The sequence below is a fragment of the Lacrimispora sp. 38-1 genome (assembly GCF_049890855.1).
In the GTDB taxonomy this organism is placed as follows: Bacteria; Bacillota; Clostridia; order Lachnospirales; family Lachnospiraceae; genus Lacrimispora.
In genome coordinates this window covers 172,393-230,063 of sequence record NZ_JBANEW010000058.1, presented here as the reverse complement: position 1 = coordinate 230,063, position 57,671 = coordinate 172,393, and the positions used below count along the sequence as shown (strand labels likewise).

Here is a 57,671-nt window from a genome sequence, read left to right as displayed (position 1 = left end):
TCTCTTCCGCATCTTCCGTAGCCTTGTATTCCTGTTCCGGGATATCCCTGTCAAATCTCACTGCCACATCATCTAAATCACTGCCAGTATTATTGGTAAAAACCATGTTGATGGTAATATTCTCCCCTGTCTTACCAGACGGAGTCTTCTTCACGTCAATATAGGTATTTTTGCTTAAATCATATTGTGCTAAAGCTGTTGCCGGTATTGTTGTAACCACCATAAGCACAGCAAGCAGCCATACAATTTTCCTCTTAACTCTGTACATGTTCCATATCCCCCTCTGTATCCTCGTGGTGCTGTTCCTCAATCTTAAATATCTTTCCATCCACTATGTGGAATTGTCTGTCTGCAAACCTGGCTATATAATTATCGTGTGTTACCATGACAAGTGTCTGATTCTGCTCTTTTACAATCTTCTGCATCAGGTTCAGAACCTCTTTTGTCGTTTTGGAATCCAGATTTCCGGTCGGTTCATCCGCAAAAATAATCTTGGGATCAACTGCAAGCGCTCTTGCAATTCCAACCCGCTGCTGCTGTCCTCCCGACATCTCATTTGCCATATGGTTCATCTGTTTCTCCAGGCCTACCAGCTTTATGTATTGTTTTGCCTTTTCATTCCGGACTTTTCTCGGTACTCCACGAAATGACAGGGGAAGTGCAACATTCTCTACCGCATTCAATGTCTTAATCAGATTATAGGACTGGAAAATAAAACCGACATGCTTTCTTCTGAATGCAACCAGCTGATTCTCTGAAAGCTTTTCGATGTGATTTTCCGCAATGACAATTTCCCCCTTCGATGGTTTTTCCAAACCTGCCATCATATTTAAAAGTGTGGATTTCCCGGAGCCGGACGGGCCCACAATGGCGCAAAATTCACCTTTATATATTGTAAAGTCTACTCCGTTTAGTGCGTAGACTCTGGTATCTCCCACCTTATACACCTTATAAAGATTCTTAACCTGAATCATAGGTGTCTTCTTTTCCACCACTTAAGCATCCTCCTTGTTTTATTCACGCAATGACATTATACAACAGGATTGGTAAATCCTGCATTCTTTATTTTCTTAATCTTCCTTACATATTCCTTACACCCTGGGAAGCCTTCCAGAAGCCTGCTAAAATTTTTTTAAAAAAGAGTGGAAATATTTCAAAGTATGCTTTATAATGGGATAGAATTTTAAACCATAACTCAGTGGATAAAGGAGATTCTTATGAGACATTTACTTAACCCGTTAGATTTCAGTCTGGAAGAAACCGGGCAGCTGCTTGATCTGGCAAAAGATATTGAAGATAATCTTCCGGAATATTCTCATGTATGCAATGGAAAAAAACTAGCGACACTTTTTTATGAGCCAAGTACAAGAACCCGTTTGAGTTTCGAGGCTGCCATGCTTAATTTAGGAGGCAGCGTACTTGGCTTTTCTTCTGCCGATTCGAGCTCAGCTTCCAAAGGCGAAAGTGTCGCTGATACCATTCGGGTCATCTCCTGTTACGCAGATATCTGTGCAATGAGACACCCCAAAGAAGGCGCACCATTAGTCGCTGCCAGCCATTCCGGTATTCCGGTCATCAATGCAGGAGACGGCGGACATCAGCACCCCACACAGACACTTACCGATTTACTCTCTATTCGTTCCTTAAAAGGCCGTCTGAACGATTTAACCATTGGTCTTTGCGGTGATTTGAAATTCGGCCGTACCGTTCACTCTCTCATTAACGCTCTTGTAAGATATGAAAACATCAAATTCATCTTAATTTCCCCCCCTGAACTGCGGGTACCTGAATACATCCGGGAAGATGTGCTAAGGGCCAACAACATTGAATTTATTGAAATGGACAGTCTTGACGATGCCATGCCGGATTTAGATATCCTGTATATGACACGTGTACAGAAGGAACGCTTTTTCAACGAAGAAGATTACATCCGTTTAAAGGACTGCTACATTCTGGACAAGAAAAAAATGAAGCTGGCAAAGGAAGATATGTATGTACTTCACCCTCTTCCAAGAGTCAACGAGATCTCTGTAGAAGTTGATGATGATAAACGGGCCGCCTACTTTAAGCAGGCACAGTATGGTGTTTATGTACGTATGGCTCTTATCATGACATTACTGGAGGTAAATAAACCATGTTAAATATCGGCGGATTAAAAGAAGGTATCGTATTAGACCATATTGAGGCAGGAAAAAGTCTGGAGATTTATTATAATCTGGGACTGGACAAGTTAGACTGCCAGGTTGCCATTATCAAAAATGCCAAAAGCAATAAAATGGGAAAAAAGGATATTATTAAAATAGAAGGCGGCATGGATCATATTAATCTGGAGATTCTCGGATATATTGATCACAATATCACGGTGAACATTATCCGGGATAATCAAATTGTAGAAAAGAAGACACTCAGTCTTCCCCAGAAGATCACGAACATCATCCAGTGCAAAAACCCCCGCTGCATCACTTCCATCGAACAGGGGCTTCCCCATGTTTTTTATCTCTCAGATGCGGAAAAGGAAACCTACCGCTGCATGTACTGTGAAGAAAAATACAGCAGATAATCACAAAACTCGAAAGGCTGCTGTAACAGAACCGCTTCCTGCCTAACTGACCGGAAGCGGCTTTTTTTTGTACCTTGCCTTAATCATATCGCCAAAAGCAAATACAGCCTTAGACTGATATCCCATAGCGGAACAGGCCAATGCCAGATCAAGAAAAACCCCCTGCCTGCCAACCGATATATAAACCGTATCCTCATACTCCTCCATACAGGACCGATAAGTAAAAGCAAGCCCAAGACCTGCTCTTGCCATTTCCACAGACAGTGCTGCAGTTATATTACTGTTGTCCGAATGAACTTTTAAATTTTCTTTTTCAAACAGCTGCCTGCTGATAGTTCCAAGCATTGTATTGTAATCGCTGAGTATGAAGGAAAACATGGCGGCATCCTTTAGTTCCATGTGGCACTGCCCTGTTTTATCATCCCGATATACATATTTCATTGCCGGGTGATTTTTACTGCAGACAATTAAAACTTCATCCCTGTAGAATTTCTCCACTTTACCTTTTAAGTTAACGGGCAGTGCAACCACTGCCAGGTCAAGCTTACCTGCAGTCAGTTCTTCCTCCAGTTCCATACTGTTTGCTTCTACAATGTCAACCTTCACCTTAGGGTACTTGTGCTGAAAGTCGGCAAGAATGCCGGGAAGCATGTACCTGCCCCGAAAAGAACTGATACCAAAAATAATTCTTCCTCCCTCCAGATTTACACTGTCCCATAATTCATTTTCAGCTCTTCTGTACTGAAGTAAAATCTGTCTGGCGCTTTCTATAAAGCTCGCACCTCCTGTTGTGGGACGAATCCCTTTTGCAGTCCTTGCAAACAATGCAGTTCCAAGCTCTTTCTCATACTGCTGCAAAAACTGACTCAGACTGGACTGTGCCATAAACAGCCGGTCTGCTGCTCTTGATATGCTGCCTTCTTCCGCCAGAGTAACAATATATCTCAATTCTTTCAGTTCCATTTTTACCTCCTATCGGTTTTTCCGATATCAGCTATTACTTATTTTAGATTGCACCGATAATATATTCATTATAGAATCGACTTATTATTTGTGCAACTTTATAGATACAGAAAAAATTATCATCAGTTTCTGCCAAAACAACATAAATATTCTTTTTTCCCAAGAAGTGTATTTGATGATTTTCTACAAAACTCTATCGTTGCCAGATAAAAGAAAGGAGATGTTAAATGAGTAAGGTATCTTTAAGGGGTATCATTGATATGCACGTTCACTCAAATCCTGATATTCGTCACCGGGCTTATGACGATTTCGAATTGATGGAAGCTGCCATAAAGGTGGGTGCCAGAGCAATTGTAATTAAAACACACCAGGGCACAACCGTGGACCGGGCATACTTATGTAACCAGCATAACAAATTAACACACAACGGTGACAATGACTTCACCATGTACGGCAGCGTGACTTTAAACAGGCAGATTGGAGGAATCAACCCCGCTGCGGTTGAAAGCGGCTTAAAACTGGGTGCAAAAGTCATATGGCTTCCCACACAGTCTGCAAGAAATCATAAGCTCAAAATGAACCAGTCCACAGATGACTGCATTGATGTAATCAGAGATTCAAAAATTGTACCGGAATTAAGGGATATTTTTGAGCTGATTAAGGACTATAATGCAGTACTTGCAACAGCCCATATATCTCCGGAAGAGTGTTTTAAGGTTGTAGAAGCCGCCAGAGATGCAGGAGTTAAAAAAATAGTAGTAACTCATCCGGAATGGTGGCTTGTAGGCATGGATATTACTGATCAGGTACGCATTGTAAAAGATTACGGCGTAATTCTGGAACACTGCTTTGCCCAGCCTCTGGGAGGAGGAAAGTATAAAAGCAACCTGCCTGTGAATCTGGAAGCCATAAAAGAATGCGGATATAAAAATGTCATGGTCTCCACAGACGGCGGACAGGTAGAAAATCCAAACTGGGAAATTGCAATGGAACAATATATGCAGTATCTTGTGGATAACGGCGTACCGGACTCAGAAGTTACCCACATGACTCATACAATTCAGTCAGAACTACTTGAAATAACGTAAAATGAAAGTCAATAAAACAAAAAGAGGGGTTATGTTTTATGATAAACATATTAATCGTATCGGCAATTGCGCTTGCAATCATAATCGGGTACAAAACAGGCTTTAATACTGGTATCTTCGCAATTATATTCGCCTATCTGTTAGGCTGTTTTGCTCTGGGGTTAGCACCAAAAAAGGTAATTGGGGGATGGCCCGTTAATACCATGTTTGTAATATTCTCTGTTTCACTTTTCTATAACTTTGCTCTGGTAAACGGGACACTGGAAAAAACTGCCCGGTATCTGCTTTATGCCTGCCGCAGATTCCCTGGTCTTCTTCCCTTCGCTCTCTATTTTGCCAGCGCTGGAATCGCAGCATTAGGTGCGGGGTTCTTTACCGTTATGGCATTTATGGCACCAATTGCACTGTTAATCTGTGAAGAAGCGAAAATGGATAAAATGGTAGGAGCTGCAGCGGTTAACTGCGGTGCACTGTCTGGAGCAAATTTCATGACCAGCGGAAGCGGAATTGTATTCAGAGGGTTAATGGATGAAAATAATTATGCCAGTGTTTCATTTAACTATACTTCTGTAATCTTTATTGAGAGTGTCATCTTCTCTCTTTTACTGATCGTGATATTCCGCTTTATAACGCGGAAAAACAGAGAAGTTCAAAAAAATATGGTGTTTGAAAAGCCGGACCCATTTACTTCAAAGCAAAAAATCAATCTTATTCTGATCATTGTTATGATAACAGCTGTTCTGCTGTTCCCCATCCTGCACATGATCTTCCCGGATTCTGCCGCTGTAACATTTATTAACAGCAAAATAGATGTTGGTCTGACAGCCATTGCTTTTTCAGCAGCTGCTTTATTTTTAAAGCTGGCTCCTCAGGATGAGGTCATCAAAAAGGTTCCGTGGAATACCATTATCATGATCTGCGGTGTGGGCATGCTGATCAATGTAGCCATTGAGGCAGGTACCCTTGATTTAATGGCGTCCTGGGCAGGTTCCAGTCTGCCGGTTTATGTGGTTCCGGTGGCCTTCAGCCTGATCGGATCGGTAATGAGCTTCTTTTCCAGCACCCTTGGAGTTGTATGCCCTGCACTGTTTCCGCTGGTTCCTTCCCTGGCGGCTGCAACTGGAATCAATCCGCTGATCATTTTCAGCAGCATTGTAATCGGTGCACAGAGTTCAGCGATCTCCCCATTCTCTTCCGGCGGAAGTCTGGTTCTGGGTACCTGTACTACTGACGAAGAACGCACTGCCATGTTCCCCCGTCTTTTATTTGTTGCTGTACCTGTCAGTGTCATCTCTGCTACTATCTTTAATGTTATTGCGTCACTGTTTTTTTAAAATGAAAAAGCCTGCAGCCAGAATAATATCTTTATTTTGGCTGCTTATTTCTTACGTTACAAATGAAAGGATATCTTATGAAAAATTGGAAAATAGGTCAGAAAATCACAGCAGCATTTGGATTGATTTTTCTCCTGTTTATTATCTCAGCCCTGCTCTCCGGCAGGGGAATGAACAAATTATACACAACTTTTACATCGTTTTATAACCGCCCGTTTACAGTATCCAATGCCACACTGTATATCAGGTACGATTTACGTACAATTGAAAAAAACCTGATTCTGATTATCCAGAGCAAAAAAGGAGATGATATTTCCAAATGGGAAGATGAAATTAATCAATCAACAGCCCGGTTCAATGAAAAAACCTCACTATTGCAAAAGAACATGACACAACCGGAAAGTCAGGAAAAACTGGCGCATATTATCGATTCTCAGAAGGAACGCGATCAAATGATTAAGGAAATTATCGATTTGAGTAAATCAGGCAGCTCTGCCAATGCTTTTTGCATCTATATGGATTCCTTTGAACCAAGTTCAGCTTCTGCCAGTGACATTGCCGGTCAGTTAGAACAGGCAGCCATCAATCGTGCAAGCCAGTTTTATACAGATGGGAAAACGGAATCTGCAAGAATTTATACGGTTCTCATTCTGTTTACTACAATCACATTATCTGCCATTGTCTTATTATGCATCTGCCTGACTAAAAGCCTTACAGGACCAATCAGGGAACTGGAACTTGCTACCACTGCTTTGGCTGCAGGTGAATTAGACACTGATGTCACCTACCAGGCAGGAGATGAGCTGGGTGTTCTTGCTGACAATGTCCGGAGTCTTATTAAAACACTGAATCTCTACATAAACGATATATCCGGGGTGCTGAAAAAGATGGCAGACAAAGATATGACTGTTACAATCAGCATGGATTACAGAAAAAGTTTTTCACCCATACGCACCTCCATGGAAACAATCCTGCATTCCTTAAACCTTACATTAAATCATGTGCAGACTGCCTCACAGGAGGTCAAAAACGGCTCAGAACAGGTATCACAGGGTTCACAGATTCTGGCGGAAAATGCCATAGAGCAGGCCGATTCCGTTGAACGGCTTTTTGAAACAGTAAGCCATATATCAGGCCAGATCAAAGAGAACACTGACGGAATTTTAAAATCAAACGCGCTGCTGCTTGAAACACAGGAGGAACTCTGTACAAGCAATGACCGGATGATGGAACTGAATGCAGCCATGAAAGATATCTCCGATAACTCCAGTGAGATAGGCGGAATCATAAAAACAATGGAGAGTATCGCCTTTCAGACAAATATTCTTGCCTTAAATGCAGCCGTCGAGGCGGCCAGGGCCGGAGCTGCCGGAAAAGGATTTGCTGTCGTAGCTGATGAAGTACGCCGTCTTGCTTCCTTAAGTACTGAATCTGCCCAAAAGACACAGTATCTGATTGACCGCACTTTAAGTGCCATTATAAACGGAGCACAAATGGCTGATGATACCAAAGGTTCCTTAAATACTGTTCTCACTAAATCTGAGCAGTTAACCGGACTGATGAATAAAATCACCCAAGCTTCCTTATTACAGACTGCTGCTCTGGAAAAAATCAGTCATGAAATTAACCAGATTTCTACTGTTGTACAGACTACATCAGCCACAGCGGAAGAAAGCTCCGCTGCCAGCGAAGAACTGGCCGCAGAAGCAGAAAATTTAAATCAGCTTATTTACCAGTTCCAGCTGGATCCTTCATCAGACATTATATAGCAGTATTCTATTTTCCTGTAATATCGTCTGACAGCTTACCTGATTAAAAAAGAGGGTATCGCCAAAATCACCAGAAATGTGATACAGCGATACCCTCTGTTTATTGTTTTTATTAAATGCTTTGAGTAAGACGATAAGCCGGGTTATGTCGTTGAATGGCCATCTATCTAGGCCTGCCGTCGCCAGCAGGCTCAAGCGACCTACCCGGAAGCAGACGGGCCGCCTTATGCTTCCTGTTCGGTCTTGCTTCGAATGGGGTTTACATGGACCCCCCCTGTTACCAGGAGAGCGGTGGTCTCTTACACCACCTTTCCACCCTTACCGCAGATGCGGCGGTTTATTTCTGTTGCACTTTCCCTGGAGTCGCCTCCGCCAGACGTTATCTGGCATCCTGCCCTGTGAAGCCCGGACTTTCCTCACCTGCAGCCTTTCGGCTTTGCAGCTGCGGCCATTTGTCTTACTCAAAACCATATAATCTTATCATAGTTCAAGACATTTGTAAAGCTATACCTTAAAGCAGCTTCCTCCAATAAATTCTCTCACAATGGAGTTGCGTGGAATGTCTTCACTGTTGACTCCCAGAAAATAATCCAGGAATTTTAAAAGTCGTTTTGCTTCCATATATTCGGGTGATTCTCTGGGTATACCGAAAAGAAGCGGTTCCGCATACTGCTTTAATACGGATAATTCATATACGGTAGCCGAATTAAACATCATATCAGCGGATTCCTGGAACGGAAAAATATAAGCTTCCTCTCCCTCTCTCACAGTCGGCCACATACGTATGGTATCCTGGGCTGATGCACCTCTTGTTCTGGCATCCCGCACCATACGCCTTATGAGACGGCAGTCGGTAGTGGGAATCCGGTTGTGTTCGTCAATGTTTAACTGGGTAAGCGCGCTGACGTAAACACGGAATTTACTTTCTTTTGGAAGTGAATAGGATAATTTGTCGTTCAGACAGTGAATCCCTTCAATTACCAGAATATCATCATTCCCAAGCTTTAAATAATCGCCCCGATACTCCCGTTCTCCTGTTTTAAACTGGTACCTGGGCATTTCTACCGTTTCTCCGGCCAGAAGTGCCGTCATATCTTTATTAAACTGATCAATATCCAGGCATTCCAAAACTTCATAATTATAGCTTCCGTCTGGATTTTTCGGACTGTTCACTCTGTTTACAAAATAATCATCAACTGCTATTGGGTGAGGAATCATCCCCTGAGCCTTCAGCTGTACCGATAATCTGTGGGAAAATGTTGTCTTTCCTGATGAGGAGGGGCCTGCAATCATAACAAATTTTTTGCTGCGGTCAGCGCCGATCCTTGCTGCGATTTCAGCAATCTTTTTCTCCTGAAGCGCCTCCTGGATCAGGATCAGTTCATTGATATCTCCTGCAGCTATCACTTCATTTAACGCTCCGACATGTGAAACATTGAGACGTTCCCCCCATTTTACGCTTTCTTTTAATACCTGATAAAGCTTCTGCTTTTTTTCTGCTTCAAAAACAGGCACCTCCTGGGGATTCTCCTTTTGGGGAAGCATGAGCATAAATCCCTCATCGTAAGGAATGATATTAAAATATCGGATATATCCGGTATTCTGCACCATATAGCCGTAAAAATAATCTTCAAAACCGCCGATGCTGTATAAGTTAACGCGGGATACCCTGCGGTAGCGGAAAAGCCGTTCTTTGTCATACATCCGGTGCTTGTGGAACAGTTCTATGGCATCATCCGTATTAACGCTTCGCTTCATGATGGGGATTTTCTGATCAACATATTCTCTCATACGCGCCATCACACGGTTTAACAGTTCTTCTGTAAGCGGCGCTGTTCCATGAGGCTGAATGTAATAGCCTTTTCCCAGGGAAAAGTCCACCGTCACCTTTTCGATATTCTCTGATCCTGCCACATCATAAAATGCTTTCAGCATAAGGAAAATCGCACTTCTGTGATAGGTTTGTATACCCGGCTGATCTCTTCCGGTAAAAAAATGAAGGCTGCAGTCAAACTGAACTGTCTTATGAAGTTCTCTTAACTTTCCGTTGATGCCTACCAGAAGGATCTCATCGTCATACTGTGGCTGATACTCCTTCGCTATATCCTGGTAAGTCGTGCCAATTGGGTATTCCCTCTTCGTTCCATCTATTGTTACAATCGCCATTCTTTTCCTCCTTATAAAAATGTCTCAGGAAATCTCACGTCCGCCTTATAAATTTCCAATTCCTCTCCCGCTTTTTTCTTCAGAAAATCTTCCATGTAATCAAGGAAAAGATATTCCAGACCATAGTGACCTGCATCAATGACTGCCATATGGTTTGCTGCTGCATCAGTTCCGCTGTGATGTCCGATATCTCCTGTAATCAGTACTTCAACTCCCGCTTTCAGCGCAGGTTTTATCATGCTGGAGCCTGCGCCCGGACTGATTCCCACAAAAGTCACCGATTCTTTTATGTCCTGCTCACCGTATATGGTTACAAACGGAAGTCCGAACCGTTCCTTTACCAGTCCCGCCAGTTCCCTCACTGTCACAGGCTGTTCTAAATAACCGGTCTTTCCGATTCCATAGGCAGTCTCTGTAAAGCCTTCCGTGGTGTCTGTCTTAACAGTTCCTTCTATTTCCAGAACCTCCGTTTGCGTTAATCCCAGTATGCCCGCAGCTGCATCCGCCATACATCCGGGAGCCGCATCAAAATTGGTATGCATGGCATAACAGCAGATATCATTCTGTATCAGCTTTATCAGCCTCTCAGCAATAAAATCACTGTCATTAATCCGGTTTAAAGGCTTAAAAATTATGGGATGATGGGTTAAAAGAAGATCAGCCCCCCACTCCACTGCTTCTTCTATTGCTCTCTCATCCCCATCCAGGGCGATATACACCTTTTTTATCTCTTTTTTGCTCCGTCCCACAAGAAGTCCCACGTTATCCCAGTCACAGGCACAGGCGGCAGGTGCCAGTTTTTCCAGTATTTCAATCAGTTTGCTGCATTGCATCTTGTGCCTCCTTATTCCACTTCAGTTCCAGTTCCAGTTCTCCGATTCTGCTTTCTGCGTTTATTGTTCCGCTTGATTTTAAACCTTTTAAAATCTGGCGAAGCGTTATCTGTTCTTTCTTTAAGTATTCCTTTAAAACAGGATCTCCTGACTTCAGTAAATCCCTGCCGTATCGATACTCCAGTTCCGGATTCAGATCGCTTAAAACAGAAGCTTCTCTGGTAACCCCCATGACGGAATAATATTTTCCGTCCTCTTTTATCATAGTCTCTCTCCCGATAGAAAATTCATGCTCTATCAGAAACTTACGTACTTTATAAAGTTCAGAATGAGGTGACAGAACCCAGTATGAGATACTGTCCCATAAATGCCGCCCCTCTTCCAATATATGTATGATCAGTTCTCCGCCCATGCCGGCAATGACAACGCAGTCTGCCTGATTTTTCTCTAACTTTAAAAGTCCGTCGCTTAAACGGACTTCAACCAAATCTTCCAAGCCCGCCTCTTTTATGTGAGTCTGGGCCCTTAAAAGAGGCCCTTTTCTCACATCCATGGCAATGGCTGATTTTGCAATGCCTTCCTGCACTAAGTGAATCGGGATATAGCCATGATCAGTTCCTACATCAGCCACATGGCTGCCTTCTGGAACAAATGAAGCGATCACTCCCAAACGTTTTGATAATTTCATAGTAAACTCCGTTTTGTTTCTTAATCGTCCAGATAATCTTTCAGCTTTTTGCTTCTGCTGGGATGGCGCAGTTTTCGCAAAGCCTTCGCTTCAATTTGTCTGATCCGTTCTCTTGTAACATTAAACTCTTTTCCCACCTCTTCGAGAGTCCTGGGGCGCCCGTCGTTTAAACCAAACCGTAGTTTTAACACTTTCTGTTCCCGCTCTGTTAAGGTATCAAGCACCTCCATGAGCTGTTCATGAAGCATGGTAAACGTAGCCGCGTCTGCAGGGACCGCCACCTGATCATCCTGAATAAAATCGCCTAAATGGCTGTCCTCTTCCTCACCGATCGGCGTTTCCAGAGAAACCGGCTCCTGGGAAACTTTCATTATCTCCCGCACCCGCTCTACCTGCATATCTGCCCTTGCTGCAATCTCTTCCGGCACAGGTTCCCTGCCCAGTTCCTGCAAAAGCTGTCTGGATACACGAACCAGACGGTTAATGGTTTCCACCATATGAACAGGAATCCGGATTGTACGGGCCTGGTCTGCAATGGCACGGGTAATCGCCTGTCTGATCCACCAGGTCGCATAAGTGCTGAACTTATATCCTTTTCTGTAATCAAACTTTTCAACCGCCTTAATTAACCCTAAGTTTCCTTCCTGTATCAGATCCAGGAACTGCATTCCCCGGCCGACATATCGCTTGGCAATGCTGACTACAAGGCGGAGATTGGCTTCTGTTAATCTCTGCTTGGATTCTTCATCCCCCAGCTCAATTTTTTTAGCGAGCTCAATCTCATCCTCGCTGGAAAGAAGAGGGACTTTACCGATTTCCTTTAAATACATGCGGACAGGATCTTCTACACTGACACCTTCAGGAACAGATAAATCGATACTTTCCATATCGATTTCTTCCTCTTCCTCGATGTCCTCTTCCAGAAAAAGATCTTCGTCTAAATCCAGTTCTTCCCCGCTGATGGAAAGCACGTCCACCTTGCTGTTCTCCAGAAAATCATAGATCTGATCCAAACGGTCGGAATCTAAATTTTCTCCTGTAAAGAAATCAAGTATTTCCTGATTTTCCAGAACATTTCTCTTCTTTCTCGCTAATAAGAGGAGCTGATTTAACTTCTCCTCAAATGCTGCTGACTCTTCCTGCCTGCTGCCAGCCTGTTCCTCTTCTGTCTTTCCTGAACCCACCATCTTATCTGCTGTCTTCTTAACATTCTCGTCCATGTTTTTCCATCCTTCCACAGCCTGCCTATAGTGTACACCCTAATCCAGCGAAATATTCAAATCCCTCAGCGCAGCCTGTTCCTTTATAATTCTTTGCAGTTCTTCTATCCCTGCTGCATGACGGCTGGCATGATCCAGACTGTTTTTTTTCACTTTCATTATTGTTTCCGAAAACGCTTTTTTCTGTTCTTCATTATCAAGAGACTCTTTTAAGCTCGCATGGAAAAGACCTGCGACAGTCCGGTATTGATCCTCATCATCGATGAAATGATTTAAAATCTCGGCCGGATTCAGTGTTCCGGCAGCGTGTCCGTCAAAAACCATCTGTGCCACCTTATGATACAGTTCTTCTATAAAATCATCAGGAGTAATGACTCCTTTAATCTTATCAAATAGTACAGGATTTTCAATCAGCCAGGTTAACAAAAGCCTTTGAGACTGCATAACACCATCTTCTTTTTCTTTTTTGCGCTGATTCTTTCCGTTTTCCTCTTCTTCTCCCCTCACGGAAGACCGGACCGGCCCCAGTGCAGCACCCAGCCGGTTCACCAGGCGCTTTAAATCCTGGTAATTAATGAAAAATTCTCTGGATACAGCCTCTAAATAGTTTTCCCTCTCAAGCGCTTCAGGAAATTCCAGAAGTTTCCTTGCCGTCTGATTGTAAAACTCTGTTTTCTGCTCCGGATCATCCATCTTATAATTTTTTTTCAAAACTTCAATTTCAAAGAGAAAACTGTTTCGCGCCTCTTCAATTCTCTTTCTGAATTCATCGGCTCCAAGATTCTTTATAAATTCATCCGGATCCTTATAGGGCTCCATGTTTAGAACGCGAATGGACATCCCCACTTCCCGTAAAATGGGAATCGCCCTCAGTGCCGCTTTCTGTCCGGCTCCGTCACTGTCATAGGTAAGGATTACTTTATCCGTATACCGTTTTAAAAGCTGGGCATGCTGGGTGGTAAATGCCGTTCCTAATGAAGCTACCGCATTGGTAAAACCGGCCTGGTGCATGGCGATCACATCCATATACCCTTCACAGATCAATATGTATTTTTCCCGTGACAGTCTGGCATAGTTCAGTCCGTATAAGTTTCTGCTTTTATCAAACAGCTTTGTCTCCGGAGAATTTAAATATTTCGGTTCCCCGGCTCCCATGACTCTCCCGCCGAAACCGATGACCCGGTTATTCACATCCATAATGGGAAACATCACCCGGTTCCAGAACTTATCATGGCTTCCCTTTTCTTCAATTGTCACAAGTCCTGACTGCTTTAAAATAGTATCGTCATACCCTTTGCCTCTTAAGTAGCGGTATAGATCGTCACTGGTTTTATTGGAATATCCAAGCCCGAAGCGGACTATGGTTTCATCACTCAGCTGTCTGTCCCTTAAATACCGGTAACCGGCTTCTCCCTGAGGATTCTTCAGCTGGTAATAAAAATAGCTGGCAGCCAGCTTGTTCATCTCCAGAAGAGAGGCCTTTAAATCTTCCTGCTCCCTCGCCTCTTTGCTGTATTCTTCAACCGGCAGTTTTACTCCCGCACGGTCTGCCAGCATCTTAAAGGCTTCTGAAAAGGAATAATTCTCATATTCCATAATAAAAGTAATAACATTGCCGCCTGCACCGCACCCGAAGCAGTAATACATCTGTTTGGCCGGTGAAACGGAAAAGGAGGGAGACTTTTCGTTATGAAACGGGCATAAGCCAAAATAATTACTGCCCTTTTTCTGCAGTTTCACGTATCCTGATACGATATCCACAATGTCATTCCTCATCCGGACTTCTTCAATTATATCTTCCGAATATCGCATAAAGCCTTCTTCCTCCTTTCACAAAGATTCTTGATAGAAATGCTTATTTGTCAAATTGCTTTCCATGCCTTTGGTACAAACAGTTCTTCAAACCGGTCAATGGCATAGCTGTCACTCATTCCGGCAATATAATCACAGACTGCCCGCTCTTTGCTTGCATCCTTTTTTTCCATCAGAAACCTGTATTCTTCCGGGAGCCTGTCCGGATGTTCCATATAATACTCAAAAAGCATGGCGATCATCTTCTGGGCTTTTCCTTCTTCTGCTTTGGGAATCTCATTCTTATAAACATGCTGAAACATCCAGGTTCTTAATCCCTGCATGGCGGCTTCCATATCAGGAGACATGATGATATCATTCTTCTCATAGCTGTTGTGAATGATATCATGAATGAGATTATTCAGCCTTTCCCTTACACTATGTCCTAAAATATCTGTATAGCAGGCAGGAAGGTCCTCTTCCACAAACATCTTTGCCCGGATTGCATCATCAATGTCGTGGTTAATGTAGGCTATTTTATCAGACAGCCGGACAATCGCACCTTCTAAAGTTGCCGGATGTCCGCTGGTCCGGTGATTCAAAATTCCATCTCTCACTTCCCATGTAAGATTTAAACCCATTCCGTCTTTTTCCAGGATTTCAACAACCCGCACGCTCTGCCTGTAATGGGCAAATCCCTGGGAACAGATCTCATTGAGAACTGCTTCCCCAGAATGGCCAAACGGCGTATGTCCCAGATCATGACCCAGAGCAATCGCCTCTGTCAGATCTTCATTCATACGAAGTGATTTGGCTATGGTTCTTGCGATCTGGGAAACTTCCAGCGTATGTGTGAGCCTTGTCCGGTAATGGTCACCTTCCGGTGCCAGAAACACCTGGGTCTTGTGTTTCAGTCTTCGAAATGCTTTACAGTGAATGATTCTGTCACGATCCCGCTGATATGCGGTGCGGATATCACAGGGTTCTTCTTCCCGTACTCTGCCTCTGGTGTTCTTGCTAAAAGCAGCATAAGGACTTAAATAAGCTTCCTCCCACTGTTCTGTGGATTCTCTGATATTCATTCGATCACATCCTTCGCAAAGTTATGGTACATTATATCATATTTTCAGTAATTTTAACACCCTATATTAAATTATTTGCATTACACATTACCTGGTGCCGCTGATATGCTTCCTGTACTCACTGGGAAGACATCCATACCTCTTTTTAAACGCTTTGGCGAAAGCCCTGCTGTCTGGAAATCCATGTTTCATGGCAATTTCTCCAATTTCATGATCGGTTCCCATCAGTTCACGTACCGCATACTTGACACGCAGGTCAATTAAAAAGGTGCGGTAATTGACCTGTGCATACTTCAAAAAGATCCTTGATAAGTAAGTGGGACTAAATCCAAAGCGCAATGCCACCGAATCCAGTTTTAAATCCTGATCATAATTCTCTCTCATGTACTGGGTTACATCTGAGAGCTTATCAAGCTGCTTTTTCTGGCGGATAACCTCCTTATCCATATTTTCCGTTTTAAACTCCGTAACCAGCAGATATAAAAGCTGGTAAAACTGGCTTTTTACCTGAAAACTATAACCGTATTCCTGTTTTTCATATACGAAAAAAAGAGAAGTCACAAGATCCTTCAGCTTTCGGTTTGCCTCTTCTCCTTTTTTTTCAAAATTTACATAGGAATCTTCCCCCATGTAATCTTCAAAGGTTTCTCCTGGAATCTGCACAACAATGGTAATATTGGGATTAGGGCACTCGATAGAATGAACTTCATTGGAATTGACAAGTACAAATTCATCTCTGGTCAGCTTTAAATGAGTGTTATTAATGTAAAAATCAATTTCTCCTTCCAGTACCAGAAAAATCTCCACAGAATGGTGCCAGTGCTTTGTCACTTTATAGTTTCCTTCCCTGCCTTCAAAAATAAACAGCCGGAAGGGAAGGTCATTATTGGGAATGACCAGTTCATGCCTGATTTCCATTTCACACCTCCAAAATGTACTGTATCCATTATAGAACATTTCTGCCTGTTGTCCAATGGATTTTCTTTCGTTTTAAACAGGAAGGCTGTCGCTGACACATAAAACGCCATATCCAAGTTCAGGGTTGGGATACTGGGTAATACCGGGAAGCTTTCTTGTGCCGCGGATCAGATAAGCTTTTATTTTTTCCCCAAAAAGGAACGGATCTCTGCCATCTACGATTCCCCATTGCATCAGAAGGGCTGCGCTTCCTGTTACGAAAGGCGTGGCAAAGGAGGTTCCTGTAACAGGATCGTACCCGCCTCCGGCATATGCCGCAATAATCCCTACTCCAGGTGCTGCCAGGTCAGGCTTTACCTGATTTGTTCTTCTTGTGTAACCTCTTCCTGAAAAATCAGCATAGGACTGATACGTATCATCATAGGCTCCTACCGAAATAACCTTTGTTGCTGTAGACGGAATGGTCAGTGTGGTTTCAGGCGTTGCCCGCAAAAAGCGGGTGGACTGATTTAACACGCCGGAAGACGGAAGCCAAAGATCGTATTTTCCTTCCACAATCTGTCTTGGTGTCAGCCGGAATTTCCAGATCCCGCTGTCAATATACGTTTCAGCAGGAAGAAAGTCTAAGTAAATCTCCTGTGCCACACTGTATGGACCCGGTTTCCCATAATACAAAAGAATCTGGGTGTTTCCGTACCTGATGGTCTGAGGTCCCAGTCTGCTGCTGATGGGACCAATTACTTCCCCGGACGGGGTGATAATGCTGATATCAAACAGATCTGCATAGGACTTCCAGAGCTGAACACTGAAGCTCTGCTGAAAGGCTCCCACGCTGAGTTCGATCTCCTGGGGACTTGCCATGGTTAAGGTACCGGATATATGTCCCCCGCCAACCCCCTCATTGCCCGTACCAACCACAATTACGGATTTTCCATAATTGGAGATATCATCGAGAAATGTTTCCAGCAGACTGGTTCCGTCATGGGATCCATAGGTATTGCCAAAGCTTAAGTTAATGGCAATTGGCATCTGTAATTCAACAGCTTCCTTCACAGCAAAATTAACTGCCCGCATAAGTTCTGTTGTTCTTGGAAACCCGCCTTCCTGAGGCACTCCAAGTTTCACCACTAAAAGAGGACTTTCATACGCAACGCCTCTGTACTGCCCCCGGTTCTCCCTTCCGTTTCCTGCCGCAATTGAGGCTACTGCAGTACCGTGGCCGCTGATATCAACAGACGGAACCAGCTTATTCGCCTCAATTCTGCTTCCTGTTGCCAGCGCTGCATCAATCTCCTCTTTCGTAAATACCCGGTTAAGCGTCTGATCCCATAACTTTAAAATCCGGGTTGTTCCGTCTGCATTACGGAAATCATCATGATAGTAATCAATCCCTGAATCAATGACAGCTACAATAACGCCTTGCCCAGTCAGATTATTGGTCCCCTGTTGGACAAGATTGACACAAGAGGCCGCTTTTGCCTGATTCACGGCAAAAAACAGCCTCTTTGGTTTCTCCACATATTCAATCTGCGGCAGATCGCTTAACTGATCAATGTAAGACTCCGGTACATTTAAGATCGCATACTCATTTATCATCTGCTCCACCCGGATTCCCACCTGGGTAAGTCCGCTGATATCCCCGGAATGCTTTACAATTACATCCCACGTCTGTTCCTCTGGATTATATCCTACATTTAAATTACCTGATTTTTCCCGCTCCTCCGGAGTGGAACTGAGAGCGAGATTCAGCAGGTTCTCCAATTTCTGATCCTGCATATGTCATCCTATGGTTTTTTTACATTCTACGCAGGATGAGTCATTCTCATTCCTTTACACTGTCTGCCTCACATACCCGGACCTCATGATAAAAGAACTGAAGGATATCCTCATAGGATTTTCCTTCCTTAGCCATCGCCTGAGCTCCGTTCTGGCTCATTCCTACTCCATGGCCAAAGCCGCCTCCATAAATATGGAACGTGGTGATGTTCTTATCATCAACACCCTGATTTTCTATGGCAATATAGGCACTGGGAAGAGAATCGAAATTTTTCATCTGGGTTCCGTCTTTTTTGGTAATTGTCATATATTTATTGCCAAGCTTTGCTCTGACCTGCCCCTCACCGCTTATGGTCATGACTCCTTCTGAACCTTCGACTCTTAGTTTTTTTACAATACCGCCCACACCCCGTTCAACCACTGTAATATTTAAGATAGAGCCTACTTCTGTTATTTCTTCCTCCAGCTGCCTGTTAGTAACAGTGGTCTCCCACCGGTACATGGGGAAAGAGGAATCATAAGCCGGATAATCTTTATTCTTTATAAATTCTTCGAAATCAGAATTGGTGGACAGATTTAACACTGTTCCTCCATCCTGAAGCAGTCCTCCATCTAAATAGGGGTATTGGGATGGATCTCCTCCCCATACGCTTCCATCAGTTGTGTGTCCGCAGGAAGTGGAAAAATAAAACGCTTCTATGGGCGTATCTCCGTAAAAGAGCAGCTTGCCATAGGTTTCCCGAACCGCATCCTCTGTCTTTACAGCCGCAGGGAGGTTGTTGTATACCTGAAAACGTGTGCTGTCATCCACATGAGCACCATATTTGCTGTAGGTATTGCTCTGGATCTGTCGGTATGCATAGGTTCTTGCGCACACGGCCTGGGCTTTTAATGCTTCTTTTTCATAGCTGTCGGGCATCTCACTTGGCACAACTTTTGTTAAGTAATCCTCCAGATACAGTTCATTAATCAGAAGCAGTCCGTCTGTATCCTTCCTGATCTCAATCGTTCCGTTATAAGAAGGAGTCCCATAGGAACGGTTTATGGAATTCACCTCTATGGAACCGCCCTTTTCAAGGGGGGCTGCTACAATTCTTCCGCTTTTTAACCTTTCATCCGAAGGTTCTATAATCACCTCCGCCCCTGCCGGTATCTGAACTGTCTCTTTGTCATAGGTCAGTGTTAAGCCTGTCTTGGAAGACAGTGTCACCGAAGGATGAAAAATCGACTGAAAGTTCGTGTTCATAAGGAGTACCCGAATGGTCTTTGCATCGAATTCACGGACAAGTAAAGCGGCGCAGATCTTTCCATGGGCTACAACAAAATCCTGTATATCATACCCGACTAAAATATCAGAAACGGTCCGTTCTTCAAATTGTCCATATAAACGGTATACTTTAAAATCCTTATCAAACTTCAGTTTACCATAATTTTCAATTTCTATGGAAGTATCGGTAATAGCAAGTACCTTTCCTGAGATTCTCTTTTTCTTAAGCGTAACTTTCTGAAGATTTCCTCTCTTAAGACTTAAATCTGCCAGATTGTTAACAAGGTCCTGTGCCTGCCCCAAAGAGGCATCCAGAGGAAACGTTCTGACTGCAGAACCAAAATGCACCTGAAATGTCTCATTATCGCCGGCGGTCAGCCAGACGTTTTTGTATGTAACAGAATCGCTTACGATTTCTTTTAAGGAAATGATCTCGCTGCCTTTTACCAGTATCTTCACTTCCCAGTCTATATAGGAATCCAGACTGATTCCTTCAAATCCAAATGTTCCTTCGCTGGTATAGGCAGTCCACGAGGAAGAAGGCCTTATGTTCGAAGGGGTTCCATAAAGAAGAACATCCATTGTTTTTATCTGATTTTCTTTATCAAGCGCCTTCGTTAAATCTTCAAACAGATACCACCATTCATCAGCGGTTATATGTTTATTCTTATTCTTCTTTCCTGCATGAATACTCTTTCCAGAACCAGGGACCAGCGCTTCTGCAAGGCTTTCTGCCTCCTGATAGGTCAAAAGGCCCTGGGCAGTCTCCTCATTTGCAGGCATAAGGTCTGTATCAAGATAGCCATTGGCATATAAATAATCCATATATTTCACATACCAGACGTTCTGATCCTGTTTGGAGAAATATTGCTGTTTCTGATTCTCCGGCATTTTTTCCAAGCTTTCTCTGTCTGTAAGAAGGAGAGCTGCTGACTTACATGCCAGCCCCCTTGAAATCCCCTCCGGCTCCGGCTCATTCATCAATATAATGATAATAAGAAATATAACCAGAAGAGGAATACCGACGACAAACCCGATCAATGACTTTTTATTCATGCGCTCCTCTTATCTCATATATGTTTTTTTCTCTTCTTCAATCCGGTCCAAATTTAAATAGTCTTCTGTTTTCAAAGAGAGTTCTTTCTTTGACAGCGACCGGTTTACCATTCTGGTAATCACACTGTAGATCACTGCAAATGTGGGCACTGCAATGATCATTCCAACAAATCCGAACAATCCTCCAAAAAGAAGAATGGAAAACAGAACCCAGAAGCTTGGCAGCCCTGTAGAATCACCAAGAATCTTAGGACCCAGAATATTCCCGTCAAACTGCTGAAGCAGCAAAATGAAAATCAGGAAATAGAGACACTTTACCGGACTGACCAAGAGTATTAAAAATGCGCTTGGAACCGCTCCGATAAAGGGACCAAAAAACGGTATTACATTGGTGACACCCACAATTACGCTTACTAACAGTACATACGGCATCTTCATGGCATTGAGCAGTACAAAGCACATGATTCCGATAATTAAGGAATCCAGAAGCTTGCCGGTAATGAATCCTCCAAAAACCCGGTGTACAAAGCGAACTTCTTCAATGGCCTGATTCGCTGTTTTTAAAGAAAAAATACTGTAAATAATCTTTTTCCCCTGAGCGGAGAGAGTCTCTTTGATATTAAGAATATATACCATTACAATAACACCAATTAAAATATTCTTAAATACCATTACAACACTTAAAAGACCGCTGGATAAGCTGCCGATTAAGGAAGACATATTGGGAACAAGATCCGTAGTCATCCAGTTCTGGAGCCGGCTTGCGACCTGATCGTAATAAGGGATTATGAATTTCTCAAACGATGGGTTATCCTGAAACATCTTTTGAAGTCCCAGTGCAATGTTGTTGATATTCTCCCCGAAATTATCCTGTATTCCCATAATGCTTGTATATATTTCAGGTATGATCATTGAGAAAAGTCCTATGACAATCACAAACAAAAAGATCAGACTGACCATGGTGGCCACTGCCCTTGAAATGGAACGGACTGTTTTTTTGCTGTGAAACACTGCATTCAGAAGGCGTGCCGAAATATCTCTTGATTTGTTATAAACCGGCAATAAAAGATATGCCAGCACTGCGCCATAAATGACAGGCATTAATATTTCAACAATCAGACGTATGGTACCTTTTACCGCTTCAAACCTGGAAAGAAAAAAGGCAAATGCAATGCTGAGTGCAATTACTGCAAGGGCAGTTACACCCCAGCAGACGTAACTGCGATATTTAAAATCCTTCATGTTCATCTCCTATGTGGTTCCTGTTATTAAATGTCATATCATACTTTACCATATTTTACCATAAAGTTAAAGCAGCGATTTCTCGCTGCTTTTTTCTTTTGTAACCCCAAAATGCCGGTTCTTACTTATTGACGCCTAGCTAAGCTAGGTGGGCAACCTCACTCAGGCATCTGCCTTCCACTACTATGGAGGCCTGACATCCGCCTGAAAATATTGGAATCCCTAATGTCATAATGTAGGTTCAAAAAAGGTAAGATTATCGTACATCTCAGGAATTACATTCACTATTTTCTATGGCTTCAGTATACAACAATTCCAAAGAATTTTCAAGTTCCTTTTCCTGTCAGTTTTTTTAATGCTGATCAGAAAACAATATTCTTACCGCCAAGGAGTCTTCCATGTTCCACGTATAAATCCAGACGATTTAACAGGGAATCACAGGATTCTTCCTGAATAATCAGTTCAACCGCTTCAGCAGTTACCAGGGAAAGAACAGATAAAAGTGATTTCGCATTCACGATACAGTCTCCATCCACCAATTCCATCTTTTCTTTGCACTTACCGGCTATGGTTACAAATTCCAATATGGAATCCATGCCCCAGAAACCGATTCTCACCTTTTTCATCTGCTGTAATCCTCCTGATTTTTCTTGCGTCTAATACAGTCCGTTCTCTAAATTTCCCAGACTGTATACCTGATATTCTTTTTCAAAAATATAGCCAAGCTTTTCCGCCAGTCCGGCGGCAGGGATGTTGTCCGCATCCCAGCTTGGAAAAATCTTCTGTTTTAAACAGGATAAGATTAAACCTGCACTGCATGCCAGAGCAAGTCCCCGGCGCTTATACTCCTTATGAGTCGCAACTTTCACCACGAGCTTCTCTTCACTGATCTCATACGCTAAACAGCCGGATACCAGCCTTTCACCGTCCAGTGCTGCAAAACCAAATCCGTAATGAATAAAATCTTCCCTGCTTTCAAAATTAGAACAGATTTCCCTGCTCCACTCCGAATCCATCGCTTTCTCATAAAGCCCGGTATCAATTTTTCTAATCCGGATTCCCTCAGGAATGGATTTCAGATAATTAGTCAGCGCCTCTTGTGAAAAATAATTTTCATCTGTTCTCATAGCATAACGGGACATAATCCGGCAGCTGCCTGAGAACGTCTCTTCCAGCCATTCAGCCCAGCGTTCGTCAGATGGAGTAATAAAATCCTGGCTGCAGTTTTTAATCAGAATCTCTTTCAGTTCAAGTGCCTGCTCTCCCTTGGGACAAATCCCAGTCAGATACACAAAATTACCCGAATGAATCAAACAAAAGGACGGATTATCCCGTTGCGGGACCCAGACTTTTCCCATTCGCCCTTCTGCAGTGACTAAGGGGATCAAATCTCCTCTCATGCTGCAAAGTTCTCTGACAATCTGTCTCTCATCTCTTTCCAATTCAATCACAATAATTCTCCTTCCGCTCGTGCTTCGTCTGCCAAATTCCGATATCAAAAGGACTGTTTCCTGTTAAAAACCTAGTATAGCACACTAGAAAAGATTCTGCAAATCAAAAATTGATTCTGCCAGAAAATCTGCGCCTGCATCCAAAAGCTCCTGTCTGCTTCCATATCCATACAATACCCCGACAGATTCCATTCCAGACTCTTTCGCTCCGAAAATATCATGTTTTCTGTCGCCGATCATCACTGTTTTCGATAAATCACTGATTGCGCAGGTGTCCAGCACATAGCGGATTACATCCGCTTTTTTCACACGGATCTCTTCAAAATCCGCTCCTCCCATAAATTCAAAATAGGAATCCAGTTCAAAATGCTTTAAAATTTTTCTTACAAACAGCTCAGGCTTTGAAGAGGCAACGTAAAGCTTTCTGCCTGACTGAACAAGTGATTTTAAAACTTCTGCAGTTCCCTCGTATACTTTGTTCTCAAATATTCCCTTCGAGGAAAAATATTCCCGGAAGATCCCAACTGCCTTTTGGGCATCGGATTCTGAAAACCCATAGTATTCCATAAAGCTTTCTTTTAACGGCGGTCCGATAAAACAGCATAATTCATCGAGACTTTCCACCTCAATCCCAAACGCATTGAGAGCGTGGCGGACCGATTTTGTAATACCTTCTTTTGGATCGGTCAGAGTTCCATCCAAATCAAAAAGCAAATAATCTTTTTTCATAACATCTCCTCTGCTGACTTAAAAAACAGAGACGAAAAGGTTCCCCTTTTTCGTCTCTGCGGCAATTACTTCAATTGATTAACAACCTTCTGAATTGCTTCCAAAGCATCATCAGGAAGCTTGTCATATCCTTCTTTTGCAACTGACATATTGGCAACAAATTTCACACGGTCTTCCATGCGGGCCTTTAACTGTGCTGCATATTCGGGGTCGTTGAGATCCGGAACAAACCCTTCCCACTCAAAGATATCGATGTCTGTAAATGGTCCCCACTGTTTGAATTCTGCCTTCTTATCAACAATTGCTTCCAGAATTCCAAGTGTATCCTTAGGCTGAACCTTCTTGCCCATAAAATCACCTGTATTAATAATATAGCAGTCTACGTTCTTTTGTTCAACTAATTTTTTGAATTTTTCATAATCGTTGACAAGAGGATATGTTCTGAATGGATTTGCATAAGGAACAACTACCAGTGCGTTAGGATCTGCTCCCGGAGCAAGTCTTTCTGCAGAGGATCTCTTGGTTGCAAGAGTTGCGCCCATAACAGATGCAAGTGATGCTCCTTTTAATTTAACTACTGGCGGAATGGTAGGATCCTTCATAATCCAGAAAATTGCATTAACAGGAGATTCAATTTTATCCACACGGTTGGGTGACCACAATTTTGACTTGATTGCACGGCCGTTACCGTTCCTGATGTCTTCTGTAACAAGCTGAATCTTTCCATCCTCATCTAATGTACAGGAGCAGTTCTGAGCAGTCAGTAAGTATTTGTTATCCTCACAGCCGGTAGGATAATCCTGTGTCTTATCAAAATACGTAGGCTCAATTGCTACTGATGAGCAGGTGTCGGTATTGATGATAAAGGCATCATCATGAAGTACGGTAACACCATATTTGCCGCCGTGTTTTGCATGTGTAATGGTGGATTTACCGGATCCGGATAAACCAAATACAGATGCAACATATTTGGAACCATCAGAGAGAGTATACTCTTTCTGGCCGCCGTGGCAGGAAGCATAGCCGTTGCGGTTAGCAAGTGCCCATACCATGGTAAGCGTACCTTTCTTATGCTCTCCAAAATATCTCATACCGAGAATTGCAGCGCAGTTTTGTTCTGTGTTAAAGTAGCATAAACATTTAGGATCGCTTAAACAGGACAGATCAACACCAGGACGGTCGGAGCCGTTCCACTGCGGATCAGAGAAGATATAGATATCAGGCTCTTTTCCATCACCTACCGGTTTGGAAGCCTTATACATTTTAACATACTGATCAGACATATACTGGAAATTCAGCATCCAGTTATATAAGATATTTTCCTCGCCTTCCGGAATGAGAAGATGCGCCTTCACCATGTATTCGGGATCAAGACCAGCGAAAACCTCTGCATGATACATGGTTTTCCATCGTGTTTCATAAACTGCATCCATAACAACTTTGTCAAGAGCCCCACAGTTTACTCCTGGTTCACCGGCAATTCTTCTGGCAGTTGCATAACGTCCGGTGATCGCACCATCATTAAACAAAAGTACTTTAGCGTCCTTATCCAGACCGAATTCTTCTCCTCTATAAACGGGCATATCCGTAACTATGGTTCCAGGTGAGTTTTTTGCTAATTCATATGCCTCACGAAGCGTATTAACTTTAATAACGTTATTCCCATAGAAGGGTGCTTCAATAATTGAACGTGTTGTTGCAAATCCAGGTTTGCCTTTTCCAATTTCATTAATTGGGTAATAAGCTTTTGTTGACATATAAAAATCCTCCTTATAAAATCGAAATTTGATACCATTATCTCATTTTGTTAAGAAAAAGTCAATATTTTCTATTGCATTTTTCACAAAAATTGTTTATATTTAATGTGCATTATGCATCATGTATACAATAGCTAGAAAGAAGGTCAAATATGATACACATTTCAAAAGATGGCACCGGTGATTTCGATAGCATACAGAAAGCACTTGACTCATTGCCAAAGAATAATACTGACGAACAGGTCCTTTATATTCACAAAGGAGTCTATGAGGAACAGATTACAATTACAGCTCCTCACGTAACCTTTCTTGGCGAGGATAAAAACAATACCATTCTCTCCTATGGTTTATATGCACGCATGCTTATGGAAGACGGCATGAAACGCGGTACTTTCCGAACCTATTCCTGTTTCATCGATACTTATGATTTTACAGCGAAAAATATTACTTTTGAAAACAGTGCAGGGAAAGGAACTGATGTGGGGCAGGCCCTGGCTGTTTATGCAGACGGCGACCGTCTCTCATTTGAAAACTGCCGTTTTCTGGGCAATCAGGATACCCTCTTTACAGGACCGCTGCCGCCAAAGGAGATTGAACCCAACGGATTCATCGGGCCAAAGCAGAACGCCCCACGGATCAATGGCAGGCACTACTATAAAGACTGCTATCTGGAGGGAGATATTGATTTCATCTTCGGAGGAGCCACTGCCTATTTTGAGAACTGCACATTTTTTTCTAAATATACCGGAAATGAAATCAGCAGCTATGTAACAGCAGCATCAACTCCGGAAGGCCAGGAATATGGTTATGTAATGGAAAACTGCCGTTTTGAGGGCAACTGTCCTCCTGATAACGCTTATTTAGGAAGACCGTGGAGAGAATTTGCCAGGACCGTTTTAATTAATTGCTACATCGGCGACCACATCTGTAAGGAAGGCTGGCATGACTGGAACAAGGAAGCTGCCCATAAGAATGCCTTTTATGCAGAATACGGAAGCTTCGGACCCAAGGGAAGCATGGAGAGCCGGCCTGACTGGATATACAGACTAAAGGAATCGGATCTTTCAAAATATACAAAAAAAGCTGTCTTATCAGGAACTGACGGCTGGAAGCTTTAAAAAAATGGGATTCTGTTCCTTATCTTAGAACAGAATCCCGTTTTCATTCTATTTGACTTTTTAGTTTTCTTTGATTTTAACAATTACTTTCTTAATGGGAGCTGGTTCACCGGCTGCAGCCTTGGGCTTATGACCATCCCAGGGATTAAAAATCATATATTCTCCAGACTTTACTACCGCCTTTAAGCCTGGATTTTCATTGTCGTAAAATACAACATCTTTTTCATCGTTATATGGTACCTTTACATTCAGTTCATCAATTCTTGCATAGGTCATAATCTCAGAACCGCAAATCACATACTGAATATCTGTATAATTATGGTGAGCTTCATACTTCGCCTCTTCCCATGGAATTGTTGTATATTCTACTACATTGGCAAATACATTCTTGCCGTCAATCTCATATTTACCTGGCTCCAGTTTCTCCAGATCAGTATTCTTAAGAAAATCCACTGCCTTGGCATACCGGCCTTCCACACCAAGGTTTCTGTAAAAATCAAGGTTTTTTGCTGTGTCAAAAATCATATGAATACTCTCCTTTTATGTATCAGTATAGTTTATCAAACTATAGTATACACCTAAAGAAGAATATTTAACAATGTTTTTATTTAAAAAATTCATGGTTTCCGTGCTGGAACAAATAAGTCAAATGAGAATCGAACCAGCTTATGGCTCCGCTTCTCGATCCACTTCGATTCATAAAATACAAAGCTCCGTTTGAATAGTCTTCACCTTCCAGTGCCCGCTTCACACATTCAATGGTATCGCTGGTAACTTTTACCGAATTAATGCTTCCATTGGATACCGGGGAAAACTGGGAGGGCGAATAAACAACTCCTTTCACCGTACTTGGAAATTTACCGCTTTTTACACGGTTTAAAATCACATTTGCTACAAGAATCTTTCCTTCATCATCGCAGATTCCAGCTTCTGCCTGCACAATCTTTAACAAGACACCATAGTCTTCATCCGACAGAGACGTGGCATGAACTGCTTTTTCCTCTTCTGCCTTTCTGGCCGCTTCTTCTTCCGCTATTTTTGCTTTTTGTGCTTCCTCTGCGGCTTTTTGCGCCTGCCTTTTTGCTTCCTCCTCCAGTGCAATCTGTTCATTCATGCGCTGGACTCTGGTAAAGGATTCTTCTTCCAGTTCCTGCTTTTGTATGACTTCTTTTTCCAACAGATTTCCAGCGAGCTGCTGTGCCTGCATCTTGGGATCGGTAAGGTTAATTTGTACTTTTGCTTGTGAAGCTGTTTCCTCTTCTTCAACGTTCTCATCATCTGTAGCGTCTTCTAATGCCCGTGTTTCTGCAAATGCCGTTAATGCATTTTTTCCGCTGCTTCCAAAACCTGTGGAAGTAAAAGCAATCACTGTAATTACTGCGGCACCTGCCATAAAAACTGCCGAGGAACGATACATTCGCTTTGTAACCTTTACGGACATTCCTCTGAAGAACTGACTAATCTGCTGAAGGATAGAGCGTAGTGTAAGCATAAATACTCCTCTTTCTCTAATCTCATTTGCCTGGGCTGCGGACAGAACCGTACCCGTTTCTTTGTGTCGTCCGTAATTATAGAAGAATCCCGTTAAAAAAGTCAATGGCTGTTTAACATTTTTGTGATAATTTAACTTGTTAATTTTTTTATGTTTTTATTTTTTTGTAAGATATATACTATTTTTACTTGTACATATGTGATTTTTTTGTATTAAATATGTGTTAATATTTTACAATAGTATTACATTTCTGTTAATTATTAACCCAGAAGTATTCAGCCTGTCCGGCCTGTTTTTTGTTTTATGTAAACTAATCTGCCATAAATGATGAAAATTTACCCTGAATAAAGGCGGCCAGTTTCTGGGGAGCAATGACAATCTGCTGCCCTCTTATCCCTGCACTGACTACAATTTCAGAGTAATTTTCCGCTGATGCATCAATCCAGGTTGGAAAGTGCTTTTTCATTCCAACAGGAGAACAGCCGCCTCTGATGTATCCGGTCACAGACTGTAAATCCTTTACTGAAATCATTTCTACCTTTTTATCCCCTGTGAGCTTTGCTGTCTTTTTTAAATCCACCTCCCCGTCCACAGGAATACAGCAGACAAAATATCCCGTTTTTTCTCCTTTTAATACAAGAGTTTTAAATACACTACCATGATCGACACCAAGCATATCGGCTGCATGGCTGCCTGATAAGTCCTGCTCATCAACGGTATATTCCCTGGTGTCATATTCAATCCCTGCTTTATCAAGCATTCGCATCGCGTTTGTTTTTATCATATCACTCACTCTTAACCTTTCATTTGGGCAAAAGGGGCAGATTTGTATTCTGCCCCTTTTCCCCTAGTTCATATCTTTTATCTTCTTTTCTATGTCTCCCATAGCAGCTTCCCCGAACATAGCCAGCCCTCTTAACGGCATATCCTTCAGCATGGCGCGCATCATGATGTTTAAGTCATCCTCTCCGTCGAACTTCTTATTAAAACGATCTACCATTTCCTGAAAGGATTTACGTCCGGCTTCCTTTTCCAAAACTTCCTGAACAGTTGAATTCAAAGAGATTTTATCCATTTGGGGCGTTATGGGGAATTCACCTTCAAAAAGCATCTTAAATTGTTCCCTGGAACAAGAAAACCTTCCATTTTTCACAACATCAGTCACTTTGTATTCCGGACTTCTCATAATGACTTTTCCTTTTACTTTCAGATCCGCCTTTAAGCGCATATCTCTGCTGGAAGCCGCCACATAAAGCTGATAGTTTCCATCCTCGATAGTCCATCCGTGTTCTTCTATATCATAATAAGAAAAACTTCTTTTGTCCAGCATAAGCTTAACTGTCTTAGTCTCCTGAGGATTTAAAAATACTTTCTGAAATCCCTTTAATTCCTTCGGCGCCCTCATCACAGATGAACACTCTTTACCAATGTAGAGCTGAACCACCTCACTTCCAGCTCTCTTTCCCTTGTTTGATACAGTAACCTTCACGCTGCCTGTGCCTGAATCGTCATCCCATTCAACCTGCATTCCTTCGTATGAAAAATCTGTATAAGATAATCCATATCCAAATGGGTACAGCACCGGTATATCTGCCCAGTCATAATAACGATATCCTACCAATATGCTTTCTCTGTATTCTACGTCCTTAGCTTCCTTTGCAAAGTTATTGTAGCAGGGTGTGTCCTCAAGTGACATGGGAAAAGTTTCTGCCAGGCGTCCGGAAGGATTTACCTCACCAGTCAAAACTTTGGCACTGGCACTTCCGGCTGCCTCACCGCCTAAATACGAAAGAACGATTCCCTTAACGTCATCTTTCCACGGCATTAACACAGGCGAACCGCATTGCAGCACTACAGTTACATTAGGATTCACCTTAGCAACCGCCTCAATCAGTGCATTATGGTTTTTCGGCATATCCAGATGACTCCTGTCAAATCCTTCGCTTTCATAGGAATCGGGGAGACCGGCAAAAATTACCGCCCCATCTGCTTTTGCCGCACACTCTGTGGCTTCATCAATAATTTCCTGCCGTATTTCATCTGAACAAAGTTCGTATCCCTGGGCGTATTCACATTTTATTCCCATATTTCTAAGAGCTTCCAGTGCGCCCTCAACACGATGAGGATTGATCTTAGAGCTTCCTGCTCCCTGATAACGGGGTTTTTCAGCAAACGCACCAATAACGGCATACGAAACATCTTTATTTAGTGGCAGCATACCATCATTTTTCAGTAAAACGATGGATTCCGCCCCAATCTTCTGTGCCAGATTGTGATGTTGGTCCTTGTCATAATTTTTCTTTTTTACCTCCTGCGCTTTTAAAATTACAGTTAATATCCTTGTTACTGCGCGATCCAAAACTGCTTCTTTCATTTTTCCTTCTCTGACTGCTTCCACGATTTTTTTATCATTATATCCGCCGGAGGAAGGCATTTCCAATTCTAATCCTGCTTCCAGAGCTTTCGTCCGTTCGTTCATCGCTCCCCAGTCAGTCATAACCAGTCCCTGAAATCCCCACTCACCACGTAGGACATCATTTAAAAGCCATTGATTTTCACAGGAATAAACATTATTAATCCGGTTATATGAGCACATAAGAGTCCAGGGCTGTGCCTGTTTTACAGCAATCTCAAATGCAGTTAAATATATTTCCCGGAGTGCCCGTTCATCAACAACTGAATTGCTGACCAGTCTGGCCTTTTCCTGATTATTGGCGGCAAAATGCTTCAGCGAAGTACCTATTCCCTGGCTCTGCACACCATTAATCCAGGCTGCCGACATCTCTCCTGCAAGAAAGGGGTCCTCACTGAAATATTCAAAATTTCTTCCGCAAAGAGGCGAACGTTTGATATTTGTACCCGGTCCCAGGACCACAGATACCTGTTCCTGAACGCATTCCTCTCCGATTGCTTTTCCCATGTCAAAGAGATTTTCCCTGTCCCATCCGCTGGCTGTGGTAGCGGCTGTTGGAAAACAGGTCGCCCTCACACTCTGATTCAGGCCCAGATGATCTGCCTCACCGGACTGCTTTCGCAGTCCGTGAGGTCCGTCTGTAACCATAATTTTCGGAATACCAAGGCGTTCAATTCCTTTCAAATGCCAAAAATCCTTTCCTGAGCATAAGGAGACTTTCTCTTCCAGGGTCATTTGGGAAATGATACTTTTTATTTTGTCTTTCATTATATACTCTCTTTCTTCTCATCCAGCTCAGAACGGATTTGTGCATACTTTTCATTGGTGATCTCATAGAATGCCATCGAAACCAGCGAAGCCACATACCCAAGCACCGGCATTCCGAATCTTAAAAAAACAATCATGTCAAGAACCTGTGGCGTTTGCTCCTGGTTTGCCGTAAAACCGACTAAACCGAGGAAAAAACTGGCGATAAAACCTCCGATTGCCATACCGAATTTATTGATAAATGTCAGTGAGGAAGACATCAGACCATCCGAACGCTGGCCAAATTTCCATTCACCAAAATCAGAACATTCCGGCAGCATTGCCCATCCTAAGTTACTTGGAATACGTGAAACGAATCCGAAAACTGCCATCATACTCATGAGTATGGTAACCGATGCCGTAGGACGCAGCCACATAACCACCAGAGGAAATATGGAAAACAGGCTACCCAGCCAGTATAAACGATTTTTACCTACTATTTTAGAAATTGCAGGCAGCAGAGGAATCAGGATGATTCCTGCGAATAAAATCGCAGAAGCAACTTTAGGTACCAGATCTACACGATTTAACACATATTTAAAATAATACATATTGACTGCACTGTATGTGGCATTAGCCAGTACGTCCGTACCAAAAGCAATCATCAGCATCAGCATCGGTTTATTTTTTATTAAAAGCTTTAGATCATTTGCCATATTTAGCCGGACTCTTTCCTTTTGCATGTCACAAACATCGTATTTTTTTCCGCCCCATGCACAAACCCAGAATGAAACGGTTGTCATAATGCCGACTAAAGCTCCATAAATTGCCCAGCCCTGTTTACCGCCTCCAAATGCTTCCACTAACGGCAGCGCCATAATTGTAACAACAAACTGTGCCACAGTTCCCATCCCCTGTTTCCACGATACAATTACAGTCCGCTGATATGGATCCTGAGACATGACAGGAGTCATGGAATGATAAGGAATATTAACTACAGTAGACACCAGCGAATATGTAATATAGATAACATACACATATACGATCTTCATATTAGGAGACATCTCCGGTGCCGTAAACAGCAAAAAGATAAATAATCCTAGTAATGGAGCTCCCCCTATGATCCATGGTCTGTATTTCCCCATCTTTGAATGAGTATGATCACCTATCATCCCCATGATTGGATCTGTAAATGCATCAATAAATCTGGATATCAGCATAAGACCGGAAACCACCATTGTGTTGATTCCAAAAATATCCGTATAAAAGAATGTCAGATAAGACATAACCAGAAAAAATGCCAGATTGGATCCCAAGCCCCCAAAAGAATATTTAAAAACATCTAAAAATTTTGCTTTTGAATATTTATTCTCCATACGATTTCTTCTCCTTTTCTAAATAAACTGCCCCAAGTTGTTAATGCATCAATCTTTTCATAAAATCCAGGTCCATTCTGGCATCCTTTTCAAATGGTACAACATCGCAGGTATCCTGATAAAACTCCAGCAGCCTTTCCTTCATTTCTGCAATCAAAGTCCGGTACTCTTCACAATCGATCTGATTCCTTATCTCATCCGGATCATTTCTCAGATCATAAAATTCGTCTTTCTCATAGAGCCTTCGGATGTATTTATAATCTTTTGTTCTGCACATGACAGATTTTCCATTGTACATGTCATCCGATGCCTGCAGCGACTGCCTTGGAAAATATAATCCTTCCGGTCCAGGTGCAATCTGTCCACCGGTTTCCTTACAGTGATCCTCTCCTTTCCGAAAACCGCCCTCACAAAAAACGGCATCCCTCAATACATCCTGCTGCTGCATAATATAGGAAATGAGTGATTTACCAAAGTGCGTATGTTCTGCAGGCAGCCCTGCCAGTTCTTCAGCAGTTGCATAAAAATCAATTAACTCTGTCATCTCCCGGCTGACACCATGACGTTTTTGCATATTTTTTGGAAGTTTTACAATAAACGGAACATTTGTCAGACAGTCCTCGAACGAATTCTGTACTTTTTCCACCAGGTTATAATCGCCGGTATAATCCCCGTGATCACTGAAAAAGAATAAAGCAGTTTCGTCATAAATTCCTTTTTCCTTCAGTGCAAAAATAATCTGACCTGTGAGTTCATCAACCTTACTGCACATTCCCAGATAAACTGCGCGCAATTCATCATATTCCTCCTCCTTCCAATCCTTCATATTCTGAAGCCTGGACAGTTCCTTTTGCAGCCTGGACTTTCCTTCAAATCCCTGAGGCGGTAAAATCCTCTTCTTTAGTTTTTTCCTGTCGATTCTGCTAAAATATGGCTCACTGATCTGATAGACAGGATGCGGGAGCATCAGAGGAAGAAATAAACAAAATGGTTTTTCTCCCTCATAATTTCGTATGAACTCAGCCGCACCCTCTGTCCATATCTGATCTATGTCTTTATTATCCGGCAATTTTCCACGGTAAAAGGAATAGAAGTTCTTTCCTCCTGGTTCTCCCCTCCAATTTTCATATGGAAGTTTATCCGGCTGTCTTCCATCATCCAGAGTAAAATATGTGTCGCAATAGGGTTTATAATACTCCGGGTTCTGAGCAGGAAGCAGATCGTTTCTCTGGTTCATCCAGATATGATAATTGTGGTCTTTCAGCCTTTTTAATAAGACCGGCTCATGATCATGCATCATATGATTCATCGTACGATGGCCGGCAACATGTGGATACCAGCCACTCATGAAGCTGCATCTCGACGGTGTACATACCGGGTTCTGGCAGAATGCGTGTGCAAAGGACACCCCCTCCTTCGCCAGTTCATCCAGATTAGGGGTAACCGATGCCGGATTTCCAAGATGGAACATGGAATCTGCCCGCATCTGATCCGGATTGATAATTACAATGTTAGGACGTTTTTCCATTTTACTTCTCCTATTTTAATCCCAGCCTTGTATAAAGTTCATCTGGTGCGTCGTTTTTTTCCATATACTCCCGGATATAACCTTTCATTCTGTTTCGCACCGTCTCATCCCCTATAGACTGTAACTGACCCGGATCTTCTTTCAGATCAAAAAGCAGAGATCCAAATGATGTAGTATCGCCCATATTATCTTTCTTTTTAATTTTCATAACTTTGCAGTTTTTGGTAAATGAAAATGGCCCTGCCAGCTCCATATCTTTAAACTCAACTGGATGAAACATATTTCTCATATGAGTCGGCATCAGAGTATACTCATAAACCGGCTCATCCGGATTCTCTGCCGCATGCATATACACGTATCTTCCATCTGTTACATTCACCTGACTTCCATGGTAACCAAATACCGCATATTTCCGGACAGGTTCATCAGAATCCATCACACTGCATAAGGGTTTCCCCTCCATATCCGCTGGCACTTCCAATCCAAAAAACTCCAATAATGTCGGTGCCAGGTCAATGGTCTGTACAATAGCATTTCTCCTTATTCCTGCACACTCCTTTCTTCTGGGATCATAGATATACAATGGTATATGCCCAATCTCCTGATAAATCGGCATACTGGTTTTCCCCCACCAGCCATGCTCGCCCAACAGGAAACCGTGGTCTGTGTTAACAATCAGCATCGTATCCTTCCACAGATTGTAATGGTCCATTAAATCCAGAACTTTACCGAGGTAACGGTCACATTTTGAAAGAAGGGCGGCATACTCATACCGTACATGACTAACTGTATCTTCATCTTCCGCAACCGGAGCATACGGAGGCCAATCCGCTTCACAAGAAGCATCCCCATGAAATGAATGAGGATACAACGCTTTATCCTCTTTCAGAGAGTAGAAAGGCTCATGGGGATCAAAGGTCTCTATCTGAAGAAACCAGTTATCTTCTCCATGATTCGTTTTGATAAACTCCAGACCATGTCTGAATGTAACAGCCTGTGATGTCTTCTCCTCTTTATCCATGCATCTGCGGTTAATACCATCATGTATCATCATATTTTTATAAGGCGGGTAAGAAAGCATTACCTCCTTATTTTTAAAAACGGTTTTTACCTCGTCTTCATATGATAAATCCGCCTTCCATAAATCCCCTTCCTGCCCCCTGGAAATCTCCCAGGATGAGTAACGATTGTGATATGTACAGCCTCCGTCTTCCCAGTAATGCTGATGATCACTAATCAGATGAGTATAAATCCCCCTGTTCTTCAATCGTTCAGGCATGGAATCATCATATGGTTCCATAGGACCCCAGCTTCGGTGAAAAAAGTTGATTCTTCCGGTATGAAGCTCTCTTCTTGCTGGCATGCAGGGCATGCTGCCCACACAGCAGTTATCAAACTGGACACTTTTTTCCGCCAATCTCTTAAAATTAGGAGTAATTGTCCAGTCACATCCATATGACTCCAGCATATCCCTTCTCAGCGAATCATACATAACCATGATTGCTTTCATAATAATACCTCCTTGAAAACGTTTTCAAAAATATGATCAAAAAAGCGCTTATATAAGCTGCTTTATTGATTCCCTCTCAATGTATTCTGTTACAAATTCCTTTGAAATTATTTCGTTATTTTCATGATTGATCATATTCAGCACCAAATCCGCCGCTTCTCTTCCCATATCAATAGCAGGTACATAAAAAGCAGAAATTTTCGGATACATAAGCGCACCATCTCCCTTTTTATGCTCTACAGACAAAATTGATATATCATCCGGGATAGAAAGGCGGAGTTCAACACAAATTCCCATGATCAGCTGAAGCAGCTCAACACTTGCCAAACAGACTGCTGTACATGTTCCCTTCTTCACATAGCTTTTTATCTGCGCAGCAATCATTTCCCGGGATTTTGCAATACTTTTTAGGGCTGACGGAATGATCTTTAATTGGGGCAACTCCGTTTTTAATTGCGCAGTAATATTTTCTATATAGGTCTGATGTAAATGCATATAATAAAGCAACACGCAGCGATGCCCCTTTTTATACAATTCCTTCATCATATCAATGGTGTAATTTTCAAATTGAGCATATATATTCATACCTCTTTGATGAAGCTTTTTCCCTATATATATAACCGGGTATTGCTGGTCGATAAGCCGTTTTAATGCCAGTTCAGACGCCTGCTTATTAATCAGCCCTGTAAGAATTAAGCCATCAATCTTTCTTTGCCCTGCACTTTCTAAAAATCTGGGCCCGCTTTCTTCCTGGCTTTCGTATATTTCCGATTCACTTATAATTACCATATTATAATTATACTGAGGTAAAATCTGTTCAATCCCCTTTAGTAGTTCCAGATTATAAGACGTTTCAAATATAGAGTGTGAGGAAAAGGGAAAATATACCCCTATCATATTAGATTTTTGCTTGACAAGACCGCGTCCAAATTGATTGGGCTCATAATGATAGTAATTAAGTGCCTCTTTTACTGCAGCAACCTTTTCATCACTAACATTGGCACTGTTATTTAAAATTCTTGATACTGTCGAAATAGAAACACCTGCGCGTTTGGCAACATCTCGTATAGATTGCATAAAAATACCTCTTGAAAACGTTTTCTATTTGTTTCTAATTATAATATCAAATTGCTTTTCCATTTACAATAAGCACTCTATCTAAAATTCAAGACTGTTTATTGGATATTTTGTACAAATATAAATCTCCTAAAGTGACCCTATTCAACCTATTTCACATGGCTATTTTAACCCTTTACATTCCAATATGGTTACTGATATAATACATATATATAATATTTTATTATATCATAATAAAAAGTTATACAGCGAAAGGATTTTTAACATGGATCAGAATCTTTCCCAATATAAGATTTTTTATGAAGTGGCAAAAGCAGGTAATATTTCCAAAGCGGCAAAAGAACTTTTTATCAGCCAGCCGGCGATTAGTAAATCTATCAGCAAGCTGGAAGATAATTTAGACGTGGCATTGTTTACCCGTAATTCCAGAGGTGTCCAGCTTACGGAGGAAGGAAAACTTCTGTTTCATCACACAAAAACTGCCTTTGAAGCGTTAAACAGAGGAGAACTGGAACTGAAAAGGGTGAAAGATTTTAATATCGGACACTTAAGAATCGGCGTCAGCAATACGCTGTGCAAATACATTCTCCTTCCTTATTTAAAGGGGTTTATTGAGAAATATCCTCATATTAAAATCACCATTGAGAGTCAGTCTACCTCCCACACGGTAGCGATGCTGGAACAGCAGCAGATCGACCTGGGACTGATCGCAGAGCCTTCCAACCGCCGCCCTCTTTTATTCAATCCGGTCATGGAGATCCAGGACATCTTTGTAACTACAAATGCATACCTGGAAAATTTATATTTGAGAGAAGGTAAGAAAGCAGATTTATTTCAGACAGGCAACATTCTCCTATTGGATAAAAATAATATGACAAGGAAGTATATTGACGAATATTTAAACGAAAATCAGATCATTCCCAATCAGCTTCTGGAAGTTACCACCATGGATTTACTGATAGAATTCGCTAAAATCGGACTTGGCATCGGCTGTGTGATTAAAGAATTTGTTCAGGATGAACTTGATAAAAAGGAACTGATCGAGATTCCCATGATTTCCGGCATTAAGAAACGCACCGTTGGATTTGCCTATAACCCGGCCACTGTATCCACAGCAATGGAAATTTTCTTTGAAGCAATGCAAAAGGCAGGAATCAGAGGCTAAATATACCACAAAAAAGGCTGATACAAAAGAGAAAGATTTTAATCTGCTCTCTCTTTTTATCAGCCCTTTATATGCTACACTAAGGTAAAATTAGTTATCGATCAGCTTTCCGCCGTTATTCCAGCTGTAAAGCTTACGAAGATCTGCTCCAACTTTCTCTAATTCATGGGAAGCTTCTGCATTTCTCATAGCTCTGAAATGTGCACCGCCAACCTGATTCTCAAGCAGCCAGTCCTTTGCAAAGGTTCCATCCTGAATATCAGTCAGTACTTTCTTCATCGCTTTCTTTGTTTCATCGGTAATGATCTTGGGTCCGGTAATGTAGTCGCCATACTCAGCTGTATTAGAGATGGAATATCTCATTCCTGCAAAGCCGCTTTCAAAGATCAGATCGACAATCAGTTTCATCTCATGTACACACTCAAAGTATGCGTTCTCCGGTGCATAGCCTGCTTCAACCAATGTTTCAAAACCGGCTTTCATCAGTGCGCATACACCGCCGCACAATACAGCCTGCTCACCGAAAAGATCAGTCTCTGTCTCAACCTTAAAGGTTGTCTCCAAAACTCCTGCTCTTGCGCCGCCTAAAGCAAGTGCGTAAGCCAGAGCCTTGTCCATCGCCTTACCGGTATAATCCTGATGAACTGCCACAAGACAGGGAGTTCCTCTTCCAACCAGATATTCATTACGAACAGTATGTCCAGGAGCTTTCGGTGCAATCATGGTAACATCAACATTCTTAGGAGGAACAATCTGTCCGAAGTGGATTGCAAAACCATGAGCGAACATCAGCATATCCCCCTCCTTTAAGTTGGGTTCCACTGACTCCTTATACATAGCAGCCTGTTTCTCATCGTTAATCAGAATCATGATGATATCTGCTTTTTTTGCTGCCTCAGCTGCAGTATAAACGGATAAACCCTGAGCCTCTGCTTTTGCCCAGGAACTGCTTCCTTCGTAAAGTCCAACGATGACATCACATCCGGACTCCTTTAAATTAAGCGCATGGGCATGGCCCTGGCTTCCGTATCCAATCACTGCAATGGTCTTACCTTCTAATAAAGATAAGTTGCAGTCTTCCTGGTAGTAAATCTTTGCCATCTTTCTTTCCTCCTCATATACTGACTCATAATATATTTTGTTAAAGGAACTATGCCGACGACTCACTGTCCGCCTTTGGCAATACCTCTAGCTAACAAATTCAGACTGCCTATGGCAGATAGCGGATATCGTCGGATCCCCTTGAAAGTCCGGTCAGACCGGTCCTTGCCAACTCTAAAATCTCATAATCGCCAAGGAGGTTAATCAGCGCATCCAGCTTTGACTGGTCGCCTGTCAGCATGACGGTTAAAGAATCTCTTCCAACATCGACGATGGTAGCTCTGAAAATATCTGCAATGGCACTGATCGCCTGACGCTCACTGGCGTTGGCGCGGACCTTTACAAGAATGAGCTCACGGTAAACAGAATGCCCAGGCTTTAATTCTTTAATATCCCTGACATCTTCCAGCTTTCTCAGCTGCTTTTCAATCTGATCCAGAATTTCCTGTTCGCCCACAGAAACCACTGTCATCCTCGAATATCTCTCATCCGCAGTTACTCCTACCGTAAGGCTCTCAATGTTATAGCCACGGCGGCTGAACAGTCCGGCTACACGGCTTAAAACGCCGGCAGTGTTATCAACCAACAATGATAATACGATTCTTTCCATTCACATCCCTGCCTTTTTGTATAATATTTAAATGATAACAATGTAACTGTTATTTGTCAACTAAATAATAGGAATGTGTATTATAATCTGAAGTTATACCTATAGACAGATCTGATCATTTTCTTCCATATCAACAACCGGATTCACGTGAACCATGCAATGCTTCACATCAGGAAAGTGTTCTTCTATGCAAAGATGCACCTTCTCTGCAATTTCATGTGATCTTACCAGCTCCAGCTTTCCTTCTGCTGCTATTTCTATATCCACATATACCTTTGCTCCAAACATTCTCGTCCTGATGTCATCAATCCGTTTCACACCCATAATTGACATTGCAAATTCCCTCATCTTCTGCACGGTTTCTTCATCACAGGATTTATCTATCATTTTATCCATGGAATCACGGAATATATCAATTGCCGCCTTTCCGATAAAAATACAGATTACGATACTGGCCAGAGGATCCAGAACAGGGACTCCCATTCTTGCTCCTGCAATGCCCACCATGGCACCCACAGATGACAACGCATCCGAGCGATGGTGCCAGGCATCTGCCATCACTGCTCCTGAATTTATCTTTTTGGCTGCTGCCCTGGTATACCAGTACATCCATTCCTTAACAACAATGGATAAAATTGCTGCGAAAAAAGCAACCATGCCGGGGATGGGGGCTGATTTCCCATTCTGTCCCATGATTGTCTTTATCCCCGTCATACCGATTGCAGCTCCAGTTGCCATCAGCAATGATGCAAGTATGACAGAGGCCACACATTCCATGCGGTCATGACCGTACGGATGCTCCTTATCCGATTTCTTATCTGCCAGATGTACTCCGATCATAACAATAAATGTGCTGAAAACATCTGAGGCGGAATGAACTGCATCCGAAACCATGGCACCGGAATGGCCAAGGATTCCCGCTGTCATTTTAAAGGCAGAAAGCAGCAGATTTATTCCAATGCTGACCGCCGATACATGCATGGCAATGCTTTTTCCATCTTTTTCTTTCTTCTTTCCGATTATACGCCTCATAAACTTCTACCCCCGTGAAATAAGATTACCCCATGTCACCTGCATTCACTCCATAGAATTGTAGATAAATAAAAATGCACCTGTGGAACAATTAGAGTTAACTACTGTCCCACAGATGCATGAAAGTCATCTGCTGCTGCACGAGGCAACCCGGCTTACAGCTTTAAAAGCTGATGCCTGCTCAGTTTGTACTGTAGAGTTATGTGCAGTGCAAAGAGTTTTTTTATTTATTACCAAAACAGAGCGATCCAGTCAATCTGCATTTTCCGCTGACCTGGCTTCTGTAATAGGATATGAACGGTCTTCTGTAAAAGTTACAATGTTACGTATAATCAATGATGCAATATTCATAGGCATTGATTACAACGGTACTGCCGTACTGATCTTCTCTCTTAAAAGCATTGCCATAGTTGGCATGAATATGGCCATGGAAAAAATATTTAGGAGAATACTTGTCCATCAAAGCCTTAAAACAGGAAAATCCGCGATGGGGAAGATCCGGCAGGTCGTTAAGTTCAAAAGCAGGCGCATGGGTTACCAGTATGTCAAACCCCTTATTTTTCTTTAACTTCCACCACATGCGCTTAATCCTCTGCTCCATTTTCTTTTCTGTAAACTGATCGGATGAACCCGGAATATATTCCATGGAACCACCCAGCCCCAAAATTCTGATTCCATTGAAGGTAACAATCTCATCTTCAATGCAGATACACCCCTCCGGAGGGCAGGTCTGATACTGACAATCATGGTTACCCCGTACATAAAAAACCGGTGCATGGGAACATGTGGCAAAAAAAGTCAGATAATTCGCTCTTAAATCCCCACAGGAAATGATTAAATCAATATCTTTCAGTTTCTCCGGTGTATAGTATTCGTAGAGTGACTTGGACTCATGATCCGCCAGTACCAGAATTTTCACGCTGCAGTTCCTCCGTATCCATGTTCTCGTATATTGTCTGACCCTGAAGACGGACCAATGACCGGGCTTCCTCTGTTAATTCCTCAAAATCAGGAATCTGCCCCACAACATTTTCCGTAAGCCAGTTCATCGTGGTAATCTCCTCCGGTGTAAGGCTTAAATCTTCTTCACACTGAATCGTTCCATCCTGAGAATAGATAGTTCCTACAAACGGCTGGAAGCTTCCTGCCCGAATGGAATTTTTCAAAAATGTGATCAGTCTGTTTGTACCATGAGGCAGATTCTGGGAGCAGATCACATCAATGACATCCGCAGACATGCCCCACCAGTAGTTAATCGCCTGCTTTCCTTTCATTTCCTTCCGGTCAACGGATCCGTGGCAGGTGAGATTTACGATTTTTTCATAGAACTTCCCCCAATGCCAGATGGGAGTAGCCAGATTTTTAAGTCTTCCATCAGGAGCTTTCTGATAAAGTCCGTATTCTCTTGTAGGCGCCTGAGGCGTGATCATATCGTCTCCGGAAATGAAGCGGATGCCTTCCCTTTCAAGCTCTGCCTGAGCATCCCGTCCGTTAATCCTGGACCACTCTAAATAGACCTTTGCATATGGATTAATCATTCTTGCCCCTAATGCAAATGCATTGATATTGGCAATGGTGCCGTATATGGGATAATCAGCAATATAGCCCAGTTTGTCATCCCGCGACATGGAAGCAGCCAGAGCACCCATTAGAAATTTTGATTCATACATTCTTCCATAATAAGTACAGACAGAAGAATAGGACATATTGACAGAGCAGTTGAAAACCTTGATTTCCGGATGGTCGATTGCTGCCTTCACACTTAAGTTGATCATCTGGGAGGCTGTGGTAAATATCATGTTGCACCCGCTTTCAATTGCCGCATCGATTGCCTTAGCCGTCTCCTCTTCTGAATCTGCATGGAAGAAGACCATAGTCTCTGTCTTTCCATCAAACGCCTGCTCCAGATACATCCTGCCCAGCTCATGACCATAAGTCCAGCTGGAAGTTTCCGCTGTTTTTGCATGTATAAACGCTATTTTTAACATGGAGGGGTCAATCACCGGATTAGGAAGCAGCCAGTTAATCAGCTTCATCGTGGTATTATCCGATCCTTCACTGGCCTCTTCCGGCTGTTCTACCAGCGCAATCTTATTGCCTCTGGAAGAAAGAAGAAGTTCATCCTTAATTTTAACCAGATCCTTCTTAATCTGCTTTTCCACCCGATCTTTGACCGACTTGTATCCCAACAGTTCCACATAGACTAAAAATGCATCGGAACAGGTCATGTCATAGTCATCACCGCCGAACGTATGAAATGCTTTGGAAAAACGGTCGTAGGCAGACTTAAACACCAGTCTGTCATCTTCGCTCCACTGTTCATCCGGAATTTTATTCATCGCCTTTAAAAGCCTGTCATAACTGCCTTCCTTGCTGAACCAGATATCGCAGTTAAAGGAAACCTGATAAAAGTCAAGGAATTCATAATAAAGACGGTTATTTAAATCATCGGTACGTCTGGGAATCATCCGGATCACCGAGGCAGCGATACTGAATGCCCCCACATATTTTAATACACTGACCCTTTTATTTCCTTCCTGAACATAGTACTGATTCATAAACTCATAGACAACAATCGGGTCATGAATTCCTTCCTGAATCTGATGGTCATACAGATAGGCCCATTTCGCTCCAAATTCGGATTTTTCCGACAAAAGCGGCATAAAATTACTGGCAAATGCATTGGTGCGCCCCTCTGTTTTGGTGCCTACCACCTTTTCAAGAGGAATGTCCATAATCCCTAAATTGACTTCAGAAACGATATCCGAATAAGATAAGATATCATCTAAAACAGGCAGATACGGATACTCTCCTCTTGATACGGATGCCTGGTACTGCCTTCGCCCTTTTCTTAATGCCCCTACATAATCATATAGTGCCATCCGCAGTTTCCTCCCATTATTTTATACCCCTATTTTACCATCCAATCAGCGTTCTGTACAGACAGGCAATGATCCCCTCTTTCAGACCTTTAAATTACGCACTTTAAAATCACGTTCCAGTTCGCGTTTCTGGTCTTTCTTTGCGATATCGTCTCTTTTATCGTAGAGTTTTTTACCTCTTGCCAGACCGATCTCCACCTTAACCAGACTGCCTTTAAAATATACGGAAAGTGGTACCAGTGTATACCCCTTTTGGGCGATTTTTTCATCCAGTTTTTGAATTTCTGCTTTGTGAAGGAGAAGCTTTCTCGCACGTAAGGGATCTTTGTTAAAAATATTTCCTTTTTCATAAGGGCTGATGTTCATGCCATATACATAAACCTCACCTCTGTCAACTCTTACAAAAGATTCCTTTACACTGCATTTGCCCATTCGCATGGACTTTACCTCTGTGCCAAAAAGCTCGATACCGGCTTCATATTTTTCATCAATAAAATAATCATGATACGCCTTTTTGTTATTGGCGATTAATTTAAAACTTTCTCCCATATAATAAATCTCCCTTATTAAAACTTTACACAATCATACTACAATTCTATTTAAAATAAATAATACTACTGGAATACTCTTCTCCATCCCATTCCGTATACGATAATTTTTTGCCAGAAGGACTCCAATCAGTACCTGTCATTTCAGTATTCTCAGCAATCTTTATCGATTTTCCAGTAAGTATATCATATACATACAAACTTCTTACTGTTGAATTATTTTTATCCTCTTTCATGCCGTAAGCAATCATTCTCTGATCAGGTGACCAGGATACTCCATACAATTCTACACTCTCTGCAATCGTAATTTTATCATCATGCTCAAGACTATAAATAATCATCGAACCACCGGAACCATTATTCTGTAAGATTATCATTTGCTTATTATCAGGAGACGGTAAGATTTCATATACTTGTTCCAGATTAAGACTGGTCTTTTCCTTCGTAACCAGGTTTAATTTCATTAAAGTAAAATCTGATTGTGTATTATAATAAATATCATCACCCAGTTTTTCAACCAGATATATCCCTTCATCTTTTAATTCATCAATCAAACTCATGTTTCCGGTTCTGTCAGCCAGATATACGCCACCGCTATATGCTGCACCGATAACAGTTTCGTTATCAGCCCAGTGCGCACTTTTTGCTCCGCCAATCGGTTCTCCCATAAGCACAATGCTCTCATGATTCTCCATAATCATAATGAAGTAAGCAGGATCCCCCAGAACATATTCATCATATATCAGATAATTCTTATCCCTGGAGAATACAGCTCCCCCCAGCAATACATCTTTTTGTTCCTTGACCAGCTGATATTCTTTTGAGTTAATATCCAGTAAATACAGGCTTTTGGGATACTGGTCTGATAATTCTGATAAGCTCATCTTGCCCAGTGACTCATTATCTTTTGAAACAATTGCAGTATCATCATCCAACCAATCGCTAATCGTTACCTGTTCCAAGCGCTCAATTTTATCAACTAATATCTCTGGTTCACTTTCTTCCTGCTTGGATTCATCAATCATTGTTATGGTTTTCTCAGGCTCTTGAACCGTGATCTTATTCCTGTTCTTTTCACACCCAGTCATGGTTAATACCAATGCTGCCATGATAAATGCATTAATTAAATATTTCTTTTTCATATCAAGTCCCTCCCATGACCTGTGTTATTCCCCGTCAAAATCTCTTCCCAGAACAAAGTCGATGGTACGAAGCAGTTTATCCGTACCCGATACAATTACCCGAATGGGCTGACCAAGTTTAAAGGTTTTCCTGGTCATTTCACCCACCAGTTCATAATGTTCCTCATCAAAATGATAATAATCATCCTGAAGATCATTGACGTGGATCAGACCTTCAACAGTATTGGGAAGTTCTACATAAAGCCCCCAGTTTGTTACTCCTGAGATGACTCCGTCAAATTCCTGCCCAATGTACCTGGACATATATTCACATTTTTTAAGCTTTATGGTTTCCCGCTCCGCTTCATCCGCCCTTCTCTCAAGAGAAGAAGACTGAACCGCTACCTGCATAAGAAGCTTATCGTAATGGCTGACCCGTTTCTCACTGAGTCCTGCCCTTAAATTCTCCTTTATGATACGATGGATCTGTAAATCCGGATATCTTCGAATCGGGGAAGTGAAGTGGGTATAATATTTTGCAGCCAGACCAAAATGTCCGGTGTTTCCTACCGTATACTTCGCCTGCTTCATGGAACGAAGGGCAAGGCGGCTGATTAACGCTTCTTCCGGAGTGTCCTCTGCGTTGGCCAGCAGCTTCTGAACTTCCTTGGGATATACCTCTCCGTTATGAAACCGGATGGAATATCCGAAATTGTTGATCAGTGTTGCCAGACTTTTCATCTTCTCCGGATCCGGATTGTCATGAGTCCGGTAAAGGAACGGGATTTCCTGCCAGAAATAATCCTCTGCAACGGTTTCATTGGCCATAAGCATAAAATCTTCAATGATCTTAGTGGCAGCATTCCGGTCATAAGGTTTTATTTCCAGAGGCTTGCCCCGTTCATCAAGAATCACCTTGGTTTCAGGGAAATCAAAGTCAATGGAACCTCTTTTTTTCCTTTTCTCTCTTAAAATATCTGCCAGTTCCTTCATCTGTTCAAACATGGGAACAAAGGCTTCATACTCTTTCATCACTGCTTCATCATGGTTGGTGATAATTGCATTAACTGCCGTATAGGTCATTCTGCGGTCCACATTAATTACCGTTTCTGCGATTCTGTGTCCGGTAACCGTGCCGTTTTCATCTATCTCCATGATACAGCTCAGTGCCAGACGGTCCTCTCCCTGGTTTAAGGAGCAGATGCCGTTTGACAGCTTGTGGGGAAGCATGGGAATTACCCGGTCTACCAGATAGACACTGGTTCCTCTTTTTAAAGCTTCTTCGTCAAGCGGGCTGTGCTCTGTCACATAATTGGTTACATCTGCAATGTGGACTCCCAGGGTATAACTGCCATCCTTCTTTGATATGGTGATGGCATCATCAAGATCCTTCGCATCTTCTCCATCTATGGTGACAGTCTGTAAATCTCTTAAATCCAGACGCCCCTGCATGTCTTTTCCGGAAATGGAATCCGCAACAGACTCCACCTGTTTCATCACGCTGTCAGGAAATTCCTCCGGGAGTCCGTAAGCGCGCACAATGGAGAGGATATCGGTTCCCGGGTCGTTGACATGTCCGAGAATCTCCCTGATCACACCCTCCGGCTTTTTCCCTTCTCCTCCAAAGTCAGTGATCTTCACCACAACTTTATGTCCGTTTACAGCCCCCATGTCTTTGCCCTGGGGAATGAAAACATCCTTTGATATCTTCTGGTTATCGGGTATCACGAAACCAAAATTCTTATTTTTCTGATAAAATCCGATTATTTCTTCATTTGCATGCTGGAGCACCTTAATAACCCGGCCTTCTGCTCTCTTCCCGCCGGAGCTTTCCGTCTCTGCGGATATCAGAACGGTATCTCCATGAAGGGCGCCGCCTGTCTTATCCTCTGGTATAAAGATATCTTTCTCAAATCCTTCTACGGATACGAAACCAAAACCCTTCTGGTGTCCGAAAAAAACGCCTGCTATGGAACCCACATCGGGTTTTCCATATTTACCTTTCTGGGATACTCCGATTTTTCCTTCTGCCAGCAGTGCATCAAGCACCTGCTTTAATTCGTCTCTCTGATGTTTGGGTACTCCGAATAACATGGCGAGTTCCTTTAATTTCATCGGTTTATAAGACGGATCTGAAAACAGTTCCATAAACATTGCCTTCCGCTGCATTAACTGTTCTTCTGTCATTATCTTCCTCTCTTTTCACGTTTTTTACTAAACGATTTCATTTATGTTTTTATTATCTGCACTTCACCCAATGGTATAACAGATTTTTTCCTTAATGCGAAAAAAACACTCTTGCTGCTATACCACAAGAGTGTTTAATCGCTACAGTATATTCAGATTCAGTACCAATGACAGGATAAAAAACAGGATTGCTCCGTACTTTGTAAACTTTTCCAGTTTTCCTTCCATGGAACGACCTTTGTTCCTGCCCCAGTAAGTATCCGCCATACCACCGATAGAACCAAGACCCTGACTCTTTCCTTCCTGCAACAGGATAATCGCTGATAAAGCAACGCATATAATAACAAACACGATTGATAATATAATCCGGATCATTTTCCCACCTCCTTAAGTCAAACACCGATTATCATACCATAAATTTTCAGTAAATACAATATTTTTTTCTATTTTCAACACTGCCGCCTGTAGAATTCTTCAATCCTGAGCAGTTCATTGTATTTGGCTGTACATTCACCCCTGCAGGGCGCACCGCATTTTATATAGTCAGCACCAGCTGCCACAGCCATATCTCCAAGAAACGCTTCCTCCGTTTCCTTATCACTGTTTGAAACGATCACTTTGCTCCCCAGTTTTTTTGCTTCCTGAACCATTTCCAGTGCAGCCGTCACAGTTCCGGCTTTCTTTAACTGAATTTCCACTCCATTTGAGGCAAAGAAATCATCCGAGGCAATCACGAAACGATGCTGAAACATTTGATGCATCCGGTTTCTGCCTTCCAGATCCTGCTTCCAAAGTCCTTCTGTCACAATGCCAAGAGGAAATCCGTCCGCCAGCCTTAAGTAATAAGATATCATATCTTTTTGGTTCCTGTGTACCAGAATCCCATTTTTTAAACTTTCCTTATTAAAGTGATAAATCCCTTCTTCCTTTACATAGAGATGATCTGCGTTTCCACAAATTGCTGCAGTTACGTCCGTATCAGGATCATACCCGGAAAGTCTGACGGCATCCATTATATAATGAAGAGCTTCTTCTGAACTTTTCATGTCGGCTGCAAAACCTCCGCTCTCCCCGACAGACGTATCAAATCCGCTTAAAGTTAAAAGATGCTTTAATGTCTGGTAAACTTCTGCCCCCATTCGCAGTCCCTCTGCGAAAGAACTTCTGTTTAATGGGACTATCATGATTTCTTTAAAATCGATTCCTTTTAGCCAGTCTCCTCCATCGACCATACTCATTACGGGAACCGGCATCACAGGCGCAGTTGTACCGCCTAAATAGCGGTAAAGCGGCATTCCGAGTCCGGCTCCTGCAGCCCTCGCGACCGCCATGGACAGTGCTAACACTCCGGCCTTTCCTCTGCCGTTTTCCTTATGGTCAGCATCGTCATGGTCTCTTTGCTCTGTCAACAGGCGGTCAATGTATTTCTGTTCTGCTGCGTCTTCAAATAAAATGGCTTCCGATAACCATTCTCTTATATAATCTGCTTCTTCCTCTCCGTTCATTTCATCAAAAACAGAAACTGCCGCCTTTCCCTGGGCACCGTTTTCCAGGATTACTTCTGCTTCCACTGCCGGATTTCCTCCTGAATCAAAAAGCATTCTACCTCTTATCCGTTTAATATCAAGATCATCAAGCATCTGTTCCGCCTCCCTGTTTTTCATCATTCCTCTACAGTAAGGATTGACGGGATTTTCCGGTTCCATGCAGGCAAATAAAAAAAGATGCCGGAAGCGTTTTGCTTTCTCTGACATCTTTTTTTATTTCACTCTTTTTATGCTCTTAACTCGATACCAAGTGCCTGTAAACCGTTGAGTATCTTTTTCATAACTCCCGAAACTTCCTGCTCTTCCAGAGTATGGTCTGCTGCCCGGAATGTAATAGAATAGGCAACTGATTTAAAGCCAGCCAGAATCTGTGCGCCCTCATAGATATCAAACAGCTCATAGTTTTCTAAAATCTTTCCTCCCCGCTGTTCGATCACTTCCTCAATCTGACCAACAAGGATGTTTTTCGGCACTACCATGCTGATATCCCTGGTCACTGCCGGATACCTGGCAATTCCGGTATATTTACGGTCGAAACTTGTAAATGGTATCATGGACGGCATGTCGATCACTGCCACATAAGCTCTGTCTCCGATCTTGTAGTTATCAGCAACCTCGGGATGAATCTCTCCCAGATATCCGATATTTACTCCATCATAAATAATGTCTGCCTGTCTTCCCGGATGGAGGAATGTCTTTCCCGCCTTCGGATCATAGTGCGGTTTTAAATTCATGCCGGCTTTATCAAAGAATTCCTCAATAACACCCTTCATATCAAAGAAGTCTCCGTCTCCGTAAAAGCCCAGAGTAAACTGCATTCTTTCATCCGGAAGTTCTGTAAGAGGAAGACTCTTTGGTAAGTAAATGTTAGCCAGCTCATAAAGACGAACATTCTTATTCCGCCTGTTGTAATTGGTAGAAAGTGAATTCAGCATACCATGAAGAGGAGTCGTTCTCATAACACTGAAATCTTCACCCAGAGGGTTTAAAATATTCACAGTTACACGCAGAGGACTGTCCGGTGGAAGAAGAAGACGGTCAAACACCTTCGGACTTTCAAAGGAATAAGTCATTCCCTGGGAAAATCCACAGAATTCAGCTACTTCTCTTGCAAGCTCCTCTACTCTTAACTTATAGGAGAGCTTACCAGTAGTCGCTTCACCGGTCGGAAGGGAAACCGGAATCTTATCATAGCCGTAGAATCTGGCTGTTTCCTCAGCCATGTCCGCCATACATTCCAGATCCTGACGGAATGTGGGAACTATGATCTCTCCTGTTTTTTCATCATATTCCAGTTCCAGACGCTTATAATACTCAAGCATTGTCTCCGGAGCAATATCTGTGCCAAGAAGCCGGTTCATTCTCTCCGGTTCAAAGGCAATCCTCTTACTCTCTTTTTTTACCGGATAGATATCGATCATACCGCCGACTACCTCTCCTGCCCCCAGCTCCTCAATCAACTGGCATGCGCGGTCAATGGCAGCCTTCGCATTGTTGGGATCAAGGCCCTTTTCAAATTTACCTGAGGCATCGGTTCTTAAGCCCACTTTTTTAGAGGAAAGGCGGATATTGGTTCCGTCAAAGCAGGCACTTTCAAATACCATGGTCCGGGCTTCATCCGTAATTTTAGAATTCTCACCTCCCATGATACCGGCAATGCCCACTGCTTTCTCTCCGTCACGAATCATGAGTACGGTACTGTCCAGTTTTCTTTCCTGACCGTCTAAGGTCTTAAACATCTCTCCATCCTCTGCACATCTGACAACGATTTCATGACCTGCCAGCTGCTCATAATCAAAGGCATGCATTGGCTGACCGTATTCTTCCATTACGTAATTGGTAATGTCAACAATATTATTGATTGGTCTGATTCCGCAGGCAGCAAGTCTTCTCTGCATCCAGACAGGAGAAGGAGCAATCTTTATATTCTTTACCATCCTTGCACAATACCGGGAGCAAAGGCGGCTGTCTTCTACTGTTACTTTTAAATAGTCATGAACATCCTCGCTGCTGCCAGTGGCAGTTACTACCGGAGGAACAAAGTTTTTGTTAAATGTTGCAGCTGCCTCTCTGGCAATTCCGATTACACTGTAGCAGTCCACACGGTTTGAAGTTACTTCATATTCAAAAACAGAATCATGAAGACCGAGGAGTTCTACTGCATCGGTTCCTGGGACGGAAGTCTCGGGAAGAATATAGATTCCGCTTTCAGGAGCATCGGGATACATCTCCCTTGTAAATCCCAATTCTTCAATGGAGCACATCATTCCGCAGGATTCAATTCCTCTTAACTTGCCCTTTTTTATTTTAATACCGTCTTCCGGAAGGGGTCCGCCGTCATGTCCTCCGGCCACCTTTCCTCCATCTAAAACAACAGGAACCTTATCCCCTGTTTTAACATTTGATGCGCCGGTTACGATCTGAACGGTCTCAGAGCCCACATTTACCTGACAGACAATCAGTTTATCCGCATCGGGATGGCGTTCTATGGATAAGATATGACCAACTACGATCTTCTCCAAATTTTTGTCCAGGCATTCATAGCCCTCAACCTTCGTTCCTGTCAGTGTCATGGCATCTGTATATTCCTGAGGTGTTACATCCAAATCCGGTACATATGCTTTAACCCATGATAATGGTGTATTCATCAATCTATCTCCCTTCCTGTTTCTAGAACTGCTTTAAGAATCTGATGTCATTTTCATATAATAATCTCATGTCATCGATCTCGTATTTTAACAAAGCAATTCTCTCCAAACCTACTCCGAATGCGAATCCGGAATATTCGTTAGAATCAATTCCGCTCATGGCAAGTACATTGGGGTGCACCATTCCGCAGCCTAAAATCTCAATCCAGCCAGATCCCTTACAGAAACGGCAGCCCTTTCCTCCGCACTTAAAGCAGGTAACATCCATTTCCGCACTTGGTTCCGTGAACGGGAAATGATGGGGGCGGAACTTCACCTTTGTCTCAGGACCGAACAGCTCTCTTGCAAACTCAGCCAGAGTACCTTTTAAGTCGGCAAATGTTATATTTTTATCGATTACCAGCCCTTCAATCTGATGGAAGGAAGGGGAATGAGTTGCATCCACTTCATCGGAACGGAATACTCTGCCTGGTGCCAGCATACGGATTGGAAGTTTTCCCTTCTCCATGGTCCGGACCTGAACAGGTGAAGTCTGGCTTCTTAAAACGATGTTGTCACTGATATAAAAAGTATCCTGCTCATCTCTTGCCGGGTGATTCTTCGGAATGTTCAGTTTTTCAAAGTTATAGTGATCATACTCCACTTCCGGGCCTTCAATTACTTCATAACCCATGCCCACAAAGATTCTTTCCACCTCTTCCAAGGCGATGGTATTGGGGTGGGTATGACCTACTCTGTTTCTCTTTGCAGGCAGAGTGACATCAATCACTTCTTTTTTTAACTGCTCTTCCCTTGCCTTTTTCATCAGTCCCGCCATGGCAGCATCTAATTTTCCCTCAATTGCTTCACGGGCTTCATTGACCATCTGCCCGATTTTGGGTCTGTCTTCAGGAGTAACGTCCTTCATGCTTTTTAATACACTGGTGAGTTCTCCCTTTTTTCCAAGATAAGCGACTTTAATGTCGTTCAGTCTTTCCAGCGCATCGGAAGCTTCAATCTGCTTTAATGCTTCTTGTTTGATTTTCTCTAATTGATCTTTCATCATGCTCTCCTTCTTTGATTCATTCCCTGATACATTAAAAAAAGCTCCATCCCTGTAAAGGGACGAAGCTGTGTTCGCGGTACCACCCTGATTCCTGCTTTGTAAGCAGGCACTCGGCATACGTAACGTGTACGGACGTCATGACCTACCCGCCTGACAGACTAATAAATCCACAGGTTTCAGCCATGCTGCTTCAGTGGGAAATTCGATCTCTTAATTGAACTTAAAAGGGCTTTCAGCCGGTGACCCCTTCTCTCTGATAGAAATTAAGATTCTACTTGCACTTTCATAGCATTTCATATTTTAATGTAATATTGTCACTATTATAATAAGATAAAGTTAAAATGTCAAGATATCATTAAAATTTCCTGTTATTTTAACTTAAAGCCGGAAACAACCGTCTTAAGCTCCTCCGCAATCCGTTCCTGCTTCTCAGACATTTTAGACATATCCTGTACAACATCATACGCTTTTTCGATTGTGGTAAGAACCATGCTGCTGTTGCCCGCAGTAGTCTGAACAGATTCGGAAACATTCTGTATGGCATCACGGACTTCCTGCATTACCTGACTGATGTTGGTAGCCATCTCCTCCACTTCATTGGAGATTTCCTCGATGGTAACTGCATCCCTGCCATATTGCTGTCCTACATTAACGAAACTGTTGTAATCCGGAGTAACGGTGTCTCTTAAGAAAAGCAGCATAGACTGTGAACCATCTAACATCATGGAAAATGCGTTCTGGACATCAGAAATGGTGCCTTCAATTTCCTTAACAATCTCAGAAGTATCTTTCGCAAGCTTCCCGATTTCTCTGGCCACAACTGCAAAACCTCTGCCCTGTTCTCCGGCTCTCACCGCTTCTATAGAGGCATTGAGTGACAATAAGTTAATCTGGGAAGCCGTATTGGAAATAAGCCGTGCCATATCGCCAATCCGCTCCACTACCTTAGCGTGCTGGACTGCCATCTGAAGGTCCTGCTCTCTTTCCTGGGAAATGACAAGGGCATTATCATATGCCTCCTGGCTTTTTTTCTCTATGTCTTTTGCCCGTTCCATAATCTCACCGGCCATCTTACTGCTCTTTTCCGTTTCGCTGGCAAGTATTCCAACGGATGAGTTCACCTCTGCAAGAGATGCGTTCAGTTCTTCTGTCGCCGCACTGGAAGACATCATTGCCTTATCCACATCTCCCATATAAGTCTTTACATCGCGAAATTGAACCAGCAGACCGGTGGATACTTTATTTAAACGAATGCTCGCATCTGTAATATCTCCTGCATGATCGGAAATCTGCTCAATGACCCCCTTATTGCTCCGGAACATATTATTTAACGAGCTGCTCATCTGTCCCAGTTCATCTTTACGCCTGGTTTTTAGCGGCTGAACCGTGAAATCTCCGGCTGCAAGAGAACCTGCAAACTTACGGACTTTCTTAAGGCCTGATGTAATACTTCCCACCTGGAGTAAAACAGCAAGAATACATAAAATCAGAGCTGCCGCACTCAGCCTGACCAGTTTCTCGTTTAAAGCAACGATGGGTTCTGCCAGTTCAGACTGAGGCATCTTGATCATGATGATCCAGCCGACTCCCGGCACTGTATCGTAATAGAGGTTATAAGTTTCCCCACCCTCCGTATAAGTCGTCTTTCCTTTATCGTTTGCCACCATCTGCGCTGCTGCAGCCGAAAGTGAGGCGTTCTCATCCTGGGTCATATTGACCCCTTTGCTGACCTTATCTGCATCTGCGCCGCAAAGATAAACACCATCTGCAGAAATGAGTACTGCAGTTCCGTTCCTTCCGACTTTAATTGATTTAATCAGCTCGTCAATATCGCTGAGCTGCATATCAACCGTTACGGCTCCAATAAAACGATTGGTGCTGTCATAAACAGGAGCCGTGCAGCTGGCCATCATTACATTGAGAGTCGGATCAAAATAAGGATCTGTAATAACTGCAGTTTTAGCTCCTCCTGACACGGATTTGTAGTACGCCTGATTAAAATAGTCATAGCTTTGATTGCTGTATTCGTTCGTTAAGGTTACCTTATCGCCGTCTTTATACCAGTAAGGTCCTACATACTTTTGCTGGGGGTCATATACATTGGGTTCAAACCAGATTCCGCTGCCAAGGATTAAATCATTGCCGGATATGATATCTGCAATTGCCTTGCCGTATGTATCAAGATCCGTGGACTGATAAGAGGCTCCCACTGTATGAGAAATATTCATTGCTGTAGTTTCTACTGCATTCAGGTAATTATCAATACTGTTAACATTCGCTTTCAGTTCCGACTCCATAGTGGAATTGCTCTGCTGCTCAATCAGTTCACTGCTTGTAGATTCGCTTAACCTGGCTAACAATGCCAGCGCCAGCATCACAACGGGCAAAATCCCTAACAGCATCTTTACTCCAATGCTTCTGATTCCAATTATTTTTTTCATACTTTTATCTCCTGTAATTCGGACTTCGACCTTCTACTGTATGTATCGGCATTTTAATTAAAAATATCATAACATACCAAGGTAAAATTTACTAATAATCTATGCTAATATTCTGTATGCCTGATTCCGCTTTTCCTATTGCAATTTCACTTAAGTACATTTAAACTGGATATCAGAACTTTTATACCTATTCAAACTCCTTTCCTCCCTGCACTTTTTACATAATATTAACAGTTTTTAATTATACTATTGGTATTCAGATTATGCAATATATGAATTTTACATATTTTAATCGTGTATTCTACAAATTTTATTATCATAAAATATAGTACGAGAGGTGACTATAATGGATCAAGACTATATCAACAAAAGAATCACAGAATTACGTTTAAAAAAGGGAGTGGCGGAACATAAGATGAGCCTGGAGCTGGGACACAGCAGAAGTTACGTGCAAAGCATCTCCAGCGGCAGGAGTCTCCCCTCAATGGCGGAATTTCTGGCAATCTGTGAATACTTAAGCGTAACACCAAAAGACTTTTTTGATAATGATAATCCCAACCCGCCCTTAGTGAAAGATACAATAGACAAGCTGAAAACTTTACCGGAAAATGATCTCCTGCTGATATTGACCATGATCAACCGGCTTCAGTCAAAATAGACGGGATAAAACCATTAAAACAACGAATTAATTCATTGTCCCCGTGCGTAAGTACGGGGATTTTGAAGTACAGCGGGACAATCTTTCTATAAACTCATACTGCCTGCTTAGGGGCGCTGTTAAAATCACTGATTTCCTGCAGGGACACTATGGAAGGAATTGCCTCCAATGCTCTTGCATATAACTCATCAAGATCTCCTCTGTTTAACATTCCAAAAAAATAACCGTATAAATCCTCAAAAGACTGTTCTTTTATCATAAGATCTCCTTCCTTTCCCCGGCCGGATCATTACAGGCCTTGTAAATAGTAATACTATTGCGGATTTTGCCAAGGCAGCGGCTCCAATCCAGTCTCTTCTCAAACGGGCAGCTAAACATAACCATCAGCAGTTTTTTACCCACTGGATAAATAATCAGCATATTAAAGAGGTTGTCATCGAGAGCGGTGCTGATAAATTCCATCCAGGCAAAAGGAACGTCACGATCTAACTCTGTCCCATCCTCCAGGCAGACACTCATAGGCTGAAAACGCTTTAATACAAGATAAAATTCCTGTATAACATCTTCAAGCTGTTCCGGCTTAATCTCCCTTTCCACCATGCTGAAGGAAAAATTGACGGTTCCATCTTTATTTGTTTTTATAATTTCAGGCCGCTGTTCAGAAAAATATTTTTTCTTAACATCTTCCGGTTTCATATCCATGAATGCAGAAGGAAGAAAAATCCCTACTTCGTTATCAAACATCTTTGTTTCACAAAACTGAAGGAGTTCTCCTTCCACATAAATTCCTGTTTCTAAGCTGGTAAACCTGTTAATCCGTTCAAGATGCCTGTCATCAATTAGTTTCTCGTCGTCACACATGATTCTTCCTCTCTGCTTCGTTCAATCTTTATCTAACATGTATTGCCTGATTTTCTCCTCTCCATGTTCAGCAAAATAAGACAGATCCTGACAGTATGCGTAAACACCCATTTTCTCTTCTCCTGCGGCAGATGCTCTTGACATAACTAAAAGCAGCAATACAATCACTTCAATAACAAGAAGCAATCTTTTAATCAATGATCCTTTTTTACTGACAGTCTTATTGGATTTATAAGTAAATCTTGGTATTAAGACCAGTCTCTCCTGCAGGATTCTGCATTTTACAATCCCTGGTTCACGGGAGGCAAAGTCAAACAGCATATTCTGACTTTTTTTAAGATAATATAAGCGATTCCAAAAATGGAGATCTCCATACAAAATATCTGTTTCCAGTTCATAATTTTTAATTTCTTCTGTTCCATCCTCCTTGCGGATGGAACAGCTTGCCCTGTATTGATAATAGCTTTCATTGTTTCTTTTATTCTGCACCATCAGCCCTCCTTTCGTTCCGAGAACTATATTACTTATATTTTACATTCTACATATAACTGAAATAATTTCAACCGAAGTGCTAAAATTGTACACATTGAGCTCCAAAATTTGCACGCCAAACAGGTTGAAATGGAATTATATTTAAAACAGCAAGATTTATTAAACTCTGATTGTTAAATTTTGTTATACTTAAAATGATGAATTTGCATCAGCAGAAAGGAGGCAAAGTGTAATGAAAAATAGAAACATCCGCAATACGGTAATCGTAATCGATTACATTGAGGAACATTTAACCGAGAAAACCGATCTGGATGCCATTGCAAATGCGGTACATTATTCAAAGCACCATCTTCACCGCATATTTGCTGACACTACCGGACTT

Annotated in this window: 50 protein-coding genes, 2 other RNA genes, 1 riboswitch and 1 other annotated feature (2 of these 54 only partly in view); of the genes, 9 read left to right on the top strand and 43 right to left on the bottom strand. The window is 42.4% G+C overall.

All coding sequences use genetic code 11. The features are described from left to right. Both V7D18_RS16700 and V7D18_RS16695 read right to left on the bottom strand, forming a co-directional pair. Positions 1 to 268 carry the start of a CARDB domain-containing protein gene (locus V7D18_RS16700; protein WP_426155760.1) on the bottom strand. 1,568 nt of this gene lie to the left of the window's left edge, so the window shows 268 of its 1,836 coding nt (coding positions 1-268); its start codon is at positions 266 to 268; the stop codon falls past the left edge of the window. Next, positions 255 to 974: an ABC transporter ATP-binding protein gene (locus tag V7D18_RS16695; protein WP_426155836.1), complete on the bottom strand. Its 720-nt coding sequence runs from the start codon at positions 972 to 974 to the stop codon at positions 255 to 257. The genes V7D18_RS16700 and V7D18_RS16695 overlap by 14 nt, the downstream gene beginning before the upstream one ends. Positions 975 to 1,217: 243 nt before the next feature. Between V7D18_RS16695 and pyrB the strand changes: the two genes are divergently transcribed. Continuing rightward, positions 1,218 to 2,141, top strand: coding sequence for an aspartate carbamoyltransferase (gene pyrB / locus V7D18_RS16690; RefSeq protein WP_117418756.1), 924 nt, complete (start codon positions 1,218 to 1,220; stop codon positions 2,139 to 2,141). After that, complete coding sequence (locus V7D18_RS16685; RefSeq protein ID WP_426155758.1) at positions 2,135 to 2,560, top strand: aspartate carbamoyltransferase regulatory subunit; 426 nt, start codon at positions 2,135 to 2,137, stop codon at positions 2,558 to 2,560. The genes pyrB and V7D18_RS16685 overlap by 7 nt, the downstream gene beginning before the upstream one ends. A 42-nt stretch (positions 2,561 to 2,602) precedes the next feature. Here V7D18_RS16685 and V7D18_RS16680 read toward each other — a convergent pair whose 3' ends face one another. Then, positions 2,603 to 3,523 (bottom strand): LysR family transcriptional regulator, encoded by a 921-nt coding sequence (locus tag V7D18_RS16680; protein WP_426155757.1) that lies wholly within the window; start codon positions 3,521 to 3,523, stop codon positions 2,603 to 2,605. Positions 3,524 to 3,750: 227 nt separating this feature from the next. Between V7D18_RS16680 and V7D18_RS16675 the strand changes: the two genes are divergently transcribed. The 3 genes from V7D18_RS16675 to V7D18_RS16665 all read left to right on the top strand — a co-directional run bounded on the left by V7D18_RS16675 (position 3,751) and on the right by V7D18_RS16665 (position 7,714). Continuing rightward, a complete protein-coding gene (locus V7D18_RS16675; protein WP_426155755.1) occupies positions 3,751 to 4,611 on the top strand; it encodes a DUF6282 family protein in 861 nt (286 codons plus the stop codon). A 38-nt stretch (positions 4,612 to 4,649) separates the two neighbouring features. After that, complete coding sequence (locus tag V7D18_RS16670; protein ID WP_426155754.1) at positions 4,650 to 5,945, top strand: SLC13 family permease; 1,296 nt, start codon at positions 4,650 to 4,652, stop codon at positions 5,943 to 5,945. A gap of 77 nt (positions 5,946 to 6,022) precedes the next feature. Continuing rightward, a complete protein-coding gene (locus V7D18_RS16665) occupies positions 6,023 to 7,714 on the top strand; it encodes a HAMP domain-containing methyl-accepting chemotaxis protein (RefSeq protein ID WP_426155752.1) in 1,692 nt (563 codons plus the stop codon). 118 nt (positions 7,715 to 7,832) lie between these two features. Here V7D18_RS16665 and rnpB read toward each other — a convergent pair. The 16 genes from rnpB to V7D18_RS16585 all read right to left on the bottom strand — a co-directional run bounded on the left by rnpB (position 7,833) and on the right by V7D18_RS16585 (position 25,690). After that, an RNA gene (rnpB, locus tag V7D18_RS16660) (RNase P RNA component class A) lies at positions 7,833 to 8,178 on the bottom strand. Between the two features lie 40 nt (positions 8,179 to 8,218). Then, positions 8,219 to 9,880, bottom strand: a complete 1,662-nt coding sequence (locus V7D18_RS16655) for a nucleoside kinase (RefSeq protein WP_426155751.1) — start codon at positions 9,878 to 9,880, stop codon at positions 8,219 to 8,221. Positions 9,881 to 9,891: 11 nt separating this feature from the next. Further along, a complete protein-coding gene (locus tag V7D18_RS16650) occupies positions 9,892 to 10,713 on the bottom strand; it encodes a Nif3-like dinuclear metal center hexameric protein (RefSeq protein WP_426155749.1) in 822 nt (273 codons plus the stop codon). Further along, positions 10,691 to 11,401 carry a tRNA (adenine(22)-N(1))-methyltransferase gene (locus V7D18_RS16645; protein ID WP_426155748.1) on the bottom strand — a complete coding sequence of 237 codons (711 nt, stop codon included), beginning with the start codon at positions 11,399 to 11,401 and terminating at the stop codon, positions 10,691 to 10,693. The genes V7D18_RS16650 and V7D18_RS16645 overlap by 23 nt, the downstream gene beginning before the upstream one ends. 20 nt (positions 11,402 to 11,421) lie before the next feature. Continuing rightward, positions 11,422 to 12,588, bottom strand: a complete 1,167-nt coding sequence (gene rpoD / locus V7D18_RS16640; RefSeq protein ID WP_426155834.1) for an RNA polymerase sigma factor RpoD — start codon at positions 12,586 to 12,588, stop codon at positions 11,422 to 11,424. Between the two features lie 72 nt (positions 12,589 to 12,660). Then, positions 12,661 to 14,433 carry a DNA primase gene (gene dnaG / locus V7D18_RS16635; protein WP_426155746.1) on the bottom strand — a complete coding sequence of 591 codons (1,773 nt, stop codon included), beginning with the start codon at positions 14,431 to 14,433 and terminating at the stop codon, positions 12,661 to 12,663. A 50-nt stretch (positions 14,434 to 14,483) separates the two neighbouring features. Next, positions 14,484 to 15,494 (bottom strand): deoxyguanosinetriphosphate triphosphohydrolase, encoded by a 1,011-nt coding sequence (locus V7D18_RS16630; RefSeq protein WP_426155745.1) that lies wholly within the window; start codon positions 15,492 to 15,494, stop codon positions 14,484 to 14,486. An 87-nt stretch (positions 15,495 to 15,581) separates the two neighbouring features. Next, positions 15,582 to 16,412: an AraC family transcriptional regulator gene (locus V7D18_RS16625; protein ID WP_426155743.1), complete on the bottom strand. Its 831-nt coding sequence runs from the start codon at positions 16,410 to 16,412 to the stop codon at positions 15,582 to 15,584. Positions 16,413 to 16,484: 72 nt separating this feature from the next. Next, positions 16,485 to 18,188 (bottom strand): S8 family peptidase, encoded by a 1,704-nt coding sequence (locus V7D18_RS16620; protein ID WP_426155741.1) that lies wholly within the window; start codon positions 18,186 to 18,188, stop codon positions 16,485 to 16,487. A 46-nt stretch (positions 18,189 to 18,234) separates the two neighbouring features. Further along, positions 18,235 to 20,511: a SpoIID/LytB domain-containing protein gene (locus tag V7D18_RS16615; protein ID WP_426155739.1), complete on the bottom strand. Its 2,277-nt coding sequence runs from the start codon at positions 20,509 to 20,511 to the stop codon at positions 18,235 to 18,237. Between the two features lie 9 nt (positions 20,512 to 20,520). Beyond that, positions 20,521 to 21,753 carry an AI-2E family transporter gene (locus tag V7D18_RS16610; protein ID WP_426155737.1) on the bottom strand — a complete coding sequence of 411 codons (1,233 nt, stop codon included), beginning with the start codon at positions 21,751 to 21,753 and terminating at the stop codon, positions 20,521 to 20,523. Positions 21,754 to 21,852: 99 nt separating this feature from the next. Beyond that, positions 21,853 to 22,031, bottom strand: a non-coding RNA gene (ssrS, locus tag V7D18_RS16605) — 6S RNA. Positions 22,032 to 22,115: 84 nt separating this feature from the next. Next, the gene (locus V7D18_RS16600) at positions 22,116 to 22,379 is read right to left on the bottom strand and encodes a hypothetical protein (RefSeq protein ID WP_314459891.1); all 264 of its coding nucleotides are present in this window, start codon (positions 22,377 to 22,379) and stop codon (positions 22,116 to 22,118) included. 30 nt (positions 22,380 to 22,409) lie between these two features. Beyond that, the gene (locus V7D18_RS16595; RefSeq protein WP_426155735.1) at positions 22,410 to 23,204 is read right to left on the bottom strand and encodes a GNAT family N-acetyltransferase; all 795 of its coding nucleotides are present in this window, start codon (positions 23,202 to 23,204) and stop codon (positions 22,410 to 22,412) included. Between the two features lie 84 nt (positions 23,205 to 23,288). Then, positions 23,289 to 23,933 carry an HAD family hydrolase gene (locus tag V7D18_RS16590; RefSeq protein WP_426155733.1) on the bottom strand — a complete coding sequence of 215 codons (645 nt, stop codon included), beginning with the start codon at positions 23,931 to 23,933 and terminating at the stop codon, positions 23,289 to 23,291. Positions 23,934 to 23,998: 65 nt separating this feature from the next. Then, positions 23,999 to 25,690, bottom strand: a complete 1,692-nt coding sequence (locus tag V7D18_RS16585) for a phosphoenolpyruvate carboxykinase (ATP) (protein WP_426155732.1) — start codon at positions 25,688 to 25,690, stop codon at positions 23,999 to 24,001. Positions 25,691 to 25,842: 152 nt separating this feature from the next. Between V7D18_RS16585 and V7D18_RS16580 the strand changes: the two genes are divergently transcribed. Beyond that, entirely contained in the window at positions 25,843 to 26,808 is a 966-nt protein-coding gene (locus V7D18_RS16580) for a pectinesterase family protein (RefSeq protein ID WP_426155730.1), read from the top strand. A 60-nt stretch (positions 26,809 to 26,868) separates the two neighbouring features. On the opposite strand, the gene V7D18_RS16575 is transcribed toward V7D18_RS16580, so the two are convergent. The 8 genes from V7D18_RS16575 to V7D18_RS16540 all read right to left on the bottom strand — a co-directional run bounded on the left by V7D18_RS16575 (position 26,869) and on the right by V7D18_RS16540 (position 36,951). Continuing rightward, positions 26,869 to 27,333 carry a YhcH/YjgK/YiaL family protein gene (locus V7D18_RS16575; RefSeq protein ID WP_426155728.1) on the bottom strand — a complete coding sequence of 155 codons (465 nt, stop codon included), beginning with the start codon at positions 27,331 to 27,333 and terminating at the stop codon, positions 26,869 to 26,871. A 79-nt stretch (positions 27,334 to 27,412) separates the two neighbouring features. Then, the gene (locus V7D18_RS16570; protein ID WP_426155726.1) at positions 27,413 to 28,300 is read right to left on the bottom strand and encodes a cell wall hydrolase; all 888 of its coding nucleotides are present in this window, start codon (positions 28,298 to 28,300) and stop codon (positions 27,413 to 27,415) included. 310 nt (positions 28,301 to 28,610) lie between these two features. Continuing rightward, positions 28,611 to 29,084 (bottom strand): Cys-tRNA(Pro) deacylase, encoded by a 474-nt coding sequence (gene ybaK, locus V7D18_RS16565; protein WP_426155724.1) that lies wholly within the window; start codon positions 29,082 to 29,084, stop codon positions 28,611 to 28,613. 63 nt (positions 29,085 to 29,147) lie between these two features. Continuing rightward, positions 29,148 to 31,481, bottom strand: a complete 2,334-nt coding sequence (locus tag V7D18_RS16560; RefSeq protein ID WP_426155723.1) for a glycoside hydrolase family 3 C-terminal domain-containing protein — start codon at positions 31,479 to 31,481, stop codon at positions 29,148 to 29,150. Beyond that, complete coding sequence (locus V7D18_RS16555) at positions 31,481 to 32,836, bottom strand: MFS transporter (RefSeq protein ID WP_426155722.1); 1,356 nt, start codon at positions 32,834 to 32,836, stop codon at positions 31,481 to 31,483. Before V7D18_RS16555 ends, V7D18_RS16560 begins: the two co-directional genes overlap by 1 nt. A 40-nt stretch (positions 32,837 to 32,876) precedes the next feature. Beyond that, positions 32,877 to 34,364 (bottom strand): sulfatase-like hydrolase/transferase, encoded by a 1,488-nt coding sequence (locus V7D18_RS16550; protein WP_426155720.1) that lies wholly within the window; start codon positions 34,362 to 34,364, stop codon positions 32,877 to 32,879. A gap of 10 nt (positions 34,365 to 34,374) precedes the next feature. Then, complete coding sequence (locus V7D18_RS16545; RefSeq protein ID WP_426155718.1) at positions 34,375 to 35,874, bottom strand: sulfatase; 1,500 nt, start codon at positions 35,872 to 35,874, stop codon at positions 34,375 to 34,377. A 48-nt stretch (positions 35,875 to 35,922) separates the two neighbouring features. Further along, positions 35,923 to 36,951 (bottom strand): LacI family DNA-binding transcriptional regulator, encoded by a 1,029-nt coding sequence (locus V7D18_RS16540; RefSeq protein ID WP_426155717.1) that lies wholly within the window; start codon positions 36,949 to 36,951, stop codon positions 35,923 to 35,925. Positions 36,952 to 37,216: 265 nt separating this feature from the next. On the opposite strand from V7D18_RS16540, the gene V7D18_RS16535 reads away from it, so the two are divergent. Beyond that, positions 37,217 to 38,116 carry a LysR family transcriptional regulator gene (locus tag V7D18_RS16535; protein ID WP_426155716.1) on the top strand — a complete coding sequence of 300 codons (900 nt, stop codon included), beginning with the start codon at positions 37,217 to 37,219 and terminating at the stop codon, positions 38,114 to 38,116. A 90-nt stretch (positions 38,117 to 38,206) separates the two neighbouring features. On the opposite strand, the gene ilvC is transcribed toward V7D18_RS16535, so the two are convergent. From ilvC to V7D18_RS16470, 13 genes are all read right to left on the bottom strand, one after another. After that, on the bottom strand, positions 38,207 to 39,217 hold the full coding sequence (gene ilvC, locus V7D18_RS16530; protein WP_426155714.1) for a ketol-acid reductoisomerase: 1,011 nt from the start codon (positions 39,215 to 39,217) through the stop codon (positions 38,207 to 38,209). A gap of 109 nt (positions 39,218 to 39,326) precedes the next feature. Then, positions 39,327 to 39,827, bottom strand: coding sequence for an acetolactate synthase small subunit (gene ilvN, locus V7D18_RS16525; RefSeq protein WP_117418731.1), 501 nt, complete (start codon positions 39,825 to 39,827; stop codon positions 39,327 to 39,329). Positions 39,828 to 39,926: 99 nt separating this feature from the next. Further along, positions 39,927 to 40,859, bottom strand: coding sequence for a cation diffusion facilitator family transporter (locus V7D18_RS16520; RefSeq protein WP_426155712.1), 933 nt, complete (start codon positions 40,857 to 40,859; stop codon positions 39,927 to 39,929). A 102-nt stretch (positions 40,860 to 40,961) separates the two neighbouring features. Then, positions 40,962 to 41,054, bottom strand: a riboswitch (NiCo riboswitch). A 127-nt stretch (positions 41,055 to 41,181) separates the two neighbouring features. Then, the gene (locus V7D18_RS16515) at positions 41,182 to 41,778 is read right to left on the bottom strand and encodes a metallophosphoesterase family protein (RefSeq protein ID WP_426155711.1); all 597 of its coding nucleotides are present in this window, start codon (positions 41,776 to 41,778) and stop codon (positions 41,182 to 41,184) included. Continuing rightward, positions 41,750 to 43,741 carry a BMP family ABC transporter substrate-binding protein gene (locus tag V7D18_RS16510; RefSeq protein ID WP_426155710.1) on the bottom strand — a complete coding sequence of 664 codons (1,992 nt, stop codon included), beginning with the start codon at positions 43,739 to 43,741 and terminating at the stop codon, positions 41,750 to 41,752. Before V7D18_RS16510 ends, V7D18_RS16515 begins: the two co-directional genes overlap by 29 nt. Before the next feature lie 81 nt (positions 43,742 to 43,822). Further along, entirely contained in the window at positions 43,823 to 44,290 is a 468-nt protein-coding gene (smpB, locus tag V7D18_RS16505) for an SsrA-binding protein SmpB (RefSeq protein ID WP_426155708.1), read from the bottom strand. A 46-nt stretch (positions 44,291 to 44,336) separates the two neighbouring features. Continuing rightward, positions 44,337 to 45,431, bottom strand: coding sequence for a hypothetical protein (locus tag V7D18_RS16500; RefSeq protein ID WP_426155706.1), 1,095 nt, complete (start codon positions 45,429 to 45,431; stop codon positions 44,337 to 44,339). 24 nt (positions 45,432 to 45,455) lie between these two features. Further along, complete coding sequence (gene rnr / locus V7D18_RS16495) at positions 45,456 to 47,597, bottom strand: ribonuclease R (RefSeq protein ID WP_426155705.1); 2,142 nt, start codon at positions 47,595 to 47,597, stop codon at positions 45,456 to 45,458. Between the two features lie 141 nt (positions 47,598 to 47,738). Further along, complete coding sequence (gene secG / locus V7D18_RS16490) at positions 47,739 to 47,972, bottom strand: preprotein translocase subunit SecG (RefSeq protein WP_104437598.1); 234 nt, start codon at positions 47,970 to 47,972, stop codon at positions 47,739 to 47,741. 74 nt (positions 47,973 to 48,046) lie between these two features. Then, a complete protein-coding gene (eno, locus tag V7D18_RS16485) occupies positions 48,047 to 49,351 on the bottom strand; it encodes a phosphopyruvate hydratase (RefSeq protein ID WP_426155703.1) in 1,305 nt (434 codons plus the stop codon). Positions 49,352 to 49,371: 20 nt separating this feature from the next. Further along, positions 49,372 to 51,792, bottom strand: a complete 2,421-nt coding sequence (pheT, locus tag V7D18_RS16480) for a phenylalanine--tRNA ligase subunit beta (RefSeq protein WP_426155702.1) — start codon at positions 51,790 to 51,792, stop codon at positions 49,372 to 49,374. A gap of 22 nt (positions 51,793 to 51,814) precedes the next feature. Then, entirely contained in the window at positions 51,815 to 52,834 is a 1,020-nt protein-coding gene (gene pheS, locus V7D18_RS16475; protein ID WP_314460457.1) for a phenylalanine--tRNA ligase subunit alpha, read from the bottom strand. Positions 52,835 to 52,889: 55 nt separating this feature from the next. Beyond that, positions 52,890 to 53,133 (bottom strand) — a binding site (T-box leader). A 72-nt stretch (positions 53,134 to 53,205) separates the two neighbouring features. Further along, positions 53,206 to 55,278 (bottom strand): methyl-accepting chemotaxis protein, encoded by a 2,073-nt coding sequence (locus tag V7D18_RS16470; protein WP_426155700.1) that lies wholly within the window; start codon positions 55,276 to 55,278, stop codon positions 53,206 to 53,208. 346 nt (positions 55,279 to 55,624) lie between these two features. Between V7D18_RS16470 and V7D18_RS16465 the strand changes: the two genes are divergently transcribed. Next, a complete protein-coding gene (locus tag V7D18_RS16465) occupies positions 55,625 to 55,936 on the top strand; it encodes a helix-turn-helix transcriptional regulator (protein ID WP_314459935.1) in 312 nt (103 codons plus the stop codon). Positions 55,937 to 56,030: 94 nt separating this feature from the next. On the opposite strand, the gene V7D18_RS16460 is transcribed toward V7D18_RS16465, so the two are convergent. From V7D18_RS16460 to V7D18_RS16450, 3 genes are read right to left on the bottom strand one after another with little or no spacing between them, the layout of a single operon-like run. Continuing rightward, positions 56,031 to 56,195 carry a hypothetical protein gene (locus V7D18_RS16460; protein ID WP_426155698.1) on the bottom strand — a complete coding sequence of 55 codons (165 nt, stop codon included), beginning with the start codon at positions 56,193 to 56,195 and terminating at the stop codon, positions 56,031 to 56,033. Further along, positions 56,192 to 56,797 carry a hypothetical protein gene (locus V7D18_RS16455; protein WP_426155696.1) on the bottom strand — a complete coding sequence of 202 codons (606 nt, stop codon included), beginning with the start codon at positions 56,795 to 56,797 and terminating at the stop codon, positions 56,192 to 56,194. Before V7D18_RS16455 ends, V7D18_RS16460 begins: the two co-directional genes overlap by 4 nt. A 21-nt stretch (positions 56,798 to 56,818) precedes the next feature. Continuing rightward, positions 56,819 to 57,289, bottom strand: a complete 471-nt coding sequence (locus V7D18_RS16450) for a hypothetical protein (RefSeq protein WP_426155694.1) — start codon at positions 57,287 to 57,289, stop codon at positions 56,819 to 56,821. A 232-nt stretch (positions 57,290 to 57,521) separates the two neighbouring features. Between V7D18_RS16450 and V7D18_RS16445 the strand changes: the two genes are divergently transcribed. Further along, positions 57,522 to 57,671, top strand: the 5' end (the start) of a protein-coding gene (locus V7D18_RS16445; protein WP_426155692.1) for a helix-turn-helix domain-containing protein. 702 nt of this gene lie beyond the right edge of the window; 150 of the gene's 852 nt are visible here — the first part of the coding sequence; its start codon is at positions 57,522 to 57,524; its stop codon lies off the right edge, out of view.

Bases quoted from the DNA above. Each gene is read 5' to 3' on its own strand.
- V7D18_RS16695 (WP_426155836.1), bottom strand. From the start codon at position 974: ATGATTCAGGTTAAGAATCTTTATAAGGTGTATAAGGTGGGAGATACC.
- pyrB (WP_117418756.1), top strand. From the start codon at position 1,218: ATGAGACATTTACTTAACCCGTTAGATTTCAGTCTGGAAGAAACCGGG.
- V7D18_RS16685 (WP_426155758.1), top strand. From the start codon at position 2,135: ATGTTAAATATCGGCGGATTAAAAGAAGGTATCGTATTAGACCATATT.
- V7D18_RS16680 (WP_426155757.1), bottom strand. From the start codon at position 3,523: ATGGAACTGAAAGAATTGAGATATATTGTTACTCTGGCGGAAGAAGGC.
- V7D18_RS16675 (WP_426155755.1), top strand. From the start codon at position 3,751: ATGAGTAAGGTATCTTTAAGGGGTATCATTGATATGCACGTTCACTCA.
- V7D18_RS16670 (WP_426155754.1), top strand. From the start codon at position 4,650: ATGATAAACATATTAATCGTATCGGCAATTGCGCTTGCAATCATAATC.
- V7D18_RS16665 (WP_426155752.1), top strand. From the start codon at position 6,023: ATGAAAAATTGGAAAATAGGTCAGAAAATCACAGCAGCATTTGGATTG.
- V7D18_RS16655 (WP_426155751.1), bottom strand. From the start codon at position 9,880: ATGGCGATTGTAACAATAGATGGAACGAAGAGGGAATACCCAATTGGC.
- V7D18_RS16650 (WP_426155749.1), bottom strand. From the start codon at position 10,713: ATGCAATGCAGCAAACTGATTGAAATACTGGAAAAACTGGCACCTGCC.
- V7D18_RS16645 (WP_426155748.1), bottom strand. From the start codon at position 11,401: ATGAAATTATCAAAACGTTTGGGAGTGATCGCTTCATTTGTTCCAGAA.
- rpoD (WP_426155834.1), bottom strand. From the start codon at position 12,588: ATGGTGGGTTCAGGAAAGACAGAAGAGGAACAGGCTGGCAGCAGGCAG.
- dnaG (WP_426155746.1), bottom strand. From the start codon at position 14,433: ATGCGATATTCGGAAGATATAATTGAAGAAGTCCGGATGAGGAATGAC.
- V7D18_RS16630 (WP_426155745.1), bottom strand. From the start codon at position 15,494: ATGAATATCAGAGAATCCACAGAACAGTGGGAGGAAGCTTATTTAAGT.
- V7D18_RS16625 (WP_426155743.1), bottom strand. From the start codon at position 16,412: ATGGAAATCAGGCATGAACTGGTCATTCCCAATAATGACCTTCCCTTC.
- V7D18_RS16620 (WP_426155741.1), bottom strand. From the start codon at position 18,188: ATGCAGGATCAGAAATTGGAGAACCTGCTGAATCTCGCTCTCAGTTCC.
- V7D18_RS16615 (WP_426155739.1), bottom strand. From the start codon at position 20,511: ATGAATAAAAAGTCATTGATCGGGTTTGTCGTCGGTATTCCTCTTCTG.
- V7D18_RS16610 (WP_426155737.1), bottom strand. From the start codon at position 21,753: ATGAAGGATTTTAAATATCGCAGTTACGTCTGCTGGGGTGTAACTGCC.
- V7D18_RS16600 (WP_314459891.1), bottom strand. From the start codon at position 22,379: ATGAAAAAGGTGAGAATCGGTTTCTGGGGCATGGATTCCATATTGGAA.
- V7D18_RS16590 (WP_426155733.1), bottom strand. From the start codon at position 23,933: ATGAAAAAAGATTATTTGCTTTTTGATTTGGATGGAACTCTGACCGAT.
- V7D18_RS16585 (WP_426155732.1), bottom strand. From the start codon at position 25,690: ATGTCAACAAAAGCTTATTACCCAATTAATGAAATTGGAAAAGGCAAA.
- V7D18_RS16580 (WP_426155730.1), top strand. From the start codon at position 25,843: ATGATACACATTTCAAAAGATGGCACCGGTGATTTCGATAGCATACAG.
- V7D18_RS16575 (WP_426155728.1), bottom strand. From the start codon at position 27,333: ATGATTTTTGACACAGCAAAAAACCTTGATTTTTACAGAAACCTTGGT.
- V7D18_RS16570 (WP_426155726.1), bottom strand. From the start codon at position 28,300: ATGCTTACACTACGCTCTATCCTTCAGCAGATTAGTCAGTTCTTCAGA.
- ybaK (WP_426155724.1), bottom strand. From the start codon at position 29,084: ATGATAAAAACAAACGCGATGCGAATGCTTGATAAAGCAGGGATTGAA.
- V7D18_RS16560 (WP_426155723.1), bottom strand. From the start codon at position 31,481: ATGAAAGACAAAATAAAAAGTATCATTTCCCAAATGACCCTGGAAGAG.
- V7D18_RS16555 (WP_426155722.1), bottom strand. From the start codon at position 32,836: ATGGAGAATAAATATTCAAAAGCAAAATTTTTAGATGTTTTTAAATAT.
- V7D18_RS16550 (WP_426155720.1), bottom strand. From the start codon at position 34,364: ATGGAAAAACGTCCTAACATTGTAATTATCAATCCGGATCAGATGCGG.
- V7D18_RS16545 (WP_426155718.1), bottom strand. From the start codon at position 35,874: ATGAAAGCAATCATGGTTATGTATGATTCGCTGAGAAGGGATATGCTG.
- V7D18_RS16540 (WP_426155717.1), bottom strand. From the start codon at position 36,951: ATGCAATCTATACGAGATGTTGCCAAACGCGCAGGTGTTTCTATTTCG.
- V7D18_RS16535 (WP_426155716.1), top strand. From the start codon at position 37,217: ATGGATCAGAATCTTTCCCAATATAAGATTTTTTATGAAGTGGCAAAA.
- ilvC (WP_426155714.1), bottom strand. From the start codon at position 39,217: ATGGCAAAGATTTACTACCAGGAAGACTGCAACTTATCTTTATTAGAA.
- ilvN (WP_117418731.1), bottom strand. From the start codon at position 39,827: ATGGAAAGAATCGTATTATCATTGTTGGTTGATAACACTGCCGGCGTT.
- V7D18_RS16520 (WP_426155712.1), bottom strand. From the start codon at position 40,859: ATGAGGCGTATAATCGGAAAGAAGAAAGAAAAAGATGGAAAAAGCATT.
- V7D18_RS16510 (WP_426155710.1), bottom strand. From the start codon at position 43,741: ATGGCACTATATGATTATGTAGGGGCATTAAGAAAAGGGCGAAGGCAG.
- smpB (WP_426155708.1), bottom strand. From the start codon at position 44,290: ATGGGAGAAAGTTTTAAATTAATCGCCAATAACAAAAAGGCGTATCAT.
- V7D18_RS16500 (WP_426155706.1), bottom strand. From the start codon at position 45,431: ATGAAAAAGAAATATTTAATTAATGCATTTATCATGGCAGCATTGGTA.
- rnr (WP_426155705.1), bottom strand. From the start codon at position 47,597: ATGACAGAAGAACAGTTAATGCAGCGGAAGGCAATGTTTATGGAACTG.
- secG (WP_104437598.1), bottom strand. From the start codon at position 47,972: ATGATCCGGATTATATTATCAATCGTGTTTGTTATTATATGCGTTGCT.
- eno (WP_426155703.1), bottom strand. From the start codon at position 49,351: ATGTCAGAGAAAGCAAAACGCTTCCGGCATCTTTTTTTATTTGCCTGC.
- pheT (WP_426155702.1), bottom strand. From the start codon at position 51,792: ATGAATACACCATTATCATGGGTTAAAGCATATGTACCGGATTTGGAT.
- pheS (WP_314460457.1), bottom strand. From the start codon at position 52,834: ATGAAAGATCAATTAGAGAAAATCAAACAAGAAGCATTAAAGCAGATT.
- V7D18_RS16470 (WP_426155700.1), bottom strand. From the start codon at position 55,278: ATGAAAAAAATAATTGGAATCAGAAGCATTGGAGTAAAGATGCTGTTA.
- V7D18_RS16465 (WP_314459935.1), top strand. From the start codon at position 55,625: ATGGATCAAGACTATATCAACAAAAGAATCACAGAATTACGTTTAAAA.
- V7D18_RS16460 (WP_426155698.1), bottom strand. From the start codon at position 56,195: ATGATAAAAGAACAGTCTTTTGAGGATTTATACGGTTATTTTTTTGGA.
- V7D18_RS16455 (WP_426155696.1), bottom strand. From the start codon at position 56,797: ATGTGTGACGACGAGAAACTAATTGATGACAGGCATCTTGAACGGATT.
- V7D18_RS16450 (WP_426155694.1), bottom strand. From the start codon at position 57,289: ATGGTGCAGAATAAAAGAAACAATGAAAGCTATTATCAATACAGGGCA.